Here is a 57,671-nt window from a genome sequence, read left to right on the forward strand (position 1 = left end):
CCGCCCCATCAGCCCACAGGCGATGGCTATCCATCGCATTACTGAAGCAATGGTGGCCGATAAGCCATGGATTGAAGACGTCATCCCGCAGTATTACGGCAGCGAATGGTACGTTGCGCACAATGCCAGCTTTGACCGCCGCGTATTGCCCGACATGCCCGGGGAATGGATTTGCACCATGAAGCTCTCCCGTCGGTTGTGGCCGGGGATCAAATACAGCAACATGGCGCTGTATAAATCGCGCAAGCTGAGCGTCCAGACGCCAGCGGGTCTCCACCATCACCGCGCCCTGTACGATTGCTACATCACTGCGGCACTGCTGATCGACATCATGCAGACGTCAGGCTGGACAGCCGATCAAATGGTCGATATTACCGGCCGTCCCGCGTTACTCACTACTTTCACTTTTGGTAAGTACCGCGGAAAACCGGTATCAGAAGTGGCTGAGCGCGATCCGGGCTATCTGCGCTGGTTATTTAATAACCTTGACAATATGAGCCCGGAACTGCGATTAACGCTAAAACACTATTTGGATCACGCCTGAGCAGGCAGTGTTCCCTGCGCCAGTCCAATCAAAAAAGCGTACTCAAGGGCCACGCCTTCGTAAGATTTAAAACGCCCGGATTTACCGCCGTGTCCGGAATCCATATCCGTGCAAAGTAGCAGCAAACGATCATCCGTTTTCAGCTCACGCAGTTTTGCCACCCATTTTGCTGGCTCCCAGTATTGCACCTGGGAATCGTGTAATCCCGTCGTGACCAGCAGATGTGGGTATGCCTGCGCGGTTACATTGTCATACGGGCTGTAGCTTTTCATATAGGTGTAATACTCTTCGTCCTGCGGATTCCCCCACTCTTCAAACTCACCGGTCGTCAGGGGAATTGATTCATCGAGCATTGTGGTTACCACATCGACAAACGGCACCTGAGCAATAACACCATGGAAGCGTTCCGGGCGCTCATTAATGGCGACGCCCATTAACATGCCTCCGGCGCTTCCGCCCATGCCATAACATAACTCAGGCGCGCCATAGCCCATTTTTAGCAACGCATCACAGACGTCGAGGTAATCATTAAAAGTATTTTTCTTGTGCAGAAACTTACCGTCCTCGTACCACTGTTGTCCTAATTCACCACCACCACGCACATGCGCAATAGCATAAACAAAGCCGCGATCCAGTAAGCTCAAACGGCTGCTGCTGAAATCGGCGTCCATGCTGGCGCCATATGAGCCATAGCCATAAACCAGTAACGGATTTTTTCCTTTCAGGAAATACTTTTGATGATAAACCAGCGAAACCGGAACCTCGGTGCCATCACGCGCGGTTATCCATAGGTGTTCGCTACGGTAATTCGCCGCATCAAATCCGGGGACCTCCGTCTGCTTAAGCACACGACGTTCCCCGGTGTCCATATCCAGTTCAAACAACGTGTCCGGGGTGGTCATGGAGGAATAGCCATAGCGCAGGCGCGATGTCTCCGGCTCTGGATTATAGGCAAGCCAGGTCACATAAGCCGGATCGTCAAAGGCGATCCCGACCACTTCGCGCGTTTTACGATTAATCTGTCGTAGGCTGGTTAAGCCGCGCTGACGCTCTTCTACCACCAGCCAGTCAGTGAATAGCGTAAAGCCCTCGAGCATCACGTTGTCGCGCGCAGGGATCAGCGTCTCCCAGGCTTGCTCATCACGAACACGGGTACGATACAGGCCGAAATTTTTCCCCTGACGGTTGGAGCGCAGATAAAAATTGTGTTGATAGTGATCGAGACTGTATTCATGGTCTTTGCGTCGCGCTAAAAAGACCAACGGTTCGGCATCCGCCAGTTCTGCGTCAAGCAGTAAAACCTCACTGGTGGTCGCGCTGGCGATATGAATAACCACATAGTGTAGCGAGGTGGTTTTATGCAGGCTGACATAAAACATATCATCGGCTTCTTCATACACCAGCTCATCCAGTGACGATGGCGAGCCGACCGTATGTCGCCACACCTGATACGGCAATAACGTTGTTTCGTGCTTGCGCACGTAATAGAAAGTCTGAGAATCATTCGCCCAGACCAGATCCGCTTCGACGTTTTCCAGCACTTCCGGATACCAGTTGCCGCTTTGCAGGTTGCGAAAACGCACGCCATATTGCCGGCGAGAGAGATAATCTTCTGCCAGCGCCATGATGGTGTTATCCGGAGATATCGCCAGTCCTCCCAGCGTATAAAACTCGCTGTGTGCCGCGCGCTGGTTCCCATCCAACAGAGTATCCCAATCATCCCACTCTTCATTGAAAGCAGACTGACGCTGATAAATAGCATATTCGCACCCCGGTTCATAAATATTCCGGTAGCGATAACCATTCTTCACATAGGGGGCGGAAGCATCCTGAGGCGGGATACGGTCGATAATTTCTTTCAGGACGCGATCCTGCAAAGCCTGCTGCGAGGCCATAACCTGGCGGCCATACGCATTTTCTTGTTGCAGATAATCCAGCACTTCTGGCTGCGAGCGGGTGTCATCTCGCAGCCAGTAATAATTATCAACACGAGTATCGCCATGCTGCGTCATGGCGCGGGGAATACGAGAAGCTTTTGGTAGCATGTCATTGTTCTTTTGCTTAAACATCCTATAAGGGTGGCAAAAGACAGCAATGATGCAAGCGAAACATGCGCCTTAGCGGTTAGTAATTAACCCGGTAAAGCCTGTTTTTGTTCTTTGAGATCCTGTTCAATGCCTTCACGAACATCCTGCGGGATCTTCAACGCATCGCCCAGCGCATTGAGATAGCTACGCTCCATAAAGTGGTCGATATCAATCGCCGCACAGCTCAGGAAGTAAATTTCTAGCGCTTCTTCTTCGTTGCGGATCCCTTGCGCCAGGCGCTGGGGATCTAACGGTTGTTCAATGGCTCGTTCAATCAGAACGCGGCCCTGCTCTTCCACGCCCGCTTCACGAAGCTGCTGCTCAATGGCCGCTCGTTCTTTAGCATCAATATGACCGTCGCTTTTCGCCGCAAAAACCAGCGCCAGGATCAGACGCTCGGTTCGCTCATCCAGCGGTGAGCTTTGTACACCGAACTGCGGCTCATCCTGATGCGCAGCGCGAACTTTATCTTTGTATTTGTTCCATAACACGGTACCAGCAACCGCACCGCCGCCCACCAGAAGCGCGCTGGTGCCGTATTTACTCAGTAATTTACGTGAAGATTTGTTGGCAACCAGTAATCCTGCCAGACCGCCTAACGCGCCTGGAACCAGAAGTTTACTCAGCCCTTGCTCGCCAGAAGATGACGTGGAGGATCCTTTTTGCCCAAGAAGAGATTGTAGTTGATTCAGCCAATTAGCCATTTTGCCCCTCAAGTACAGACGAATAATCATCAAAGCGTACCCGAGGGGATGTCAGGAAGTGTTCAGGTCATCAAAAGATGTGCAAATACCTGCGTTACTGCGGCTGATACTCCGCCGTTCCGGCTCTGCAGTCGACTTTTACCTGATAGTGAATATCCGCGCTTTTACCGCGAACTGTCAGGGGAACTGACCATTTCCCGTCTTTGCCCGTAATATCGGGCGTGTTGACCCAGGCGACAGGGTCGGCTTGCCCGACGAGTTTTTGATCGTCAGCCCAGCGCGCGATGCGATTTTGCTGATAGTCACGTTTCACGCTTGCCGCAATACCGTCAGCATCCAGTCCTTCGCACTTGGGGAACTGAACATTCTTGCTTTCCATATTTGCCGCAAATACCGATACGCTGGCAGACAATAACAGCAGGCTCAATAACGCTCTTTTTTTATACATTCTTTTCTCCTTAATCTCCCCTTCGTCCTTCAGGTTGCCTGCGGCAACGTGAAATAACGTCAGAGATTGCACAATGATTCAGGGAAAAGCATGGTACAAAACGTCAGGAGCGCAAGTCGTTTCAGGCAGCCTGAGTATCATCCTCAGTGTGTGCATCGTTTTCGACAGCCTGTGGCGAAGGCAGCTTGCCGTTTTTCAGAATGGCGCTCAGCACATCTTTTTGCTCAGCCAGCCACAGGGAAAGAGCTTCACGCTGCTCGTCTTCGAGCGCTACCGGCGATTGCTCCAGCCATGTGTCGAGCAGATCTGCTGTATCCAGCATTTTGTCATACGCATCGGCTTCCTTTTTGCTGGTAAACGACATTTTTTCCTCACCTTCCCGAATGACTACGTATTTAACTTCAACCGCCATTTTTGCAGCCTCTTAAATTACCTGTATTTATGTACAGTATATTCTTTTTAAGCCCTGAAATCAACCTGGCAATAAAGACAGACGCAAACGTTTTCGTATATACTGCGCCCAGATAAAACAGGGGATTAATTTATGACGTTATTAGGCACAGCGCTGCGTCCCGCAGCAACGCGAGTGATGTTATTAGGTTCAGGTGAACTGGGTAAAGAAGTGGCGATTGAATGCCAACGCCTGGGTGTGGAAGTCATTGCCGTGGATCGTTACCCCGACGCGCCAGCCATGCACGTTGCCCATCGCTCCTACGTAATTAACATGCTGGATGGCGAGGCATTACGCCAGCTTGTCGAACGTGAAAAACCACATTACATCGTGCCGGAAATAGAGGCGATTGCCACGGATATGCTGATCAAACTGGAACAGGAAGGTCAACACGTTGTGCCTTGCGCACGAGCGACCCAACTGACCATGAACCGGGAAGGAATCCGTCGCCTCGCCGCCGAAGAATTGTCTTTACCCACATCATCTTTCCGTTTTGCAGACACCGAAACACGATTTCGTGAGGCCGTTGCCGAAATCGGCTATCCCTGCATTGTGAAGCCGGTAATGAGTTCTTCCGGCAAGGGGCAGAGCTTTATCCGTTCAGCCGATCAGCTCACCGAGGCGTGGAACTATGCTCAACAGGGAGGTCGGGCAGGCGCCGGACGCGTTATCGTCGAAGGCGTAGTGAATTTTGATTTTGAAATCACCCTGCTAACCGTCAGCGCCGTTGATGGTGTGCATTTCTGCGCGCCGGTAGGTCATCGCCAGGAAGATGGCGATTATCGCGAGTCCTGGCAGCCGCAGCAGATGAGTGACCTCGCGCTGGCGCGCGCGCAAGAGATTGCCCGCAAGGTGGTACTGGCGCTGGGCGGTCACGGACTGTTTGGCGTGGAGCTGTTTGTCTGCGGTGATGAGGTGATTTTCAGCGAAGTCTCCCCTCGCCCTCACGACACGGGTATGGTGACCTTAATTTCGCAGGATCTGTCTGAGTTTGCCCTGCACGTACGTGCATTTCTCGGTCTGCCCGTTGGCAAAATCCGCCAGTATGGACCTTCTGCTTCCGCCGTTATTTTGCCGCAACTTACCAGCAAGAATATCACATTTGATAACGTACAAGCCGCTGTAGGTGCGGGTATGCAAGTGCGTTTCTTTGGCAAGCCGGAAATCGACGGAAGCCGTCGTCTGGGCGTTGTGCTGGCCACAGCACAGAACATTGAAGATGCGGTGATACGCGCGAAAGACGCAGCCGCACAGGTGAAAGTTGCAGGATAAAAACCAGACCCGTAGGCCGGATAAAGCATTGATGCCGTATCCGACCTACGGTTTACGCATTAACGGCTTACTGCTTCGCGCCTTCTACTGCTTCACGAGCCAGCTTAGTAATACGATCGTAATCACCCGCTTCCAGCGCATCCGCCGGAACCAGCCAGGAACCACCGATGCACAGCACGCTTTTCAGTGCCAGGTAGTCACGGTAGTTCGCCGGAGAGATACCGCCGGTTGGGCAGAAACGCACCTGAGAGAACGGACCCGCAATTGCCTGCAGCGCTTTGGTACCGCCATTTGCTTCAGCAGGGAAGAATTTGAACTCTTTCAAACCGTAGTCCATACCCAGCATCAGTTCAGACACGGTGCTGATACCAGGGATCAGCGGAATAGTGCCTTCCGTTGCGGCTTTCAGCAGCGGCTCGGTCAGGCCCGGGCTGATAGCAAACTGCGCACCGGCTTCGGTCACTTCAGCCAGCTGTTGCGGATTCAGTACAGTACCTGCACCAACGATAGCGTCCGGAACTTCTTTTGCGATCGCGCGAATGGCATCCATCGCACATGCGGTACGTAAGGTCACTTCCAGAACGCGCACGCCGCCTGCAACCAGCGCTTTTGCCATCGGCACTGCGTGTTCCAGTTTATTAACCACGATAACCGGTACAACCGGGCCAGTGGTCAGGATTGCTTCTGCACTTGTCTTCCAGTTTTTCATCAGAGTTTTCTCTCGCCTGATTACAAAATAAGTCTTAAAAAGTGATACAGGTTGCGCCCTGTTCCGCACCGGACAGCTTTTCACGCAACGCGCTGAACATTTCACGGCCTGTGCCCACGCGCGATGCGCTGAGGTCAGGAATGTGAGGCTGACGAGAAGCAAGTTCCTCTTCATCAACCAGCAGCGTCAATTCACCTGTCTGTCCATTCACACGAATGATGTCGCCATCGCGTACTTTTGCCAGTAGCCCGCCATCATAGGCTTCTGGGGTTACATGGATTGCTGAAGGCACTTTACCTGAAGCACCTGAAAGTCGTCCATCGGTAACTAACGCAATTTTGAAACAACGGTCCAATAATACACCAAGTGGCGGCATGAGTTTATGTAATTCTGGCATTCCGTTTGCTTTTGGTCCCTGATGGCGCACAACGACTACGCAATCACGGTCGAGCAGTCCCGCATCGAAGGCCGGCAATACATCATGCTGACTTTCAAAAACAACCGCGGGCGCTTCAATTACCTGATTTTCTACCGGAACCGCCGACGTTTTCATCACAGCACGTCCGAGGTTACCGCTCAGCACTTTGGTACCGCCGTGGTGGGAGAATGGCTGATCGATGGTAGCAATCACATTGCTGTCCAGCGACTTCGCCGCCCCTTCACGCCAGTCCAGCTCACCATCGTTGAGCCAGGGTTCCATGGTGTAACGCGATAAACCAAACCCGGCAACGGTGTTCACATCTTCATGCAGCAGACCCGCGTTCAGCAGTTCGCGCATTAACACCGGCACGCCACCCGCTGCCTGGAAGTGGTTAATATCTGCCGGACCATTCGGATACAGACGCGCCATCAACGGCACGATATCGGACAGATCGGAGAAGTCGTCCCAGTTAATCAGAATCCCGGCTGCACGCGCCATCGCAACCAGGTGCATTGTATGGTTGGTTGACCCCCCGGTCGCCAGCAGCGCGACAATACCGTTCACCACTACTTTTTCATCGATCATTTTACCGATCGGCATCCATTCATTGCCGTTGCCGGTCAGACGCGTTACCTGACGAGCAGCCGCGGCGGTCAACGCTTCGCGCAGCGGGGCATCCGGGTGTACGAATGAGGACCCTGGCAGTTGCATCCCCATAAACTCCACCACCATCTGGTTGGTGTTTGCCGTGCCATAGAACGTACAGGTCCCCGGTGCGTGATAAGACGCCGCTTCGGATTCAAGCAGCGCCATGCGATCGACTTTGCCTTCAGCATACAGCTGACGGATACGCACTTTTTCTTTGTTCGCCAGACCACTCGCCATCGGGCCGGAGGGAATAAAGATCGAAGGCAGATGACCAAATGACAGTGCCGCCATCACCAGACCCGGGACAATTTTGTCGCACACGCCAAGGAATAACGCGCCGTCGAACATATTGTGTGAGAGGCCGACAGCAGCCGACATCGCAATCACTTCGCGACTCAGTAACGAAAGCTCCATCCCATCCTGTCCCTGGGTCACACCGTCGCACATCGCAGGAACACCGCCAGCGACCTGGCCTACCGCATTGGCTTCATGCAGCGCTTTACGAATGATGTCCGGATAATGTTCGTACGGCTGATGTGCGGAAAGCATGTCGTTATAGGAGGTAATGATCGCGATATTGTTACGCAGCATGCTTTTCAGCGAGGCCTTGTCATCCGGCTGGCAGGCAGCAAAACCATGCGCCAGGTTACCGCACGCCAGCTGTGAACGATGAACGGTAGTCGATTTCGCTTGTTCAATACGGGCAAGGTAGGCGGAACGCGTGTCGCGAGAACGTTCGACAATACGTTTTGTTACGCGTAACAAATTCGGATTCATAGAGGCTCCTAAAATTTATCTGTCAGAGCGTTGGATCAACAATGTGTTTCAGTTGGGTTAAAAACAGCTGAATCGCTTGTTAGCCGTAGCTCAGGGGCAAAATCGTTTCAGGCAGTGTAATAAAAAAAGCCCCGCGGGTGAATCCACGCGGAGCTTAAAAGTGCAAAAATTATTCTACAATCTGTGTTAGATCATGTTACCGGTAAAATAACACCTATGGGCTAGATGATATTTTACTCGAATTCGTTCCAGGAACGACCATCACGGGTAATCATGGCCACAGAGGCAACTGGTCCCCAGGTCCCGGCCTGATACGGCTTCGGTGCATCGTTGTCCATTGCCCAGGCTTCGGTAATGGAATCGACCCACTTCCATGCTTCTTCAACTTCATCTCGACGCACAAACAGCGCCTGAATGCCGCGCATCGTTTCAAGCAGCAGGCGCTCATAAGCGTCGGCCAGATGCGTTTGGTTGAAGGTTTCGGAGTAGCTCAGGTCAAGTTTGGTAATTTGCAGGTTATGCTTGTGATCCAGTCCCGGCACTTTGTTCAGTACCTGGATATCGACACCTTCATCAGGCTGCAAACGGATAGTCAGCTTGTTCTGCGGCAGGTCCTGCCAGGATTCTCTGAACAGGTTCAGCTCAGGCGTTTTGAAGTAAACCACCACTTCAGAGCACTTGGTCGGTAAACGCTTACCGGTACGCAGGTAGAACGGTACGCCCGCCCAGCGCCAGTTATCGATATCCACACGGATCGCCACAAACGTTTCCGTGTTGCTGCTCTTGTTCGCGCCTTCTTCTTCCAGGTATCCCGGAACTTTTTTGCCCTGGGCAAAACCGGCGGTGTACTGACCACGAACTGTCTTTTCACGTACGTTCGAACGATCGATACGACGCAGTGATTTCAGTACTTTCACTTTTTCATCACGGATGCTGTCTGCGCTCAGATCGGACGGCGGAGACATCGCGATCATGCACAGGATCTGCAGCAGGTGGTTCTGGATCATGTCGCGCATTTGACCGGCCTGGTCAAAGTAGCCCCAGCGCCCTTCAATGCCCACTTCTTCCGCCACGGTAATTTCTACGTGGTCGATAGTGCGGTTATCCCAGTTATTCACAAACAGGGAGTTGGCAAACCGCAGTGCCAACAGGTTCAGTACCGTCTCTTTGCCGAGATAGTGGTCGATGCGGTAAACCTGGCACTCTTCGAAATACTCGCCAACCTGATCGTTGATTTCACGGGATGTTGCCAGTGACGTGCCCAGCGGTTTTTCCATCACCACGCGGGCAGGCTTAGCATTCAGCTTTGCTTCACCCAGACCTTTGCAGATCGCGCCAAAGGTGCTTGGCGGCATTGCGAAATAGTTGATGGTGGTACGCGATTTTTGATCCAGCATTTTGCCCAGACGCTTAAACGCGGCGGTGTCGTTGACGTCCAGGTTACAAAACTCAAGACGACCGCTGAGGGTTTCCCACAACCTTTCATCAATTTTTTCTTTCATGAAGGTTTCGAGCGCTTCGCGCACAACCTTGGTATAGGCTGCTTTGTCCCAGTCGGCACGCCCAACCCCAATGATGCGGGTATCCGGGTTAATCTGGCCGGCCTTTTCCAGTTGATACAGGGAAGGCAGCAATTTCCGTCGCGCCAGGTCGCCCTTCGCGCCGAAAATGACCAGATCACATGCCTGGGCTGTTTGCGTTACCGCCATGTCATTCTCCTCAATTAAGTGCCTGGTGCTTTTGCCAGACACTGGTTGTAATTTTATTACAGTGCACTGTACTGCTTTTACGTGAATCCGGAAACCGTAAACGCTTATCCAGCCGTGCTGTTACCGCGAACAGCCGCTTTATTGGCGTATAACCCATCAAAATGGATAAAAAAGTCGTCTTTTTCGTACCCATGAAGAAGTATGAAAATCCGACTCCGATCATGTAATGAAAAAAAACAACAACTATTTTGTCCATTTTGCCCCGCTGCTGCACTAGCAGGGGTACTATCTACCAGAGTTACCGCTCGATTTCTCCTTATCGTTGAAATCGTTTTTGCCCATGACCCATGAGTCTACCTACATCATGAATATGCTGGAAAAAATCCAGTTAAAACTGGAACATTTGAGCAAGTCAGAGCGTAAAGTCGCCGACATTATTCTTGCCTCTCCCGAGCGGGCAATTCACTCAAGCATCGCTGCGCTTGCTGTAGAAGCCAACGTCAGCGAACCGACGGTGAACCGTTTCTGTCGTAGCATGGATACGCGCGGCTTCCCTGATTTTAAACTGCATCTGGCACAAAGTCTGGCAAATGGTACCCCTTATGTTAATCGCAATGTGGATGAGGATGACAGCGTAGAATCTTATACGGGGAAAATCTTCGAATCGGCGATGGCAAGCCTTGACCACGTTCGTCAGTCGCTGGATAACGCGGCGGTAAACCGGGCGGTAGATTTGTTAACCCAGGCGAAGAAAATCGCCTTCTTTGGTTTAGGTTCTTCCGCCGCGGTCGCACACGACGCGATGAACAAATTTTTCCGCTTTAACGTACCGGTAATCTATTCCGACGACATTGTCCTGCAACGGATGAGTTGTATGAATTGTAGCGACGACGACGTCATTGTGCTTATTTCTCATACCGGAAGAACCAAAAGTCTGGTTGAACTGGCGCAGTTAGCAAGGGAAAACGACGCTATGGTTATCGCCCTCACCTCTCCCGGCACGCCACTGGCGCGTGAAGCCACGCTGGCTATTACCCTCGATGTACCGGAAGATACTGACATTTATATGCCCATGGTCTCTCGACTTGCTCAACTGACCGTGATAGATGTGCTGGCTACAGGATTTACTTTGCGCCGAGGGGCAAAATTTAGAGATAACTTGAAGCGTGTCAAGGAAGCGCTCAAGGAATCGCGTTTTGATAAAGAATTACTCATCAAGAGTGATGACCGCTAAAAGCAATAACAATGTTCTACCCTTTTATCATCCGGGTCGTTCATTTTACCGTTAATGTTTGAGAACGGCCGGATTAATGTTCACGCAACACCTAGTTGTTTCAGTCAACGGAGTATTACATGTCCAGAAGGCTTCGCAGAACCAAAATCGTTACCACGTTAGGCCCGGCAACTGACCGCGATAACAACCTTGAGAAGATTATCGCCGCGGGTGCGAACGTCGTACGTATGAACTTTTCCCACGGCTCTCCAGAAGATCACAAACTGCGGGCGGATAAGGTCCGTGAAATTGCCGCAAAACTGGGACGTCATGTAGCTATTTTGGGTGACCTGCAGGGACCTAAAATCCGCGTATCTACCTTTAAAGAAGGTAAAGTTTTTCTTAATGTTGGCGACAAGTTCCTGTTAGACGCCAACCTCGGTAAAGGCGAAGGCGACAAAGAAAAAGTCGGCATTGATTATAAGGGACTGCCTGCAGACGTCGTGCCTGGCGACATCCTGCTGCTCGACGACGGTCGCGTACAGCTTAAAGTGCTGGAAGTTCAGGGCATGAAAGTCTTCACCGAAGTCACTGTCGGTGGCCCGCTGTCCAATAACAAGGGCATCAACAAACTGGGCGGCGGTCTCTCTGCTGAAGCCCTGACCGAAAAAGACAAAGCCGACATCATTACCGCTGCGCAAATCAGCGTTGACTATTTGGCTGTCTCCTTCCCGCGCTGCGGCGAAGATCTAAACTATGCCCGCCGTCTGGCGCGCGACGCCGGTTGCGATGCGAAAATTGTCGCCAAGGTAGAACGTGCAGAAGCCGTCTGCGACCAGAATGCGATGGATGACATCATCCTGGCTTCTGACGTAGTGATGGTAGCCCGTGGCGACCTGGGTGTTGAAATCGGTGACCCTGAGCTGGTAGGTATTCAGAAAGCGTTGATTCGCCGTGCGCGTCAGCTGAACCGTGCGGTCATCACCGCCACACAGATGATGGAGTCGATGATCACCAACCCAATGCCGACTCGGGCGGAAGTGATGGACGTGGCTAACGCCGTCCTCGACGGCACCGATGCCGTAATGCTCTCTGCCGAAACAGCAGCAGGTCAGTACCCGGCGGAAACCGTCGCGGCAATGGCGCGCGTTTGCCTGGGTGCAGAGAAGATCCCAAGCATCAACGTCTCTAAACACCGCCTTGACGTGCAGTTTGATAACGTTGAAGAAGCGATTGCGATGTCAGCGATGTACGCTGCTAACCACCTGAAAGGGGTCACCGCTATCATCGCTATGACGGAGTCTGGTCGTACTGCGCTGATGACTTCTCGTATCAGTTCCGGTCTGCCAATTTTCGCGATGTCTCGTCATGAACGTACGTTGAATCTGACCTCTCTGTATCGCGGTGTCACCCCGGTTCACTTTGACAGCGAAACAGATGGCGTCGTTGCCGCCAATGAAGCAGTGAACCTGCTGCGCGATAAAGGCTATCTGGTTTCCGGCGATCTGGTGATCGTGACACAGGGCGATGTGATGAGCACCATTGGCTCAACTAACACCACGCGTATCCTGACCGTCGAGTAACACCAGAGTTTGATGTAAAAAAGCCTCTCGTTTGAGAGGCTTTTTTTTATTTCTTCGGATAGAGATCTTTGCGCTTATAGGGCTCAATCTCGCCGGGTTTACGCGTCTTAAGCAGTTTCAGTATCCAGGTGTATTGTTCGACATGAGGCGTGACAAAAATCTCCACCTCTTCGTTCATTCGTCTGGCAATGGTGTGGTCATCCGCTGTCAGGATGTCATCCATCGGAGGACGGACCTTAATCGTCAGGCGGTGAGTTTTACCGTCATACACCGGAAACAGCGGCACTACACGCGCGTGGCAGACCTTCATCAAGCGACCAATTGCCGGTAACGTTGCTTTATAGGTAGCAAAAAAATCGACAAACTCGCTGTGCTCAGGCCCGTGGTCCTGATCCGGGAGGTAGTATCCCCAATATCCCTGACGTACAGACTGAATAAACGGTTTGATGCCATCATTACGCGCATGTAATCGACCTCCGAAACGACGGCGTACCGTGTTCCAGACGTAATCAAATACCGGGTTTCCCTGATTGTGGAACATTGCTGCCATTTTCTGTCCCTGGGAAGCCATCAGCATCGCCGGGATATCTACGCCCCAGCCATGAGGAACGAGAAAAATCACTTTTTCATCGTTGCGGCGCATCTCTTCGATGATTTCAAGGCCCTGCCAGTCAACCCGATTCTGAATTTTCTCCGGCCCGCGCAGGGCGAGTTCCGCCATCATGACCATCGCCTGAGGGGCGGTCGCGAACATCTCATCGACAATGGCTTCGCGCTCAGCTTCGCTGCGTTCAGGAAAACAAAGGGATAAATTGATCAGCGCTCTGCGACGTGAGCTTTTTCCCAAGCGTCCAACCATCCGTCCGAGCTTTGCCAGAATAGGATCGCGAAATGACGCTGGCGTTAACGCAATCCCAGCTATCGCCGCTACACCCAGCCAGGCGCCCCAGTAGCGCGGATGGCGAAATGATTTATGAAACTCAGGGATATACTCAATATTCTTTTTTTTCGTTTCCATGCTCTTCCAGTGTCTGGTGCCGCGAAAAGTAAATCTGCTGATAGTGTAGCGGCGCACCGTGCGCCGTACAAAATAAAAAAGCCGGCACGCATCGCGTACCGGCTTTATCAGTGTGCTAATTAATCAAAACGTAGCTGAGGCATAACTTCTTTCACCTGCGCCAGATAATCGGTGCGATCCGAGCCGGTCAGACCTTCTGTACGCGGCAGTTTAGCCGTCAGAGGGTTCACGGCCTGCTGGTTGATCCACACTTCGTAGTGCAGATGCGGACCAGTTGAACGCCCCGTGTTACCTGACAGCGCGATACGATCGCCACGTTTCACTTTTTGACCTGGTTTCACCAACAGCTTACGTAGGTGCATATAACGGGTGGTGTAAGTGCGACCATGACGTACTGCAACATAGTATCCGGCAGCGCCGCTACGCTTCGCTACAACCACTTCACCATCGCCTACCGACAGTACCGGCGTCCCCTGCGGCATCGCAAAGTCGACACCTTTGTGTGGCGCTACGCGTCCAGTCACCGGATTCAGGCGACGCGGGTTAAAGTTCGAGGAGATGCGGAACTGTTTCGCCGTCGGGAAACGCATGAAGCCTTTCGCCAGCCCGGTACCGTTACGGTCATAGAACTTACCGTCTTCAGCACGGATGGCGTAATAGTCTTTGCCTTCAGAACGTAAACGCACGCCCAGCAGCTGGCTTTGCTCGCGCTTACCGTCCAGCATTTCGCGAGACATCAGCACTGAGAACTCATCGCCTTTTTTCAGTTTGCGGAAATCCATCTGCCACTGCATGGCCTTAATCACCGCGCTGATTTCAGAGCTGGTCAGTCCGGCCTCTTTGGCGCTGGCGACGAAGCTTCCGCCCACCGTGCCTTTGATACGGCTGTTAACCCAATCGCCCTGCTGCATTTCGCTGCTCATTTTGAAACCTGTCGCAGTGCGATCGTAAGTGCGGGTTTCACGGCGGGACACTTCCCAGGTCAGACGCTGCAGGTCACCTTCCGCGCTTAAGGTCCAGGATAACTGCTGACCAATTTTCAGATTGCGCAGTTCTTTATCGGAAGCAGCGAGCTGACTGATGTCGCCCATATCGATGCCGTACTGATTCAGAATACTGCTCAGCGTATCGCCTGTGGAGACGACATACTCATGCACGCCGGCTTCACCAGACGTTTTGTCATCCAGTTCATCCTGCGGAATGGCTTCGTCTTCCTGCGCGGCCTGATCGATAGGTTCACTGGCCTCAGGCAACAGTGAACGAATTTCGCTTTTTTCCAGCTCGATAGTTTTAACGATGGGTGCTGAATCGGGATGGTAAACATAAGGCCGCCAGACGGCGACGGCCAATGTCAGTACGGTAAGCGACCCCAGCATAACGCGATGGGGTCGCGGCAGATTATTAAATGCCAGAGCGACAGAGCGGGCTATCTGTTGCACGTATTCACTTCCTCATTAATCTCCTTTCAGGCAGCTCGCATACTGGTTGGCTAATTGGTTCAAAAACGCTGAATAGCTTGTTTTACCCAGTTTGATATTCGTTCCGAGCGGATCCAACGTTCCCATTCGAACGGATGTCCCTCTCGCGACGGCTTCAACGACCGCTGGCCTGAACTGTGGCTCAGCAAAAACGCAGGTTGCTTTTTGCTCAACCAACTGTGTTCTTATTTCATGTAAACGCTGCGCACCAGGTTGAATCTCAGGGTTCACGGTAAAGTGACCAAGCGGTGTTAGTCCGTAGTGTTTTTCGTAGTAGCCATAGGCGTCATGAAAAACGAAATAACCTTTTCCCTTGAGCGGTGCGAGCTCGTTACCTACCTGCTTATCGGTTGCGGCTAATTGTGCCTCAAAATCCTTCAGGTTGGCGTCAAGTTTGGCTCGACTTTGCGGCATAAGTTCCACTAATTTTTCATGGATTGCAACCGCTGAGGCCCGCGCTATCTCTGGGGAAAGCCAAAGATGCATGTTGTAATCGCCATGATGGTGATGCTCGTCACTTTTTTCACCGCCAGCATCATTGTGTCCATGATCGTCATCGTCGTCATCGGCACCTTTCATGAGTAACGGTTTCACGTCATTGAGCTGCGCAATCGTTACCTGTTTCGCGTTAGGAATATTCTTGACTGACTTTTCCATAAACGCTTCCATCTCAGGTCCAATCCAAACAACTAAGTCCGCGCCCTGTAAGCGTTTTACGTCTGATGGACGCAGTGAATAGTCATGTTCGGAAGCCCCGTCAGGCAGGAGAACCTCAGTGTCTGTTACCCCGTCTGCAATGGCTGAAGCAATAAACCCCAGCGGCTTGAGTGAGGCCACCACAGCGGCATTTGCTGCCTGTGTTGCACTACCCCAAAGAGCAGCGGATAATGCTGCGAAAAGAAGCGTATTTTTATGTAACATAATGCGACCAATCATCGTAATGAATGTAAGAAATGTGATATTATAACATTCTATAACTTCTGCAAGACTAAAATTGATATGACGACTTTGGTTTCACTGGAAAATGTCTCGGTCTCTTATGGTCAACGCCGCGTCCTGTCTGACGTATCGCTTGAACTTCGACCCGGTAAAATTTTAACGCTTCTCGGCCCAAATGGTGCCGGGAAGTCTACGCTGGTGCGCGTTGTATTAGGGCTGGTAGCGGCTGATGAGGGAGTAATCAAGCGTAATGGTCAATTGCGGATTGGCTATGTACCGCAAAAACTGTACCTCGATACTACGCTGCCACTGACGGTAAGTCGGTTTATGCGCTTACGTCCCGGCACCAAAAAAGAGGATATCCTTCCGGCACTGAAGCGCGTTCAGGCCGGGCATCTGATGGATGCGCCGATGCAAAAGCTCTCTGGCGGGGAAACGCAACGCGTCCTGTTGGCCCGTGCTTTATTGAATAAACCTCAGCTACTGGTGCTTGATGAACCAACCCAGGGCGTGGATGTCAATGGGCAGGTCGCACTGTACGACCTTATCGACCAGTTGCGACGTGAACTGGATTGCGCCGTACTGATGGTTTCCCATGACCTGCATCTGGTGATGGCCAAAACCGATGAGGTACTGTGCCTGAACCATCATATTTGCTGTTCCGGTGCGCCTGAAGTGGTTTCTATGCACCCGGAATTCATCTCAATGTTCGGGCAACGCGGCGCCGAACAACTCGGAATTTACCGTCATAATCACAATCACCGCCACGATTTACAGGGTCGTATCGTCTTACGCCGGGGAAATGGTCACTCATGATTGAATTGTTATTACCCGGCTGGTTAGCTGGGATCATGCTGGCCTGTGCCGCTGGCCCACTCGGCTCGTTCGTCGTCTGGCGTCGAATGTCTTATTTCGGTGATACGCTGGCCCACGCTTCGCTGCTGGGAGTCGCCTTTGGCCTGCTGCTGGATGTAAACCCTTTCTATGCGGTTATCGCCGTCACCCTGTTGCTGGCTGGCGGTCTGGTATGGCTGGAGAAGCGCCCTCACCTTGCGATCGATACCTTGCTGGGTATTATGGCGCACAGCGCATTGTCATTGGGGCTGGTTGTTGTCAGCCTGATGTCCAACATCCGTGTAGATCTGATGGCTTACCTGTTTGGTGATTTGCTCGCCGTGACGCCAGAAGATCTTATCTCCATCGCCATCGGCGTGGTTATTGTTCTGGCGATTCTGTTCTGGCAGTGGCGTAACCTGCTGTCGATGACCATCAGTCCGGATCTGGCATTTGTCGATGGCGTGAAACTGCAACGCGTGAAGCTGCTGCTGATGCTGGTTACGGCGTTAACGATTGGCGTGGCGATGAAGTTTGTCGGGGCGCTGATTATCACCTCACTGCTTATCATCCCTGCGGCGACCGCCCGTCGCTTTGCCCGTACGCCGGAGCAGATGGCAGGGGTTGCCGTTGGAGTGGGAATGATAGCGGTTACAGGCGGGCTGACCTTCTCGGCCTTCTATGACACCCCGGCAGGTCCTTCCGTGGTGCTGTGCGCCGCGCTGCTGTTTATTTTCAGCATGATGAAAAAGCAAGCGAGCTAAGCATGCGTTGCCCGGTGGCGCTGCGCTTACCGGGCCCACAAAATCGCCCAGGCCTGATGAGCGTCGCGACATCAGGCATTAAGGCATCTGTGGCGGTGTAATGCCAAAATGGTTCCAGGCGCGCACGGTTGCCATACGTCCACGCGGCGTACGTTGTAGAAAACCTTGCTGAATCAGATACGGCTCCAGCACGTCCTCAATGGTTTCACGCTCTTCCCCAATCGCCGCTGCCAAGTTATCCAGTCCTACCGGTCCGCCAAAGAATTTATCGATAACCGCCAGCAGCAGCTTACGGTCCATATAATCGAATCCTTCCGCATCCACATTGAGCATATCCAGCGCCTGGGCGGCAATATCTGCTGAAATTGTGCCGTCATGCTTCACTTCGGCGAAATCGCGTACCCGGCGTAATAAGCGGTTGGCGATACGCGGTGTACCGCGAGCGCGGCGTGCCACTTCCAGCGCACCTTCATCGCTCATTTCCAGACCCATAAAACGCGCACTGCGTCCTACAATGTGCTGCAGGTCAGCCACCTGATAGAATTCCAGGCGCTGCACAATACCAAAACGGTCACGCAGCGGAGAGGTTAACGACCCGGCGCGCGTCGTCGCCCCGATTAGCGTGAACGGCGGCAGATCGATCTTAATCGAACGGGCAGCCGGTCCTTCACCAATCATGATATCCAGCTGATAATCTTCCATTGCCGGATACAACACCTCTTCCACCACGGGTGACAGACGATGTATTTCATCGATAAACAGCACATCGTGGGGTTCAAGGTTGGTAAGCATTGCCGCCAGGTCACCCGCTTTTTCCAGAACCGGACCGGACGTGGTGCGCAGATTAACGCCCATTTCATTGGCGACAATATTGGCAAGCGTAGTTTTACCAAGACCAGGAGGACCGAAAATCAGCAGGTGATCGAGAGCGTCACCGCGCAGCTTCGCCGCCTGGATAAAAATCTCCATTTGCGAACGGACCTGAGGCTGGCCAATGTACTCTTCCAGCAATTTTGGGCGAATCGCACGATCCACCAGATCTTCAGGGGTAGTGCTGACAGCCGAAATCAGGCGATCTGCTTCAATCATCCTTTACCTCACAATGCCGCGCGAAGCGCTTCACGAATCAGGGTTTCACTGCTGGCATCAGGGCGGGCAATTTTGCTCACCATGCGGCTGGCTTCCTGTGGTTTATAGCCCAACGCCACCAGCGCAGCAATCGCTTCCTGCTCGGCGTCGTCCGTTGTCGGGCTAGCCGGAGAAGTCAGGACCAGATCCGCCGCTGGTGTAAAGAGATCACCATGCAAACCTTTAAAGCGGTCTTTCATTTCTACAATCAGGCGTTCTGCGGTTTTCTTACCAATACCCGGTAATTTCACCAGCGCGCCCAGCTCTTCGCGCTCCACGGCATTAACGAACTGCTGAGCAGACATACCGGAGAGGATCGCCAGCGCCAGCTTCGGCCCCACGCCATTGGTTTTGATTAACTCTTTAAACAGCGTGCGCTCTTGCTTGTTGTTAAAGCCATACAATAGCTGAGCATCTTCTCGCACCACAAAATGGGTGAAAATAATCGCTTCTTGCCCGGCTTCAGGCAACTCGTAGAAACAGGTCATCGGCATATGCACTTCATAGCCTACCCCGCCCGTTTCCAGAAGGACCAGCGGGGGTTGTTTTTCAATAATGATGCCTCTGAGTCTGCCTATCACGTGACGCTCCTGCGTTAAGGGCTAAAAGGTAATGCGCTATCATAAAAAAAGGCTGGATAGATATCCAGCCTCATTTGTCACTAACGTAATCGACCTCGCGCCAAATTCAGCCTCGACTCGCTCATTTGCATGGCGTTCTGACTGACATGGCAGTGGGTAATGGCAATCGCCAGTGCATCCGCGGCATCTGCTTGCGGATTCGCCGGGAGTTTTAGCAGCGTGCGTACCATATGTTGGACCTGGCTTTTTTCCGCGCTACCGATCCCCACCACGGTCTGTTTTACCTGGCGGGCCGCGTATTCAAAGACCGGTAGATCCTGATTGGTCGCCGCAACGATTGCCACGCCGCGAGCCTGTCCCAGCTTTAGCGCCGAGTCGGCGTTCTTCGCCATAAAAACCTGCTCAATGGCAAAATAGTCCGGCTGGAACTGGGTGATTATTTCCGTCACGCCCGCGTAAATCAATTTCAGACGTGACGGGAGATCGTCGACTTTGGTGCGAATGCAGCCGCTGCCGAGATAGGTCAACTGCCTGCCGACCTGACGAATAACGCCATAACCGGTGATGCGAGACCCCGGGTCAATGCCGAGAATAATAGACATCACGCATCTCCTGTTATTTTATGGCTTAACCACATCATTCTAAGGTGGCAGCAACCTCATCGGAGATTTCACCGTTGTGGTAAACTTCCTGCACGTCGTCGCAGTCTTCCAGCATATCGATCAGACGCATCAGCTTCGGCGCTGTTTCTGCATCCATATCCGCTTTGGTGGATGGGATCATAGACACTTCAGCTGCGTCCGCTTTCAGACCAGCCGCTTCCAGCGCGTCACGCACTTTGCCCATCTCTTCCCACGCGGTGTAAACGTCAATTGCGCCGTCGTCGAAGGTCACAACGTCTTCAGCACCTGCTTCCAGCGCCGCTTCCATGATGGCGTCTTCGTCGCCCTGTTCAAAGGAGATCACGCCTTTTTTGCTGAACAGATAAGCCACGGAACCGTCGGTACCGAGGTTACCACCCGTTTTCGTGAACGCGTGACGCACTTCCGCAACGGTACGGTTACGGTTGTCAGACAGACATTCAATCATAACGGCTGTACCGCCAGGACCGTAACCTTCATAGATGATGGTTTCCATGTTGGAATCTTCATCACCACCCACACCGCGAGCGATTGCACGGTTCAGAGTGTCACGGGTCATGTTGTTAGCCAGCGCTTTATCAACCGCTGCACGCAGACGCGGGTTAGCATCCGGATCGCCGCCGCCCAGTTTAGCCGCCGTCACCAGCTCACGAATTATTTTGGTGAAAATTTTACCGCGTTTAGCATCCTGCGCTGCTTTACGGTGTCTGGTGTTGGCCCATTTACTATGACCTGCCATAAATAATATCTCCAAAAAGCGCGCCTTTTCAGGCGACGTTAATTACAAACTCTTCAATCGCCTGCCGGTTACTCCACGACTTGGTTAATTGGGCGGCTTCAACCGCATTAACCCAACGATAGGTAAGATGTTCGGTGAACACGATCTCTCGTTCTGAGGGAAGTGCCAGGCAAAACCAGGATTCAGTATTACGTTCAATTCCCGGTGCATAGCGATGACGTAAATGGCTAAAAATCTCAAACTCCACCGTGCGCTGACAGTCAATTAAGGTCAGTTGCTCAGATGCAACATCAATGGCGACCTCTTCCTTTACTTCGCGCATAGCGGCTTGCGACGCGGTTTCACCTTCTTCAAGGCTGCCGGTGACCGACTGCCAGAAATCAGGATCGTCGCGTCGCTGTAACATCAGCACTCTCCCGGTGTCCTTTGCATAAATCACGACTAACACCGAGACAGGCTGTTTATATGTCATATCAGTTATTCTCGGCCTTCTTAACAACCTGAATGCTCAGTTCCGCCAGCGCAGCTGCGTTGGCAAAGCTTGGCGCTTCAGTCATCAGACACGCTGCAGCCGTGGTTTTCGGGAAAGCAATAACGTCACGAATGTTGTCAGTACCGGTCAACAGCATAGTCAGACGGTCCAGACCAAACGCCAGGCCCGCATGCGGCGGTGTACCATATTTTAGCGCATCCAGCAGGAAGCCGAATTTCTCACGCTGTTCTTGCTCATTAATGCCCAGAATACCGAATACGGTTTGCTGCATGTCGCCGTTGTGAATACGCACGGAACCGCCGCCTACTTCGTAGCCGTTGATGACCATATCGTACGCGTTGGCAACCGCGTCTTCCGGCGCAGCTTTCAGCTCAGCGGCCGTCATATCTTTCGGCGCGGTGAACGGGTGGTGCATTGCGGTCAGCCCGCCTTCACCATCGTCTTCGAACATTGGGAAGTCGATAACCCACAGCGGTGCCCATTTGGCTTCGTCGGTGATGTTCAGGTCTTTACCCAGTTTCAGACGCAGCGCGCCCATCGCGTCGGCAACTACTTTCTTGTTGTCGGCACCGAAGAAAATCATGTCGCCGTCTTGTGCACCGGTACGTGCCAGAATCGCTTCCACAATTTCTGCGTTCAGGAACTTAGCAACTGGGCTGGTAATACCTTCCAGACCTTTCGCACGTTCGGTGACTTTGATGTAAGCCAGGCCTTTCGCGCCGTAAATCTTGATAAAGTTACCGTAATCGTCGATCTGCTTACGGCTCAGTGCAGCACCGCCCGGTACACGCAGAGCAGCTACGCGGCCTTTCGCATCGTTTGCCGGACCAGAGAACACTGCGAACTCAACGTCTTTCACCAGATCGGCGACGTCAACCAGCTCCATCGGGTTACGCAGGTCTGGTTTATCGGAACCGTAACGACGCTCAGCTTCGGCAAAGGTCATGATCGGGAAATCACCCAGATCCACACCTTTCACTTCCAGCCACAGGTTACGCACCAGCGCTTCCATCACTTCACGCACCTGCGGTGCGGTCATGAAGGAAGTCTCAACGTCGATCTGGGTAAATTCAGGCTGACGGTCAGCACGTAAGTCTTCATCACGGAAGCATTTTACGATCTGATAGTAGCGGTCAAAGCCAGACATCATCAGCAGCTGTTTAAACAACTGAGGTGATTGCGGCAGCGCGTAGAATTTACCTTTATGTACGCGAGAAGGTACCAGGTAATCGCGCGCGCCTTCCGGCGTCGCTTTGGTCAGCATCGGTGTTTCGATGTCGAGGAAGCCGTGGTCGTCCATAAAACGACGCACCAGACTGGTGATTTTGGCACGCGTTTTCAGGCGCTGCGCCATTTCAGGGCGACGCAGATCTAAATAGCGATACTTCAGTCGCGCTTCTTCGGTGTTGACGTGGTTAGAGTCCAACGGCAGCGAGTCTGAACGGTTGATGATGGTCAGATCGGAGGCCAGTACTTCAATTTCGCCCGTCGCCATATCGGCGTTGACGTTTTTCGCGTCACGCGCACGCACGGTGCCCGTAACCTGGATACAGAACTCATTACGCAGTTCGGAGGCCAGCTTTAACGCGTCCGCACGGTCCGGATCGAAAAATACCTGCACGATACCTTCGCGGTCGCGCATATCGATAAAGATCAGGCTACCAAGATCACGACGACGGTTGACCCAACCACACAGAGTCACCTGCTGCCCCTCGTGGGACAGACGTAGCTGTCCGCAATATTCTGTACGCATGAGATATCCCTTAACTTTGCCGCAGGCGGATTGTCACCTGTCTCGCAGATGACGAAGTCGCAGCTTTAGCTGAATGTCACAACTTAATGAAAAAAGGCGGCTATTATACTGGAAATTCTGCCGCACGATAAGAGCCTACTGGGATAGACTCTCAGTCCGGTACTGACTGTACGCCTGTTTCCTGGACGGGCATTGCGTAATCTCACAAAAAATAACAAAAATTGTCGCCCCTTTCACACTGATTCGCGATTAAGGTGTAACGGAATTCTTTTATTACTGGAGTGACCATGCTGGAATTGAACGCTAAAACAACCGCCCTTGTCGTAATTGATTTACAGGAAGGGATCCTGCCTTTCGCTGGCGGCCCTCATACGGCACATGATGTGGTTACCCGCGCCGCGCAATTGGCGGAAAAATTCCGTGCCCACGGTTCCCCGGTGGTAATGGTGCGCGTCGGCTGGTCTGACGATTACGCCGAAGCGCTGAAACAACCCGTAGATGCTCAGACTCCGGCAAAAGCGTTACCTGAAAATTGGTGGCATTACCCGGCTGCTTTGGGGAAATGCGCCAGCGATATCGAAGTGACTAAACGCCAGTGGGGAGCCTTCTATGGTACCGATCTGGAATTGCAGCTGCGTCGCCGGGGTATTGATACCATCGTCTTGTGCGGGATCTCGACGAACATTGGCGTTGAGTCGACGGCGCGAAATGCGTGGGAGCTGGGTTTCAGTCTTATCATTGCAGAGGATGCCTGTAGCGCCGCCAGTGCTGAGCAACACCAGGGCAGCATGACCCACATTTTCCCGCGCATTGCGCGCGTTCGCAGCGTGGAGGAGATTCTGCAAGCGCTATGATTTATATCGGATTACCTCAGTGGTCGCATCCAAAATGGGTGCGTCTGGGGATCACCAGCCTTGAAGAGTATGCCCGCCATTTTAACTGCGTGGAGGGCAATACCACGCTGTATGCGCTGCCTAAAGCTGATATTGTTGCCCGCTGGCAGGCACAGACCACCGATGCGTTTCGATTTTGTTTTAAGTTTCCGGCGACCATTTCGCATCAGGCTGCGCTGCGTAATTGTGATGACCTCGTACAGGAATTTTTTACGCGCATGTCGCCGCTGGAATCGCGCATTGGACAATACTGGCTGCAATTACCTGCGACTTTTGGCCCACGCGATCTGCCTGCCCTGTGGCAGTTTCTCGATGTGCTCCCGAATTCCTTTACCTACGGTGTGGAAGTTCGCCATCCAGACTTCTTTGCCAAAGGCGAAGCCGAGCAGCTATTTAATCGCGGTTTACACGAGCGCGGAGTAAACCGGGTGATTCTGGACAGCCGCCCGGTGCATGCCGCAATCCCGCATACTGAAGCAATACGTGACGCCCAGCGCAAGAAACCGAAGGTTCCGGTGCATGCGGTGGTGACGGCAAACCATCCGATGGTACGCTTTATCGGTAGCGATAATATGGCACAAAACAGCGAGCTTTTTGCCGTCTGGCTGACCAAGCTATCGCTATGGCAACGCACCACGACTCCGTATCTGTTTTTGCATACGCCGGACATCGCGCAGGCCCCGGAGCTTGTTGATACGCTATGGGCAGATTTACGCAGCGCCCTGCCAGAGATCGGATCAGCACCCTCTATTCCACAGCAATCTTCTCTTTTCTGAAATTGCCACCTATCATAGTCAGTGCCAGCAGCCATTTTAAAAGGGAGTTTGTATGGTAAGCGCGCTTTATGCCGTATTGGGTGCGTTATTGTTAATAAAGTTCTCCTTTGACGTCGTTCGCCTGCGCATGCAATATCGCGTTGCCTATGGCGATGGAGGTTTTAGCGAACTGCAAAGCGCTATCCGCATTCACGGTAATGCGGTGGAATATATTCCCGTCGCGTTAGTGCTGCTGTTATTTATGGAAATGAACGGCGCAGAGACGTGGATGGTGCATATTTGCGGGCTGATGTTGATTGCCGGACGACTGATGCATTATTACGGATTCCACCACCGGCTCTTCCGCTGGCGCCGTTCAGGCATGAGCGCAACCTGGTGTTCGCTGTTGCTAATGGTGCTGGCGAATCTTTGGTATATGCCCTGGGAGTTGGTTTTCTCCCTGCATTAGCGCACAATACGCCACTTTATTTTTCCCGGATTTTTACGTTATGTCTCACCGCGACACGCTTTTTTCTGCGCCTATCGCCAGTCTGGGTGACTGGACCTTTGATGAACGGGTAGCTGAAGTCTTCCCGGATATGATCCAGCGTTCCGTTCCTGGCTATTCCAATATCATTTCTATGATTGGCATGCTGGCCGAACGTTTCGTACAACCCAACACGCAGGTCTACGATCTGGGCTGTTCTCTGGGCGCGGCGACGCTCTCGGTGCGTCGCAATATTCATCACGAGAATTGCAAAATTATTGCCGTCGATAACTCCCCGGCGATGGTTGAGCGCTGCCGTCGTCATATTGACGCCTATAAGGCACCGACCCCGGTTGAGGTAGTCGAAGGCGATATTCGCAACATTACTATCGAAAACGCCTCGATGGTGGTGCTGAATTTTACCCTGCAATTCCTTGACCCACCTGAGCGCCAGGCATTGTTGGATAAGATTTATCAAGGGTTGAATCCCGGCGGCGCGCTGGTGCTGTCTGAAAAATTCAGTTTCGAAGACGCTAACGTTGGCGAGCTGCTGTTCAACATGCACCACGACTTCAAACGGGCCAATGGCTACAGCGAACTGGAAATTAGTCAGAAACGCAGCATGCTGGAAAACGTGATGCTGACCGACTCGGTAGAAACGCACAAAGCGCGACTGCATCAGGCCGGCTTTGAGCACAGCGAATTGTGGTTCCAGTGCTTCAACTTTGGCTCTCTGGTGGCGTTGAAAGCTGAGGTTAGCGCATGATCGATTTTGGTAACTTTTATCAGTTGATTGCCAAAAATCATCTGTCCCATTGGCTGGAAACGCTTCCGGCGCAAATCGCTGCCTGGCAGCGCGATCAGCACGGTCTTTTTAAGCAATGGTCAAACGCCGTCGAGTTTCTGCCCGAGCTGACGCCGCATCGTCTGGACTTACTACACAGCGTTACCGCAGAAAGTAAAGAACCGCTCAGCGAAGGCCAGCTTAAACGCATCGACACCCTGATGCGTAACCTGATGCCATGGCGTAAAGGACCGTACTCGCTGTACGGCGTCAACATCGATACCGAATGGCGTTCCGACTGGAAGTGGGATCGCGTTCTGCCGCACTTGTCTGATCTCACCGGCCGTACCATTCTTGATGTCGGCTGTGGCAGTGGCTATCACATGTGGCGCATGATTGGCGCTGGAGCGCATCTGGCGGTTGGGATCGATCCTACGCAACTGTTTCTGTGCCAGTTTGAGGCGGTACGTAAACTGCTGGGCAATGACCAGCGTGCTCACCTGCTGCCGCTGGGTATTGAGCAACTTCCAGCGCTAAACGCCTTTGACACTGTGTTCTCCATGGGCGTGCTTTATCACCGCCGATCGCCGCTGGAACATCTGTGGCAATTAAAGGATCAGTTGGTTAAAGATGGCGAACTGGTGCTGGAAACGCTGGTCGTCGAAGGTGATGAAAATACCGTACTGGTGCCGGGCGATCGTTACGCGCAGATGCGTAACGTCTACTTTATTCCATCTGCGTTGGCGCTAAAAAACTGGCTGGAAAAATGCGGTTTTGTTGATGTGCGCATCGCCGATGTCTGCGTCACCACCACCGAAGAGCAACGCCGCACCGAGTGGATGGTAACCGAGTCGCTGGCCGACTTCCTCGACCCTAACGACCACAGCAAAACGGTGGAAGGCTACCCCGCCCCATTACGTGCGGTATTGATTGCGCGTAAGCCGTAATAGATTGCCGAATGACCGTTACGTATAGCGCCGTTTCTCCAAAATAGTTCAAGTTGCAGCAAGGCGGCAACGCAGCAAATCCCCGGGAGCGTAGATAACTACGTGACCGGGGTGCGCGAGGCAGCCAACGCTGCTGCGGCTTGAAATATGAAGGAGAAAAAAAGGCCCCTGTTGAAATTGCAGGGGCCTGGTACGAGCAAGCATCATATTGGGCGACATGATGCAACGGTAAAAATCAGCTGGCCTGATGGTGTGCAATGATTGCTTTCATTTGAGCAACCGCCGTCCCGTCTACCGCATAGCGCGAATACTCATCCGCCTGCGCATCCGAAGACATCGACAACCCCGAATTGCGATAACGCATTGGTGAAGCCAGCCATACTCCGGCAGAACTGTGGACTTCCTGCACTCCAGCATCAAGGAACAGGGACAAATTCGAGGCGCGAACCCCCGCTCCGGCCATAATGATTGGAGCACCAGGCTGCGCAATAAGTTCCATTATTTTTGTTAAACCTTGCGCCGCATCTGATTTTTGCCCTGAAGTGAGTACTCTGGCAATGCCCAAATCAGCTAATTTTTTAAGCGCATTGAGTGGGTTAGCACACATATCAAAGGCCCGATGAAAAGTGACTTGCAGCGAACCGGCGGCAATCATTATTTTCTCCATGCGCGGCATATCGACATTGCCATCCACATCTAAAATGCCGGTCACCAGCCCTGAGAATCCCAGTTCCCTGACCATCGCAATATCATCCAGCATTGCAGCAAATTCACCTTCGGTGTAGCAAAAGTCGCCTCCACGTGGGCGAATAATGGGATTGACGGGAATCGAAATGTGCTGGCGAACGGAACGCAAGACGCCCAGTGACGGCGTTAAGCCCCCTTCTTTGGGTGCCGAGCATAGTTCAATACGATCCGCGCCGTTTTGCTGCGCCGTGCGCGCGCACTCCATGCTGTAACAGCAGATTTCCAGTATAGCCATGCTCACTCCTGACGTTCGCTTGCCACAATGGTTTCAATCGACCACGGATGGAATTTTATCGTCACGCTACCATCGCTAACCGCCAGCGTCGGATTCGGTAAACGCTCACGCTCTCCTTTTGGCGAGCTGGTTTTCACAAAAATGCCCGGTTGACTCAGACCGTGATCGGAAAGCAGCGCCAGCGCTCGCGCATTCAGCGTTTCCGCCTCTCCCGGCAGAACAATTTCAATATGTTCCCAGCCTTCATGAGGGTAGCGTTTTTCGCCCGGCCACGGCAGTTCGACGATGGAAAATTGCCAATGTTGCACACAAACCGGCTCATGCAGTTTAAAAAGACAAATAGGTCTGCCGTTAATGATGTTTTCTGACAACAATTCACCGCACTGTTCAAACCCACGACGCCAGCGTTCTGCGGTGGTATTTTGATGGCAACGCAAGGAAATGTGATCGGCTTCCAGGCCTGTGATATCCAGCCCAAGACGGGTAGAAAGTTCCGTTAATGCCTGCGTGAAATGCGGTAAATCTGCAGAAATATCCTGTAGTTCTGCAACGGTTTGCCAGTTCGCCATATTAAAAGCTCATATCCATGTTCAAAGTCGCTAATTTACTCTGTTGCGCTGCGCCATCCAACCGCTGTTTTCTCCGAACACATCATGAATAAATTTACGCCATTGCATTGTTTATATTTCAGGCTACTGGCGGTACACACAATGCTGACGGCAACGGGCATTTGCAGTATACTCCCGCCCTTAATTCTTAAACTGGTGCGGTGAATTTTAGGCCGCTTCATAAATGTAAGGTATTCCGGTGAATATTCAGGCTCTTCTCTCAGAAAAAGTCAGTCAGGCCATGATTGCTGCAGGCGCACCTGCAGATTGCGAACCGCAGGTTCGTCAGTCAGCAAAAGTACAGTTCGGCGACTATCAAGCTAACGGCATGATGGCTGTCGCTAAAAAACTGGGTATGGCGCCGCGACAACTGGCTGAGCAGGTGCTGACTCATCTGGATCTCAACGGGATTGCCAGCAAAGTTGAAATTGCAGGCCCGGGCTTTATCAATATTTTTCTCGATCCGGCATTTCTGGCGCTGCACGTTCAGCAGGCGCTGGCTTCCGATCGTCTGGGCGTAACTCAACCGGCTAAACAAACCGTCGTGGTTGACTACTCCGCGCCTAACGTAGCGAAAGAGATGCACGTTGGTCACCTGCGTTCCACCATCATCGGTGACGCGGCGGTGCGTACGCTGGAGTTCCTCGGTCACAACGTTATTCGCGCTAACCACGTCGGCGACTGGGGTACTCAGTTCGGTATGCTCATCGCATGGCTGGAAAAACAGCAGCAGGAAAATGCCGGAGAGATGGCGCTGGCTGACCTGGAAGGTTTCTACCGTGATGCGAAAAAACATTACGACGAAGATGAAGCCTTCGCGGAACGCGCCCGTAGTTATGTTGTGAAACTGCAAGGCGGTGACGAATACTTCCGCGAGATGTGGCGCAAACTGGTCGACATTACCATGTCGCAGAACCAGTTAACCTACGATCGCCTCAACGTTACCCTGACCCGTGACGACGTCATGGGCGAGAGCCTGTACAACCCGATGCTGCCTGGCATCGTCGCCGATCTGAAGGCGAAAGGGCTGGCTGTTGAAAGCGAAGGCGCTACCGTCGTATTCCTTGATGAGTATAAGAACAAGGAAGGCGAACCGATGGGCGTTATCATTCAGAAGAAAGATGGCGGCTATCTCTACACCACAACCGACATCGCCTGCGCCAAGTATCGTTACGAAACCCTGCATGCCGATCGCGTACTTTATTACATCGACTCCCGCCAGCATCAGCACTTAATGCAGGCCTGGACCATCGTACGTAAAGCCGGTTATGTGCCGGATTCAGTGCCGCTGGAACACCACATGTTCGGTATGATGCTGGGCAAAGATGGTAAACCGTTCAAAACCCGCGCGGGCGGCACGGTTAAACTGGCCGATCTGCTGGATGAAGCGCTGGAGCGCGCACGTCGTCTGGTCGCGGAGAAGAACCCGGACATGCCTGCCGACGAACTGGAAAAACTGGCAAATGCGGTCGGTATCGGCGCAGTGAAATATGCGGATCTGTCCAAAAACCGTACCACCGACTACATCTTCGACTGGGACAACATGCTGGCGTTCGAAGGTAACACCGCGCCATATATGCAGTACGCTTATACCCGCGTACTGTCCGTGTTCCGTAAAGCAGATATCGACGAAAGCGCGCTGGCAAATGCGCAGGTCGTTATCAGCGAAGATCGCGAGGCTCAACTGGCGGCGCGTCTGTTGCAGTTTGAAGAAACGTTGACCGTCGTTGCGCGTGAAGGTACGCCACACGTGATGTGTGCTTACTTGTACGACGTTGCTGGTCTGTTCTCCGGCTTCTACGAGCACTGCCCTATTCTCAGCGCTGAAAACGAAGAGATCCGTAACAGCCGACTGAAGCTGGCACAGCTGACGGCGAAAACCCTGAAGCTGGGTCTGGATACTCTGGGTATCGAAACCGTAGAACGTATGTAATCACCTCAAATAATGTGAAAGCCCGCACTATGTCGCGGGCTTTTTTATTTCCCCGAATGACCGCCCTCGTAGGCAGCACACTCAGGCCGACGAGAAACGGCTACGTTCACTGTAATTTGTAACAACCCACAAGGAATGACACATTTCCCTAGAGATATGGAACATCTTTTGCCTGTCATCCCGTCTAAGCCTCCGTATCATTAGGCGGCGAATTAATCGGGTACGGGTCAATGACATTCAGAGATTTTGAGGCGGAAGAAAAGCTCTTCCAGCGGCGTGTATTGGTGGCCTTTGGCCTGGTAGTCATCTGTTTTGGCATCCTGATTTACAATCTGTATAACTTACAAATCTGCCAGCACCAGTATTACACCACCCGGTCGAATGCAAACGACATCAAAATGCTGCCCGTCGCCCCAACGCGTGGCATGATTTACGATCGCAACGGCATCCCGCTGGTGCGCAACGTTACCTGGTACGATATTTCCGTTACGCCGTATAAAATCAGCGATATGAATGCGTTACTCCAGCAGCTCACGCCGATCGTTGACCTCACACCTGATGACATAGACCAGTTTCGCCATGAGCTGAAAGCCAGCAGCCGCTATCGTCCTGTGGTGCTAAAAAATGCGCTAACCGATGTCGAAATCGCCCGTTTTTCGGTAAACCAGTTTCATTTTAGCGGCGTCAACATCAATAGTTACGAAGACCGCCAGTATCCCTATGGCGCGGCGCTGGCGCATGTCCTGGGTTATGTTTCAAAAATCAATGACAACGACCTGAAAGCACTGGATCAAAAGGGTATGGCGGAGAACTACGCCGCCGATCACAACATCGGTAAGCAAGGTATTGAGCGCTATTACGAAAACGAACTGCATGGAAAAACCGGTTATCAGGAGGTGGAAGTAGATAACCACGGACGCATCGTACGCCTGATCAAAGATGTGCCGCCCGTTGCCGGAAAAGATATCCATCTGACGCTGGATTTACATTTACAGCAATACATTGAGAGCCTATTGGCTGGCCAGCGTGCCGCCGTTTTGGTTGAAGATCCACACGACGGTTCCGTCCTGGCGATGGTCTCAAACCCCAGCTATGACCATAATCCGTTTGTCAAAGGCATCAGCTATCAGGACTATAACAAGCTACTCCAGGATAAAGACCTGCCATTAATCAACCGCGTCACGCAAGGATTGTACCCTCCCGCTTCAACGGTCAAACCGTATATGGCGATGTCAGCATTACTGAACGGTGTGATCACGCCGCAGACCAGTTTCTTCGGCGCCCCTACCTGGACGCTACCCGGCACCGAGCGACATTACCGTGACTGGAAAAAAACGGGCCACGGTATGCTGGATGTCACCAAAGCGATAGAAGAGTCTGCCGATACGTTCTTCTATCAGGTGGCGTATATGATGGGGATCGACCGGATTAACAGCATGCTCAGCCAGTTTGGTTATGGTAAACCGACCGGCATCGATCTTGATGAGGAGTATAACGGCCTGCTTCCGAGCCGCGAATGGAAGCAAAAAGTGCACAAAAAAGCCTGGTATCAGGGTGACACTATTTCAGTTGGCATCGGTCAGGGCTACTGGATTGCCACACCTATTCAGATGGTAAAAGCCATGGTCGCACTGATTAACAACGGCAAGGTTATCGTCCCTCACCTGCTGCTCGATGAAGAGAGCGGCAAAACCATCACGCCGTATCAGGCTCCAGAAGCACCATCACAAATCGCCTCGGCCTCATCGCCCTACTGGGGACTGGTGCGTCAGGCGATGTTCGGCATGGCGAATGAACCAAATGGTACAGGTTATAAGTTCTTTCACACCGCGCCATACGGCATTGCGGCAAAAAGCGGCACCTCGCAGGTCTTTAGCCTGAAAGAAAATCAGACCTACAATGCGAAGATGATCCCTGTCCGCTTGCGCGACCACGTATTCTATACCGCATTTGCACCCTATAAGAACCAGAAGGTCGCGGTGGCGTTAATTCTGGAAAACGGCGGCAGCGATGGTGTCACCGCCGCGCCGGTTATGCGTCAGATCATGGATCATCTGTTTGCCCCGCAGGACAACACGGTACAAACAGTGACGACTGAACAATCAGGTCCGATAGCGGTATCGCCATCGAATACCGATATCAAAAATACTTTCGCAAGTATTCGGTAAGGCACAGCATCGCCATCGCCTGTCCGTAAGGCATGGAGGTCCGAGGGATGTTGCGGTAGAAATCGAGATTGTGTCCCATCCCGGTACCAAACGAGGTGTGCAGCAGTTCACCTTCCGGTGAAATATGCTGCACAATGCCGCGAATGGCTTTTTCGGCTACCGGCGCATACTCTTGCCCAACATAGCGTTTACGTACTGCTTTGAGGATCCCATAGGCAAATCCGGCAGTTGCCGATGCTTCCAGATACGACTGCGGGTCGTCCAGCAAGGTATGCCACAACCCACTTTCATCCTGGCATTTCGCCAGCGCCGCGATTTGCGCGTTCAGGACCTGTACCAGATAGCGGTGAACAGCATTGTTTTCCGGTAAATCAAGTAATTCGAGGAAGTCCGGGATCACGATAGTTAACCAACTGTTGCCACGCGCCCAGCGGGCATTAGCAAAGTTATGATTTCCTTCATAGCTCCAGCCGTGGAACCACAGCCCCGTTTCTTTATCCATCAGGTTTTGCACGTGCAGCAGGAACTGATACGTTGCCTCTTCGATGTAGTCCGGGCGATTGAGTAGCTTGCCAATCTTCGCCAGCGGTAAAACCGTCATCATCAGCGTGTCATCCCACATCTGTTGATGGTTTTCTTCCGCCAGCGTGATGTGTTGCATACCACCAAATTCGGTACGCGGCATCTCATGCATTGCCCACTCAGCCCAGCAGTCGAGCCACGGCAGATACGCTGGATTACGCGTCTCTTCATAGCGATACGCCAACGTTAAAAATGGCGCCATGGTGTTCACGTTTTTAGTGGTTGCACCTTCAGCAAAGCGATCGGCAAACCAGCTATCGATGATATCGCGCATCGTTTCATCGCCGGTTTGCAGATAGTACTGATACATCCCGTACAGGCCGACGCCGTGTGTCCACTCCCATCCCGCCCAGCCTTTAGTATCAATTACGCGTCCATCGTCCAGACGCAGTAAGAACTCACCGGTTTCGTCATGAATATTGACCAGGTTATGCGTCACCTTTTTGATCAGCGTTTTTAATTCATCCCTGGCAATAAAATGTTCTGGCTGGCGCAATAACGGGCTATGTTTAACCGGGTAAACAATCATTTACTAAACCTCTGTCAATGTCGGATTCAATGCTGTGACCTGCCCCTGTTACGGCGCAGCAGCTTTATTTGGGAGGCCCCGCAATCCTCGCTTTGACAATGGGCATCCTTATAGGGTCACAGTAAAAGCTAACAGAAAGTGAAACCTTTCTATTTCTGCCAGAAGGATTCGTGAAATGGCAAGAATACAAAGAGTCCGGCAACGTACGTCACTTATTTTATAAAACGACGTTTCTATTTAATTGAATGAGAGGCTGTAATGTTGAAACAACCAGCAGTTTCAACTGCTGGTCTGAATGACGGAGGGGGTTAACGGTAGTTCACAATCACCTGATTGCTCTGAATGCGTAACGCGGGGATCAGGCGACCACCGCCGGGGACCTCCCAGACAAAATGCATCGGTTCAATGGCCGGAACGTTATTGAACCCGTTGGTGGTCCCACTTTGCCCGTCCAGCTCGACACAACGGGACTGAGAACATAAACGCACCCGCAAACCTGCGGGCGTGGGGCCATTCAGCTCATAGCGCCAGGCCACCAGCGTCATCAAGCCTGAGACCGGCTGGCTGGGAACCAAAGGATCAGACGAGGCTGACTGGCCACGGTGATTTAAGGTGATCCCCATGCCACTTGCCTGCCAGGCCCCTTCTCCGGCGGCCTGCGCCACCAGAGGAAAAAACAACAACCACAGTAAATTACGCATTATTTACCTCCAATGGTCGCCGTCATGCGGATATGGCGGTTATCGGAAAGCTCCATATTCGATAACACCACCAACTGCGGGATGCTGCGGCGTAAAAACCGCGCCAGTAACGGACGTAACGCGTGATTAACCAGCAAGACTGGCGGCGCGCCCAACATTTCCTGCCGGGACAGCGCTTCCTGAGTCTGGGCCAGCAGTCGGTCTGCAAGCCCAGGCTCCAGGCCGCCGCCCCCCTGCAGCGCTTGCAGCAGCAAACGCTCGAGCGGAGTATCAAGACCGATAACCTGAACCTCTTCATTACCCGGGAACCACTGCTGAGTGATGGCGCGTCCTAACGCAACACGGACAACCGCGGTAAGCTCATGCGGATCGTTTTGCAACGGCGCATGTTCCGCCAGCGTTTCAAGAATGGTGCGCATATCGCGAATCGGTACTTTCTCATCCAGCAAGTTCTGCAGCACTTTATGCAGCGTGGTGAGCGTCACAACGCCCGGCACCAGATCTTCCGTCAGCTTTGGCATCTCCTGCGACACTCGATCCAGTAGCTGTTGCGCCTCCTGACGGCCAAACAGCTCAGCGGCGAACTGCCCAATCAGGTGGTTTAGATGCGTAGCGACAACAGTACTGGCTTCAACCACCGTAAAGCCCTGAATCTGCGCCTGTTCCTTCAATGCGCTTTCAATCCAGATAGCGTCCAGTCCGAACGCCGGATCGACCGTTTTCTCACCCGGCAGCGACCCGGCGGCAGTACCCGGGTTAATGGCCAGCCAGCGTCCCGGATAGGCGTCACCGCTGCCAATTTCTACCCCTTTCATCAAAATTCGATAGCGGGCTGGCTGCAGATCCATATTGTCTCGAATGTGTACCACCGGCGGCAGGAAGCCCATATCCTGGGCAAATTTCTTACGAATACTGCGAATTCGCCCCAGTAACTCGCCATCCTGCTGAAAATCCACCATTGGGATCAGGCGGTAACCTACCTCCATGCCCAGCGAATCTTCCAACTGCACGTCGTTCCACGTGGCTTCCACCACGGAGTTGTTTTCCGGCATTTTCACCGGCTGCGGTTCATCTGGCGCTTTTCGCTCACGACCGCGCATCCACCATGCCAGAGCCAACAATGCGGCAGTAAACATCAGAAACACCAGGTTCGGCATGCCCGGAACCAGCCCCAAAAGTCCAAGTACCGCCGCACTGAGCAACATGACGCTGGGGTTGCTGAACAGTTGGGTCACCATCTGTTCGCCTACGTCCTGGTCGGTACTCACGCGGGTCACGATAACACCCGCCGCGGTAGAGATAACCAGCGCAGGAATTTGTGCCACCAGCCCGTCACCGATGGTCAGCAGGGTATAACTTTCCGCAGCGCTGCCCATGCTCATACCATGCTGCAACACCCCAACTAACAGACCGCCGACCACGTTGATTACCATGATCAAAATACCAGCGATAGCATCTCCACGGACGAATTTACTCGCACCGTCCATTGAGCCGTAAAAATCCGCTTCCTGGGTCACTTCCGAGCGTCGTTTTTTAGCTTCATCTTCGCCAATCAGACCGGCATTCAAATCCGCATCAATCGCCATCTGCTTGCCGGGCATGCCATCCAGCACGAAGCGCGCGCCAACCTCAGCGATACGCCCTGCACCTTTGGTGATTACCATAAAGTTAATGATGACGAGAATCACGAAGACCACGATGCCGATCGCGAAGTTACCGCCCACCAGGAAGTGGCCGAAGGCTTCAACCACCTTCCCCGCCGCCGCCGCGCCGGTGTGTCCTTCCATTAAAATGATACGGGTAGACGCGACGTTCAGCGCCAGACGTAATAATGTGGTAAACAGCAAAATCGTCGGGAATGCGGCAAACTCCAGTGTACGCTGGGTGAACATCGCCACCAGCAGCACCATGATCGACAGCGCAATGTTAAATGTGAACAGCAAATCGAGGACGAAAGCCGGCAGCGGCAGCACCATCATCGACAAAATCAGCAGGATGAGGATCGGTCCGGCAAGGATTTGCCATTGCGTGGATTTCAGGTTGCTGGGCAGACGCAGCATCGCGACCAGATTAGCCATCAGTATTCTTCTCGTTCATGAAATCCAGTGCTTCTGGCACCGGAAGGTTTTCAGGTTGTGGTGGACGTTTGCCGCCAGCCAGACGCCAGCGTTTTAGCTGCCATACCCATGCCAGTACTTCGGCAACGGCGGCGTATAATTGCCCCGGTATTTGCTGACCAATTTCAGCATGGCGATAGAGCGCACGCGCCAGTGGCGGCGCTTCTAATGTCGGGACACGGTGCTCTGCGCCAATTTCACGAATGCGCAGCGCAACCAGCCCGGCCCCTTTCGCAACAACTTTCGGCGCGCTCATTTTGTTCTCGTCATACTTCAACGCCACTGAGTAGTGCGTAGGGTTAGTGACAATAACGTCTGCTTTCGGCACATCCGCCATCATGCGACGCTGAGCGGCCGCGCGCTGCATTTGACGAATTTTGCCCTTAACGTGCGGGTCACCTTCGCTTTGCTTAAATTCATCGCGGATATCCTGACGCGACATACGCAGCTTTTTCACATGGCTATAGATCTGGAAAAAGACGTCGAACCCCACCATCGGAATAACGCCAAGCACCACCAGTAGTGCACACATACCGACTAAATCCAGGGCATTGCCCATCGCCGTAATCGGTGACTCCGCCATCAGACGCATCATCGCTGGCCAGTTATGCCAGAGATAAAATCCGGCCACGCCTCCCACTAACGTGGACTTCAGTATCGCTTTGAGCAGTTCTGCGCCGGTTTGCGCGGAAAACATGCGCTTAATGCCCGGCAGCGGATTCAGCTTAGAGAATTTGGGTTGCAGGGATTTACCGCTGAAAATCAAGCCGCCAAGCATCACCGGGGAAATTAAAGCCACCAGAACGACGCCGGTAATCAACGGCAACAGCGCAATCATCGCGTCTTTAATCAGCAGGATGATTTGGCTGAGGATCAGATTCGGGTCGTTGACCATACTGTGGTCAAAACGTAATCCGGCCGACAGCATGCCAGCCAGCCTACGGGCAAGCGACTCCCCACCAATCCAGATAATGCACACACCCACCAGCAAAATAAGCAGTGAGGTTAGCTCTTTGGATCGGGGGATCTGCCCTTCTTCCCGCGCTTTTTCAAGTCGGTGGGGTGTGGGGGCTTCTGTTTTGTCGTCGTCGCTTTCTTCTGCCACGCATCAGACCCTGGATAGAGATATAGGCGAGAATGATGCCAGAACAGCTATCCAGCAATGGGAAGAGTAAGCGGTAAAAAAGACGGGATTTATGGCTTTAAGCAGAATTGCGCGTAAGCCGGATGAGAGGCCCACGCCTCACATCCGGCAAATACGCATCAGAACCCGAGGCTATCCAGCAGGTCGTCAACCTGATCCTGACTTGCCACTACACCGGCTTTCGAGGCGTCAACCTGCGGGCCGTTAAGCAAGCTTTCGTTTTCACGTTTTGGACGAGCGCCCTGTTCCGGAATGTTTTCCAACAGAACCATCAGCAGCTGACGTTCAATTTCCTGGATAACATCCATCATGCGCTTGATGACCTGTCCGGTGAGATCCTGGAAATCCTGCGCCATCATGATGTCCAGCAGTTGGGCATTGGTAAAGCTGGTATGTCCAGGTACATCACCAAGGAACTGACGGGTATCGGTGACCAGTTCACGTGCGTCGGAGAGTTCGATCGGATTTTCGAACCATTCATCCCAGCGTTTAGTCAGGTCTTTGGCCCCTTTTTCCATCGCGTCCTGATGCGGCTGCGAAGCTTCTACGCTGTTTAGCGCACGCTCCGCCGCCTGCGCGGTCATCTGTACAACATAATCGAGACGATCGCGGGCATCAGGAATCGCTTCTGCCGCTTCGGCAATGGCCTGATCCAGCCCCAGTTCACGCAGGCTGTCGCGCAGCATTCGGGTCAAACTGCCGATGCGCGCGATGATGTCCCCTGCAGAGTGTTCGTCAGCAGGTTTAATTTGTGGTTGCATCATCATCACACCCTCACATGCCCAGTTTCTCAAAGATTTTATTCAGTTTTTCTTCCAGCGTCGCCGCCGTGAACGGTTTCACGACATAGCCACTGGCACCTGCCTGTGCTGCCGCAATGATGTTCTCTTTTTTCGCTTCTGCCGTGACCATCAGCACCGGCAGAGAAGCCATCCCGCCATCGGCACGGATGGTTTTCAGCAGTTCCAGTCCATCCATGTTCGGCATGTTCCAGTCAGAAATAACAAAACCGAATCCCCCAGCCTGCAGCTTGTTCAGCGCATCCACGCCGTCTTCAGCCTCTTCAACATTGTTGAATCCCAGCTCTTTAAGCAGGTTACGCACGATGCGACGCATGGTGGAAAAGTCATCCACAACCAAAAACTTAAGCTCTTTATCCGCCATAAAAATAAACTCCTGATTCAAATACGTATTGCCTGTCCGGCACTAATTTTCACCAGCATTTGCTGGCTCACCTGGCTAAGATCGACCACTTCGCTTACGCCACCCATATTGATGGCCTCGCGCGGCATGCCGAACACCACACAACTTGCTTCGTTTTGCGCAATGGTCCAGGCTCCCGCCTGATTCATCGCTAACATTCCGGCTGCGCCATCGTTGCCCATACCGGTCAGGATCACCCCGACGGCATTGCGCCCCGCATGTTTCGCCACCGAATGGAACAGCACATCCACTGAGGGCCGATGCCGATTAACCGGCGGACCGTCATGAATTTTGATTTGATAGTTCGCGCCACTGCGCGCCAGTTCCATATGCTTGTCGCCCGGCGCGATATACGCATGCCCCGGGAGTACGCGCTCTCCGTCTTCTGCCTCTTTCACGGTTATCTGGCACAGTTTGTTCAGACGTTCGGCGAACGAACGGGTAAACCCTGGCGGCATATGCTGGGTAATAAGAATACCGGGACTTGAAAGCGGCAATGGCTGGAGTACATGGCGAATTGCCTCTGTTCCTCCGGTTGACGCCCCAATCACCAGCAGCTTTTCCGAACTGAGTAACGGCCCTGCTTTCAAGGTCGTCGGTGCCGCCATGGGCTTATGGGCCGCCAGTTTTGCGCGCGATGCGGTGCGGATCTTTTCAGCAATCATCTCGCTATACGCCAGCATCCCTTCGCGGATCCCCAGTTGCGGTTTGGTGACAAAATCAATCGCACCCAGCTCCAGCGCCCGCAGCGTGACCTCTGAACCTTTGCCGGTCAGTGAAGAAACCATCACCACAGGCATTGGACGCAGGCGCATCAACTTCTCCAGGAAGTCGAGGCCGTCCATGCGCGGCATTTCCACGTCCAGCGTCAGGACGTCGGGATTGTATTTTTTGATTAAATCCCGGGCGACCAACGGATCCGGCGCCGTCGCCACCATTTCCATATCACTGTGGCTGTTAATAATTTCGGTCATGATTTGACGCATCAATGCAGAATCATCTACCGACAACACCCTGATTTTACTCATGCTTTATCCTTACCTGGCGCATGCGCATACACGGTCTGTCCACGCAGGCTAAACTCGCGCACAAGGTTGCTAAAGTTTTCTGAATGACCTGCAAACAGCAGCCCGTCAGGTTTAAGAAGTGGAACAAAACGGTGCAAAATGTCCTGTTGTGTCGTTTTATCGAAATAGATCATCACGTTACGACAAAATATGGCATCAAAAGGGCCAGGCACGTTGTACTGCTTATCCAGTAAGTTCACGCTGGAAAATTCAACATGACCTGCCAGTTCCTGCCTAACGCGTACCAGTCCTTCATGCGGCCCGGTGCCGCGCATGAAATAACGCTGCAACTGCTGGGGTGACAGCGTCTTTAGCTCATCGAGGCGGTAAATGCCGTTTCTGGCCTTTTCCAGCACTTCGGTATCAATGTCGCTGGCAAAAACGCGCCAGCGGCCCGGTGCCATACCTAAGGTATCGGCAAGCGTAATCGCAATGCTGTAGGGTTCTTCTCCGGTTGACGCCGCCGCGCTCCAGACGCGGTATTCACCGCTGCGCCGACGAGCGTGATCTGACAGCACCGGAAAATGATGCCCTTCGCGAAAAAACGCGGTCAGGTTGGTAGTCAGGGAGTTAATAAAAGCCTGCCACTCAGCACTGTTCTGGTTAGCTTCCAGCATGCTGAGATAGCGACCAAAGTCATCCAGCCCCAGGGTACGCAGTCGACGAACCAGGCGGTTATAAACCATGTCCCGCTTATGGTCGGCCAGTACGATCCCCGCACGCTGGTAGATTAATTGACATATCCGACGAAAATGCGCGTCAGACAGCGCGAGGCGCTGTGTCATCTGTAACAATAATGACGTTTGCCCGGAGGGCAGAGATGATGTCATAGCGCCTTCTCAATCACATTCAGGATACAACGGGCGCAACCTGAGGCTGCGCCAACTCTTGTTTTGCTACGGTTTGCTCTTCAAGTTTAAAAAATGCGACACAAGCAGAAAGATGATCGGCCTGCGTCGCAAGTTGTCCGGCGGCGGATGCGGCTTCTTCTACCAGACCGGCGTTTTGCTGCGTCACGGAGTCCATCTGGCTGACGGCCTGCGCCACCTGCTCAATGCCTCTGCGCTGTTCATCGGATGCCGAGGCAATCTCGCCCATGATGTCGTTAACCCGGGTCACCGAACTGACAATTTCCGTCATAGTGCGCGACGCCATATCCACCAGCTGCGAGCCCTGATGCACCCGGGTGACAGATTCCTCAATCAGTCCCTTAATTTCTTTCGCCGCCTGTGCGCTACGGCTTGCCAGATTGCGCACCTCACCAGCGACGACGGCAAAACCACGCCCTTGCTCCCCCGCCCTGGCAGCCTCTACCGCGGCATTCAACGCCAGGATATTGGTCTGGAAGGCAATGCTGTCAATCACGCCAATAATGTCGCCGATTTTCTGCGAGCTGGCAGAAATCTCATGCATGGTGCTGGCGACCCGGGACGTCTGCTCGCCACCTTTATGCGCTGTGTCTGCCGCACTTTTGGCGATTCCTGACGCCTGGCGCGCATTATCAGCGTTCTGGCCGACAGTGGCGGTCAGCTGTTCCATGCTGGCCGCCGTTTGCGCCAACGCGGCCGCTTGCTGTTCGGTTCGCGAAGATAAATCGTTATTGCCCATTGCAATTTCTGAAATACCGCTATGCATGGCTGAATTGCCCTGACGAACGTCACTGACCGTTTCGCGTAACGCCTTTTGCATCTTCTGCAGGCTGGCAAAAATGGCCGAGATCTCATTGCGCCCATAAACCGCTACCGGTCGTGCCAGGTTCCCCGCGGCAATACTGTCGAAATGGCTGCCAATAATCGCCAGCGGCTGAACGATCATCTTGCGCGACCAGAACAGCGCACCGCTGGTGAGCAGTGCCGCCAGTACCACCATGGTGGCGAAAATCACCCCCGACATATGGTAATTACGCTGACTCTGCTCCCCCGCCGTTTGTAACACGCTGTCGATGTTGCTCTGCCACGCATTCACATTCGCATCGAAAGCATCCTGAGCCGCCTGCACCGGCGCGGTCAGAAAATCTGACAACTGATTGTTTTCAAGCCAGGTGGCTTGATGCGCGAGAGCGCTGTGCCACTGGTTGAAATTTTTCTCAGTTGCGCCTAACAGCGCCTTGCCTTGTTCCGTCGAATCCGACGTCGCCATAAAGCGTTTAAACATCAATTCAGACTGCGCCAGGCTGTCGCGCGCGAGGGTCATCAGCGTTTTGATGTCCTCTGGCGGATAGCTCAGGGCGGTCAGCGTCCCTGCCTTATTAAGGGCCGTACTGGCCTGTAATAACACAGCGCGGGTTTGGGCCAGCGCAGCGCGTTGCTGATTACTCCGTTCGACCTGATTCAGGTTCTGAAAACCGTCCCGAAATGCCCAGAAGGACAAGCCATTACTGCCAATCTGCAAAACACCGCAGAGGATTAAAATCAAAAACAGCGTGGTCGAAATTCGAATACGATTAAACATCAACGCTCCCATCGGGCGGCACTGGCCGCGGTTTAACTATCAGTCAAAATGTTTCCCAATTCGTATCTTGTTCAATGCTCTGGCGCGGATAGGATGCGCTCGGGGCTGCTGGTAATCGTGTATCGCGTGGTTTTGTCGAGGCCGGACGTGACGCAAGACGGAAAGTCGATACCGACTGCGTTAAGCGACTGGCCTGTTCTTCAAGAGCGGCCGCTGCGGCAGCTGACTCCTGTACCAAAGAGGCGTTCTGCTGCGTAACGCGATCCATTTCAGAGACCGCGAGCGCAACCTGATCAATCCCCCGGCTTTGCTCATCAGATGCCGAGGCAATCTCGCCCATAATGTCGGTCACCCGCGTCACGGCATTGACGATGTCGTTCATTGTTTCGCCGGCGCTTTCTACCAGTACGGAACCGGTATCAACCCGGGAAACGGAATCCTCAATTAATGCTTTGATCTCTTTCGCCGCCTGCGCACTGCGGCTTGCCAGATTACGCACTTCACCCGCCACCACGGCAAAGCCGCGACCTTGCTCACCGGCGCGTGCTGCTTCAACTGCCGCGTTCAGTGCGAGAATGTTGGTCTGAAAGGCAATGCCATCGATAACGCTGATGATGTCGGCGATTTTCTTCGAGCTATCGGCGATTTCGTGCATGGTGTTTACCACACTATCAACCACTTTGCCGCCATGCTGCGCTGTATCGGACGCGCTTTTCGCCAGTTGCGAGGCCTGACGCGCGTTGTCCGCGTTTTGCTTCACGGTTGCGGTCAGCTGTTCCATGCTGGCTGCGGTCTCTTCCAGTGCAGACGCCTGCTGTTCCGTACGAGATGAAAGGTCGGTGTTCCCGCTGGCAATTTCGCTGGTACCGGAATAAATCGCATCAGAGCCTTCACGCACCAGAGTGACGGTTTCCGTCAGCGAGCGCTGCATATGATCAACCGTACTGGCCAGCTCGCCGATTTCGTTACGGCCACTAACGGCGAGAGTTGCGGTCAGGTTACCGCTGGCGATTTCCCGGATATGGGCAATGACACGGGACAGAGGATTAAGCAGAGTATGACGGATGCCATACCAGACCACCACCAGAATCAGCACCAGCACCACGGCCAGCACGCCAAGCTGCCATTGGGCGAAATGGTAATCCCGTGCGCTTTGATCAAATGCCTGGACGTAAAGCTTTTCGCTAACGCTGGCGTACTTGCCCAGCGCCTCGCCGAGCGCGTTTTGCATTCCCTGCGTGGGCTGCGCGAAGTAGGCGTCCATATTTCCGCTTTCCAGAAACTGAACCAGTTCTGCCAGGGCCGCATGGTACTGCTGATATTTTTCCTCAACGTTGCCGCTGGCTTCTGCCATTTCCGGCAACGGTGTGATGTTTTTAAATTTTGCGTAATGCGTTTCAGCCTGCGCCAGCGATGCTTTCGCATTCTTCAGCAGATCGTTTTTAGCGCTGCTTTGCTGGTTAGACGCATCCATCATCATGCGCGCAGAAGAACGGCTTAAATTGATTCGTGTCTGCAGCATCAGATCCCATGTTGAGGTAAGTTCACTTTGCTGCTGTCGAAGATCGTTTGAAATAACAAAACTTTGCTGATTCTGCTGCAATGAAGAAAACAACAGACCACCGGAAACAAGCTGTAGCAGTGCGAAAACCCCCAGCACCATCATCAGCATTGTGACAACGCGGATACGGTTAAACATAAGGCACCTTCCTGAAAACGAGTTATCAACGTTATCGGCACTCGCTGAGATAACTTTACGTTTGCGAAAAGGAAATCCTGAAGGGATGTGAAGCCTGGCGAGGGGAAGATAAAACGGGTGCGCAGCAACCACAAATCATTCACATAAAAACACCATAATTATCATGTAAATAACATTTATTTTTATCGGTGAGCACGGTCAGAATGGCCGAAATACGCATTTTTATGTGATTGAGATCACACATACGCATCGCAAATACCACAACAAAATGGATAAAAAATTAAAAAAAGTTGTATCCGCTTACGCTTTAATCCAATTTATATGATGAATACCTCGTTACCACTTAATAAGTATAAAAAATGAGTAACCGATCAATAAATGTTAAATCCTTACTGAGGGCTTTTTAGTGGCAAATGCAAACAAACTCACGTTGTTTATCGTGATCTTCATGCTGGCGGGGATCCTGTCGGGTGCGGTGATCCACTCTTATGCCTCCCCCGGCGTCGTGACCGCCTGGGCCGATAACATTACGCTTCTTACCGACATCTTTTTACGCCTGATTAAAATGGTGATCGCGCCTTTAGTATTCAGCACCCTGACCGTTGGTATTATGCGCCTGGGAGAAACGTCCACCATCGGACGCGTGGGCGGCAAAGCGATGCTCTGGTTTATCAGCTCTTCTATATTGTCTATCCTGGTCGGTCTGTTTGTGGTTTCCCTTGAGCAACCCGGCAGCGGGCTGAACCTGGCGATCCCGCTGGAAGCCACCGACACCGGCCTGGCTGTGGGCGGCATGAGCCTGAAAGGTTTTCTGACACATACCATTCCAACCAGCATCGCCGAAGCGATGGCTAACAATGAGATCCTGCAAATTGTGGTGTTCTCAATGTTCTTCGGTATTGGCGGCGCATCCCTTGGTGAGAAATTCAACGCCCCGCTGGTTGCGGCGCTGGATGTGGTTTCCCATATTATGCTCAAAGTGACCGGCTACGTGATGTACGTTGCGCCGCTGGCAATTTTTGCCGCCATCTCCTCTGTTATCTCTACCCAGGGTTTGGGGATTCTGCTCAACTATGCCTCGTTCATCGGCGGCTACTATGTGGCTATTTTGCTGACCTGCCTGGTTCTGCTGGCTGTGGGTTATGTGATGCTAAAAAAAGAGGTATTCCGCCTGGTGAGCATGCTGAAAGACCCGGTTCTGGTCGCCTTCACCACCAGCAGTTCCGAAGCTGCTTATCCGAAAACGCTGGAGCAATTAACTAAATTTGGCTGCTCACCCAACATCGTGTCATTCGTGCTGCCTATCGGTTATTCGTTTAACCTGGTCGGTTCCATGGTCTATTGTTCATTTGCCTCCATGTTTATCGCGCAGGCCTATAATATTCACCTCTCCTTCGCAGAAATCACCGTCCTGATGCTGACGCTGATGCTGGCGTCCAAAGGGATTGCCGGTGTGCCGCGTTCAGCACTGGTAGTGCTGGCTGCAACCATCCCGAGCTTTAACATTCCGGTCGCCGGGATCCTGTTGCTGATGGGAATTGACCACTTCCTGGATATGGGACGTTCAGCAATCAACGTATTAGGTAACGGGATTGCAACGGCGATGCTGGCGCAGGATGAAGGTTTACTGGAAGAAGAACCGGAGCTGGTTGAGCGGGAAGCGTAAGAGGGAAATCTGCCGGATGCGCTACGCTAATCCGGCCTGCAACAGCAATCATTGTAGGCCGGATGAGTTATGGCGATTATGCGACGTGGGAAGCGGCAATATCCAGCAGCGCCATTTCTTCGCTGTTCAGCAGCTTCTCAATGTTGACCAGAATCAGCATCCGGTCACCCAGCGCACCCAATCCCGTCAAATATTCCGTCGACAGCGTGACCGCAAACTCCGGTGCCGGACGGATTTGATCCGTTGTCAGCGACAGCACATCCGAGACGCCATCTACCACAATTCCAACCACCCGCTGACCCAGATTCAGCACAATCACCACTGTGTTTTCGTTGTAATCCACATCGCTCTGGCTAAATTTCACGCGCAGGTCGACGATAGGCACAATCACACCACGCAGGTTTGTGACGCCTTTGATAAACGCAGGCGTGTTAGCGATGCGCGTCACCTGATCATAACCACGGATTTCCTGCACTTTCAGGATATCGATACCGTACTCTTCATCCCCCAGCGTAAACACGAGGAATTCCTGACCTGACGGTTCGCCGGCCAGTTTAGTTACATTACTCATACCGGTCATATTATTCCCTTCTCACTCAATCAGGCGGCTGTGATCGCCACACGTTGTTCGCGGTTTAACCCCTGCAATGCAGAGACATCGACAATCAGCGCGACGCTGCCGTCGCCGAGGATCGTTGCAGCAGAAATACCTGGCACTTTGCGGTAGTTGCTTTCCAGGTTTTTGACCACTACCTGGTGTTGGCCAATTAACTGATCGACCAGCAGCGCATAGCGACGCCCTGCACTTTGTAAAATGACCACTATGCCCTGAGTCGCTTCAGTTTTAGCGCCTTCAACCTCAAAGACTTTCCACAACTCAACCAGTGGTAAATATTCGCCACGCACTTCCAGAACGCGCTCTCCTCCGGCCAGCGGATGGAGATCTTCTTCGCGCGGTTGCAGCGATTCCATAACGGCATTCAGTGGCAGAATGAAGACCTCATCGGCCACACGCACGGACATCCCGTCGAGGATCGCCAGCGTCAGCGGCAGCAGAATGCGAATAGTGGTCCCCTGTCCCTGTTTAGACTGGATCTCAACATGGCCGCCCATCTCCTGGATATTTCGCTTCACCACATCCATACCCACGCCGCGTCCGGAAACATCCGTCACCTGTTCGGCGGTCGAAAAGCCTGGCGCGAAGATCAACATACCCACTTCGTCATCGCTCATGTTTTCGTGGATCGGCATGCCCTGAGAGACAGCTTTAGCCAGGATACGTTCGCGGTTCAGGCCAGCGCCATCATCGGTCACTTCAATACAAATATTCCCGCCCTGATGCTCCGCGGAAAGCGTCAGATTGCCGATTGGGCTTTTGCCAGATTCAAGGCGTTTTTCCGGCAATTCGATACCATGGTCGAGGCTGTTACGCACCAGGTGCGTCAACGGATCGATGATGCGTTCAATCAGGCTCTTATCGAGTTCGGTTGAACTACCTACCTGCGTCAGCTCGACCTGTTTACCCAGCTTACCGGCCAGATCGCGCACCAGACGAGGGAAACGGCTGAACACGTACTCCATTGGCATCATACGAATCGACATCACCGACTCTTGCAAATCGCGGGCGTTACGTTGTAACTGACCCATACTGGTGATGAGATCGCCATGATTGACAGGATCCAGTTCGTTAGAGCGCTGGGCCAGCATCGACTGGGTGATCACCAACTCACCGACCAGGTTAATAAGCTGATCAACCTTTTCAACCGCTACGCGGATACTGGTCGACTCGCTGGCGCGGGCGGGTTTTTCACGTTCCGCGCGGCTATGTGGTGCTTCACTGGCGGTAGCTTTCACCGCAGGTGCCACAGCAACCGGCTGCGGCTCAGTGACAACAGCCACCTCTTCAGCTTCAACTGCCACAGGCGCTGCGCTGACGGTTTCGAATTCAATTTGGTCAGCTTCAATGACAAAGCAAAGCACCGCGATGATGTCATCTTCTGCGAGGTTGCCATCAAGCGTTGCTGATAACGTGTCGCTTCCTTTTACCACATCGGTTAAGGTCGCCAGATTCCCCAGTTCCTCTTCCAGTAAATCCACTTCGCTGGCTTTCAGGCGCGAGAGAGTAATGCGTTTTTTGCTCTCTTCACTGGCGGGTTCAGGCTTTGCAACCGCCTCTTCCTGCATCGCGGCGCTGTCAACAACGCTCAGTTTTGCTGAGTTAACTACTGCCGGTGCGGTTTCACCTTTCGCTTCGAGCGCTAACTGCCGTAATGCCTGGCAGATGTACTCAAAACTTTCGGCATCAGGCTCCACTGAGCTTTTATAGGCGTCGAGCTGTTCCTGCATAATATCTTTCGTTTCCAAAAACAGGTTGATAATGTCGGCATTGAGCTGCATCTCGCCACGCCGCGCTTCATCCAGCAGGTTTTCCATCAGATGGGTCGTTTCCTGCAAAATGGTAAAGCCGAAGGTGCCCGCCCCGCCTTTAATCGAGTGCGCTGCACGAAAAATGGCATTCAGCTGTTCGGAATCCGGGGCTTCAGGAACCAAATCAAGAAGGTGTTGCTCCATATCAGCCAACAGTTCGTCAGCTTCATCAAAAAATGTCTGATAAAAATCGCTAATATCCATGCTCACGCTATCACCTCGGATTGGCTGGTGGCGATGTGGGAACGCTTACCGGCGGGAGTTCCGCTGGCCGTTGTAAGACACTTACCGGCTCATTCTGGCTTTCAGCGTTTTCATGCAAAATGGCCTCTTCTGCCTGCTTATTGAGAACCAGCAGGCTAATACGGCGGTTGATAGCGTCTTCAGGACCGCGATCGCTCAGACGCATCGTGGCGGCCATACCTACCACACGTAATACTTTTCCATCATCCAGACCGCCGCTAACCAGCTCGCGACGCGATGCATTTGCGCGATCGGCAGACAATTCCCAGTTGCTGTACCCTTTCTCACCATTCGCGTAAGGGTAATCATCCGTGTGACCGGAAAGACTGATCCGGTTAGGGATCCCGTTGAGCACTGGAGCAATCGCGCGCAGGATATCGCGCATGTAGGGCTCAACTTCAGCGCTACCGGTCTTAAACATCGGTCGATTCTGACTGTCGATAATCTGTATCCGCAGCCCTTCCTGAACTAAATCAATCTTTAAATGCGGACGCAGCGCTCGCAGTTTGGGATCGGATTCAATCAGTTGATCGAGATCGCCGCGAAGTTTGCTCAAGCGGCTCTGTTCCATACGTTTTCTCAGGTCATCAATATTCGGCTGCTTGTTCACCTCGCCCTGTTGCTGGGTGTAATCATCCCCGCCGCCTGGAATCGGGCTTTGGCTATTCGAAATACGATTTCCCCCGGTCACTGCGGTGGCCAGCGGTGTACGGAAATATTCGGCAATCTGGATCAATTCTTTAGGGCTGGAAATAGAAATGAGCCACATCACCAGAAAGAAGGCCATCATTGCGGTCATAAAATCGGCGTAGGCGATTTTCCACGAGCCGTGCGCCCCACCACCGTGATTCTTATGTTTGCGTCGCTTTACAACGATAATGGGATGGGCCTGATTTTTCATGCGTCCTCGGTCGTCTGTTGCGCAGTTGGATTTCTCACCGCACGAACATGTTCTTCCAGTTCGATAAACGAAGGACGTTCGCTGGAGTACAGTGTCTTACGACCAAATTCAACGGCAATCGGCGGCGCGTAACCATTCAGATTGGAGAGCAGCGTTATCTTCACGCACTGCATCATTTTGGTTGTTTCAGCGCTTTTCTGGCGCAGAACGCTGGCAAGCGGAGAAATAAATCCATAGGCCAGCAAAATACCGAGGAATGTTCCCACCATCGCATGCGCAATCAACGCACCCAGCTCTGCTGCCGGGCGATCGGCAGAAGCCAGCGCATGCACAACACCCATAACGGCCGCGACGATCCCGAATGCCGGTAGCGAGTCGCCAACCATCGCCAGGCTATTCGCCGGAACTTCGGCTTCGCTCTCATGAGTCTCAATTTCTTCGTCCATCAGCGCTTCAATCTCAAACGTATTCATGTTGCCGCTGATGATCAGGCGCAGATAATCGACAATAAAATCAAGCATCACAGCATCCGCAAGAATGCGCGGATAGCTGGCGAAGATTTCACTTTCTTTTGGGTTTTCGATGTCGCGTTCAAGCGAGAACATGCCCTGTTGACGTGACTTGGCCATCAGGCGATACAAGAGCGCCAGCAGATCCATATACATCGCTTTGGTGTATTTCGAACGACGGAAAAGCAACGGGATCGCTTTCATCGTCCCTTTGATGGCTTTCCCGTTATTGCCGACGATGAATGCCCCAATACCCGCACCACCGATAATCACCAGCTCAGCCGGTTGATAGAGTGCCCCAAGGTGTCCGCCGGTCATCATGTAACCGCCGAAAACTGTACCAATAACAACCAGGTAACCTAATAAGATAAGCACGACATCATCCTTTCGCAATTGACTATGACAGGATGCGCAGTCGGGCAATTAACGTAAGGTCAGGACAAAAAAAAGCAGCGGTAATCGCTTACCGCTGCTGGAGTGTTCATCCACACCGTATCAGTTAAACAGCCTGTTCGATCTGTTCATCCAGCAGTTGTGGAATAATATCGGCAGCATTCTGGGAAAGTTTACGTCTTTTTACGGCCCGTGATGGCGGTTGGCATAAACTACAGGCAAAGCTGCCTGCGGGTTGGTGTGCGTGGGTGATAAAATTCCCACCGCAGCAATTGCATTGGGACAACTCCAGCAATCCGCTGTCGACAAATCGCACCAGCGTCCACGCGCGGGTTAACGCCAACAATGGCCCTTCTTCAGGCTGCGGACACTGCTCAAGATATAACCGATACGCCTTGATCACGGCATCCACGCCGCTACAGAGACCCGTTTTGAGCAGGAATTGCCATGCATTGCAAAACATCGACGCATGAATATTTTGTTCCCACGTCATAAACCAGTCGGTGGAAAACGGGAGCATCCCTTTTGGCGGAGGACTACCGCGTAATTCTTTGTACAGCTTGATTAATCGACCACGGCTTAATTGCGTTTCGCTTTCCAGCATTTGCAAACGGGCGCCCAATGTGATTAATTCCATTGCTAACTGGATATCACGCGCTTCCTGAACAATGCTTTTTTCGCTCATCATCAAGCCCTTTTCTTACGTGCTGCATCATCGATGTCGCTTAACAGGCGTGTTGAAAGCATGATACCAGTATGAATTTGCTGAAGATCGTCAACGCGGGAGTCTTGCGTCAGGCGAGTAACAGTCTGGTGATCGTCGAAACGGAAATGACATACCAGTTGGTTTGTTTCGGCCAGTTTGACCATTTGAGGAAGTGTTAATGTTGCCAACGTGTCCGCCATTTCCTCGCTGATACCAAGGCGAAACATCGCAGATGCTTTGTCCTGAACGATCAAACGCTGTGCAAGCAATAAATATGACAAATTGATGTCATAGATGTGTTTCAGCAACTCGGATGTATGCATTATTTGCATCCATAATAACCAACATTGTTTTCATGCGGTAAAACCGCACCCCGTGATGTCGCCGGGAAGGCCCGGTAAAAAAAAGCAAAAGGTCAAATACATAGCAGCGTGACGACACTTACGCGTTGTCTAAACATTCCCTTTTAAGAAGGCAGCGTCCCTTACAAGCTCACATCAATTCTTACAAATGTCTAAGATTTTTCCTAATTCGACGCAACTCTACCCGCCGTCAGTTACACATACAACGGAGGTATGCTGCGAATTTAAAGAATATGTGATCAAGATCACATAAACCAGCCAAACACTTAACATAAATCCATCAGCGCAGCTTTTACTTTGCTTATTTTTTAATCCGCAATCATCTATTTCAATTCCTGATGTACGAATATTCTTGCAATAAAACCGAATAGTATTTTGTTCACATCCGTTAATATCACGCCGTGAAATAGCGAGCTGGATCACATATTTAACTCAAAAAACTTTTTTAATTAAATTCTTTAGAAACAATAAGTTAAATATTTAGAGTGATTAATTAATACCGCGATGTGACGACCTTGCAAATGTTAATATATGTTTGATTTTTATTAACACATTGTTTTCATTAGCGGTGGGTTTCACTTAAGTAACCTGAACATATCTGCAACTAATATGAATCGATTATTCTATTTATAAGAATAATTAATGAATAATCATGATGACATTCACACTATCGAGGCGGGAAACGTTGCAGTATGGGGTAAGCTGAGTAAAGCTGAAAAGCCCTCTCATAATTCTTGAAAAAAAGGAGCGAGTTATGAGCTATTCGCACATTCTTGTTGCTGTTGCCGCCACCCCTGAAAGTCAGCAGTTGTTAGACAAGGCGGTTTCTATCGCTCGCCCTGTCAACGCCCGAATTAGCCTGATTACCCTGGTCTCAGACCCCGAACTGTATAACCAGTTTGCTGCCCCCATGCTGGAAGACCTGCGTGAAGTGATGCAAGAAGAGACTCAGGATTTTATCGACAAACTTAGCAAAGAAGCAGAATACCCCATTGAACATACCTTTATTACCTATGGGGCTCTGAATGAACATATCCTGGATGTATGCCGCAAACACGCCGTTGATCTGGTCATTTACGGCAATCATAACCACAGTTTTTTTTCGCGCGCATCCTGTTCAGCGAAAAGCGTGATTCATACCAGCCAGGTGGACGTTCTTCTGGTTCCGCTAGCTGGAGATTAATCCACTGTGCCACGACTTCATGCGAGTTTAGAACAGGAAGAGATATTGTCTGGCAGTTGGCATTGACTCCGACGCGGCGTGACCGTTTTAAGATCGCAAATGAACGTCGCCTGCCAGTTGTCGATATCGTTTTTAACGATAGTCTCAAGCATTTCAGCGTGGCGCGAGATACGTTCGGTAAGTGGCATCGTCAGCGCCTGGTTTAATGCGCCTGCCACTTCATCCCGGTCATAAGGATTAACAATAAGCGCGGAGGTTAACTCGTTCGCCGCCCCGGCAAATTGCGATAAAACCAGCACGCCAGGGTTAGCAGGATCCTGTGCGGCCACAAACTCTTTCGCCACCAGGTTCATACCATCGCGCAACGGGGTCACCAACCCTACATCAGAGTAGCGGAAGATCTTCATCAGCAATTTACGATCAAAATACTGGTTCAGATAGTAAAGCGGCGTCCAGCCCAGTTGCCCATATTTGCCGTTGATTCGCCCTGCCTCTGTTTCCAGTTGGTGGCGAATATCCTGATAGGCCTGCACCTCTTCACGCGAGGTCGGTGCTATCTGCGTATAGCGAATTTTACCGTGGTGCTGCGGATAATGTTCCAGTAAGGCCTCATAGGCCTGAAAGCGCTCCGGCAAGCCTTTGGAGTAATCCAGACGCTCCACGGAGAAAATATTCTGCACATTTTTAAGCTCCGCTTTTAGCTGTGCCAATTTTGGTGGCAGCGGACCGGACGCCTGTCGAGCAATCTCATCCGGTTCAATACCGATGGGATAAACCTGAGTGCGAAACGCTTTTCCCCATGCCAGGTGCTGCTTATCTTTATGCGTGGACACCCGAGTCTGGGCTGCGAGACAGTCCAGAAAAGCCTGACGATCGTTTTCGGTCTGGAAACCAAGCAAATCAAAATCACACATTTGCTCAAGCAGCGCCAGATGTGGCGGGAGCGCATTAAAAATTTCCGGCGTCGGAAAAGGAATATGCAGGAAAAAACCGATGCGATTGCGCACGCCGCGCTTACGCAGCTCGCAGGCAAACGGCAACAGATGGTAATCATGAACCCAAATAATGTCGTCATCGCCAAGCAACGGCAGAAGTTTATCTACCAGTAAGGCATTAACCCGTTGGTAACCTTCCCAGGCAGAGCGCTGAAACTGAACTAAATCCAATCGATAGTGAAACGCGGGCCATAAAACCGCATTTGAAAACTGGCAGTAATACTCTTCGTAATCTTGCTCACTCAAATTAAACGAGGCCCAGGTGATATTGCCACGGGTGACCTTTTTTAACGGTTTATCCTCATTACCTGTATCACCACTCCAGCCAAACCATAAACCACCAGCAGCTTTTAACGCGCCCAGTACACCGACCGCGAGCCCACCCGCGCTCCCTTTGTCATCTGGTGAGGCGATACGATTAGATACTACGACTAAACGACTCATAGCCACCTCTTCTGTTATTCGTTGCTTTCGGTTCTTGCTGCGAAGAGTTATTTTTCTCCAGCCAGTGCCAGACATCCCTGACACCATCCAGACGCCATGTTGCCTGCGTCGGCCCGCTCCCTACCTTTACAGAAATACCGCCAGCGCGGTTAACTACAGCAAACCCTGTTTCATCTGTCAGATCATCACCGAAAAACACAGGGATCCGGCCAGCAAAAGGCGCTTCCTGCATAAATGCAGCTATCGCGTCGCCTTTATTACTGCCCTTAGGCTTTATTTCCACGACACATTTTCCGTGCTGCAGAGCAAGCTGCGGCCATCTGCGCGTGATGCGTTCAGCCAGCGTAACCAGCGCCGCTTCGTGTTCGGGTGCCTGGCGATAATGCAACGCGAAGGCCATGCCTTTGGTTTCAAGTGTTGTCCCCGGTAACGTCACCAACGCTGCGTGTAATAACGCCCCGGCTTCACGTTCGATACCTTCAGGTAGGTTTACTATGTGCGTTTGACCATTGATGTCACGGCGTTCTGCCCCATGCACTCCGGCAAGCGGAAAACGAAACGGAGTAGTGAGTGCGTCAAGCTCAACCATTGAGCGCCCTGAAATCAATGCCAGCGCATCCGCATTCTGCGTCGCTAACCGATGTAGACATTGCAGGATTGTCTTCGGGACAACGACCTGGTCGGGAAAAGGTTTAATCTCAGCAAGTGTCCCATCGAGATCAAAAAAGTAAGCACAGTTTGCAGATTGTTCAGGGGGTAAAGTCAGTGATGCTGTCACCCGGTTATCCTCCTCATCATGGTCAGAACGCCACGCGGATCGCGGCATATAGATGATGTATGACGGATATAAGTATAGACAGTGTGACCATGCTCGCCATTTGAAAAAACAATCGCCAGCCGGGTAGCGGCTGGCGACGGGCAGAAGCTAGACTAAAAAGTTGGGGTTTAAATCATCAAACGGTACGCTTCGCTTTTTGCTTGTAACGGTCGAAGATCACCGCCGCCAGCAGGATGAGGCCACGTACCACATACTGCGCGAACGGAGAGATATTCAGCAGGTTCATCGCATTCTCAACCGTCCCCAGGATCAACACCCCGGCCACCACATATGAGATTTTTCCGATGCCGCCTTTAAGCGAAACGCCCCCTAACACGCAGGCCGAAATAACGATCAACTCATAACCGATTGAGGTCATTGGCTGGCCGCTGGTCATACGCGATGCGAGGATAATCCCGGCAATGGCGGATACCAGACCGGAAAGAATAAAGATAATAATCTTGGTACGAACAACCGGAACCCCAGCCAGGCGCGCCGCCTCTTCATTGCCCCCAATGGCCAGTGTATTACGCCCAAACGTGGTTTTGTTCAGCAGTAAGCCAAAGACAATGAAACAAACGACCGTGATCCAGATAGGCGCCGGCAGACCAAACCAGTTAGCATAGCCGAGTGTGAAGAAACGCTCGTCTTCAATCCCGACTGCCTTACCGTCGGAGATAATATAGGCCAGACCACGTACAATCTGCATTGTCGCAAGAGTAGTGATCAGGGCGTTAATTTTTAACCGCGCAATCACGAACCCATTGACCAGGCCACACAGAATACCGAGTAGCAGCCCGGCAGCCACGCCAATCCACAGACTTTCGGTCATGTTAATGACTACGGCAGTGGTTACACCAGCACAGGCAATTACAGACGCGACAGACAGGTCGAAATCACCGGATGCCAGGCAAAACAGCATCCCGCAGGCAACCATACCCGACATCGATACCGCCAGCCCTAACCCCTTCATGTTGATGAAAGTCGCAAAGTTTGGCACAAAGAGGGAACAAACCAGGAACAGCACGGCGAACACCACCAGCATGCCGTATTGATCCCAAATGCGGCCCAGATTTAGCGCCGACTTCGCTGCGCCAGAACCCGATGTAGAAACGGAAGACATCATACTCTCCTTATTCAGGCTACAGCCTGGCTGACTTTAGGCATAGCAAGGCTCAACGCCTGGCGCTCATCCGCCTGTTCATGAAGTAACTCGCCGGCAATTTCACCTTCTCTCATCACCACAATACGGTCGGCGACACCGAGTACTTCTGGCAGGTCACTGGAAGCAAACAATACGGCCACACCGCGCGCTGCGAGGGCATAAATCACGTTGTAAATTTCATGCTTGGCGCCCACATCAATGCCGCGTGTAGGCTCATCTAACAAAATCACTTTCATCTCTTCCGATAACCAACGACCGAGAATAGCCTTCTGTTGATTACCCCCGGAGAGATTCATGATCAGTTGCTCTGCTCCCGGCGTTTTGATGTTGAGTGAACGAATATGGTGATCGGCATTGGTCTCTTCCCAGCCGTTGTTGATCACGCATCCCCCCAAAACATGCTTACGCCGTGCACTAATGTTGATGTTGTTGCGCACTGAATGGACCGGAATAATCCCTTCGGCTTTACGATCCTCCGGGCACAGCATCATCCCCGCTTCAATGGCATGGCTTGGTTTACGGATATCGATAGGCTGTTCATCAATAAATACCTGGCCCGCCGTGATACGCGTACCGCCGAACAGCCCTTTCATTAATTCGCTACGTCCGGCCCCCACCAGACCAAACAGCCCGACAATTTCACCGCTTCGCACGGATAAGCTGATTGGCGTACGCACGCCTGGAGCTTTGACTTCATGCAGCCGCAGACGCTCTGTGCCATACGGTCTGGATTTCCAGCCATAGATATCCCCGAGGTCGCGCCCGACCATCGCCTGCACCAGCGCATCGTGATCGACCTGCTGCATGTCCGTGAAAGTTTTGACGTAATGACCATCTTTAAACACGGTGATGGCATCGCTGAGAGCAAAAATCTCCTCCATACGGTGCGAAACGTACAGAATGATGCGTCCTTCGTTGCGCAGCTCACGGATAACGCGAAACAGATTCTCAATCTCGCGAGCCGACAGGGAGCTGGTTGGTTCATCAAAGGCGATAATTTTGGCGTTTCGCGCCAGCGCTTTTGCAATCTCCACCATCTGCCACTGGCCAATGGAGAGGTATTTCAGTGGGGTATCGGGATCGATATCCATCCCCAGATGCTTCAGCTGGATTCCTGCTTCATAGTTCAGCAACGAGCGGTTCACAATCCCGCCTTTGTGCGGTAACTGCCCTAAATAAATATTCTCGGCAACGGTCATTTCCGGGACGAGATGCAGTTCCTGATAAATAATGGCGACACCGGCGTTGAGTGCGGCAGTGGTATCCGCGAACGAAACTTCCTGTCCGCGGATCGTCAGAGATCCCGTTGTTGGCGCATAGTTACCGCTGAGAATTTTTAAGAGTGTTGATTTCCCGGCGCCATTTTCGCCCATCAGCGCATGCACCTGTCCGGCATAGCAGTCGAAACTGATATCCGTCAGCGCCTTAACGCCCGGGAACGTTTTGCCAATGCCGCGAAATGAGAGATACGGGGTAGACTGTTGCATAACGTCTCCGTGAGTCAGGATTTTACCGGCCTGGAAAACCGCCGGACGTAGGCCCGGTAAGCACAGCGCCACCGGGCATTGCGCCGGAAGGCGGCTTCGCCTAATCCGGCCTACAACATCGCAGCACTTCTGTTACTTACCGCCTAAGCCTTTCTTCGCCAGCTCTTCTTTGAAGTTATCGCGGGTAATCAGCACCACATCTGTCACTTCAGTGAATGCCGATGGCTCTGCTCCTTTCGTTACCCAGTTGTAGAGCATTTCACTGGATTTGTAGCCGTGCACGTCCGGGCTTGGCAGCAGTGAACCGTAGAACCCGGTCGCTTCGCCTTTTGACAGTTCGCTCACCGCGTCAACGCCGTTGATCCCGATACCAATCACGTTTGGTGCTT

At 52.4% G+C, this 57,671-nt stretch carries 54 protein-coding genes (2 of these 54 cut by a window edge); 15 read left to right on the forward strand and 39 right to left on the reverse strand.

Going from position 1 to position 57,671, the window contains the following annotated elements; genetic code table 11:
• Nucleotides 1-544, forward strand: partial view of an exodeoxyribonuclease X gene (exoX, locus tag OGX86_RS09450; RefSeq protein WP_003833802.1) — the 3' portion only. Its footprint begins 119 nt before the window's first position; only the last 544 of its 663 coding nucleotides appear in the window; its start codon lies off the left edge, out of view; the stop codon is at nt 542-544.
• Here exoX and ptrB read toward each other — a convergent pair.
• The 4 genes from ptrB to yebG all read right to left on the reverse strand — a co-directional run bounded on the left by ptrB (nt 535) and on the right by yebG (nt 4,195).
• On the reverse strand, nt 535-2,589 hold the full coding sequence (gene ptrB / locus OGX86_RS09455) for an oligopeptidase B (protein ID WP_286639889.1): 2,055 nt from the start codon (nt 2,587-2,589) through the stop codon (nt 535-537). The genes exoX and ptrB overlap by 10 nt on opposite strands.
• A gap of 86 nt (nt 2,590-2,675) precedes the next feature.
• Entirely contained in the window at nt 2,676-3,335 is a 660-nt protein-coding gene (locus OGX86_RS09460) for a tellurite resistance TerB family protein (RefSeq protein ID WP_048235202.1), read from the reverse strand.
• Nucleotides 3,336-3,429: 94 nt separating this feature from the next.
• Nucleotides 3,430-3,783: a protein YebF gene (gene yebF, locus OGX86_RS09465; protein WP_286639891.1), complete on the reverse strand. Its 354-nt coding sequence runs from the start codon at nt 3,781-3,783 to the stop codon at nt 3,430-3,432.
• Between the two features lie 121 nt (nt 3,784-3,904).
• Nucleotides 3,905-4,195: a DNA damage-inducible protein YebG gene (gene yebG, locus OGX86_RS09470; protein ID WP_032943780.1), complete on the reverse strand. Its 291-nt coding sequence runs from the start codon at nt 4,193-4,195 to the stop codon at nt 3,905-3,907.
• A gap of 132 nt (nt 4,196-4,327) precedes the next feature.
• Here yebG and purT point away from each other — a divergent pair, with 132 nt between their 5' ends.
• Entirely contained in the window at nt 4,328-5,506 is a 1,179-nt protein-coding gene (gene purT / locus OGX86_RS09475) for a formate-dependent phosphoribosylglycinamide formyltransferase (RefSeq protein ID WP_286639893.1), read from the forward strand.
• A gap of 67 nt (nt 5,507-5,573) precedes the next feature.
• Here the strand turns inward: purT and kdgA are convergent, their stop codons facing one another.
• From kdgA to zwf, 3 genes are all read right to left on the reverse strand, one after another.
• Nucleotides 5,574-6,215 (reverse strand): bifunctional 4-hydroxy-2-oxoglutarate aldolase/2-dehydro-3-deoxy-phosphogluconate aldolase, encoded by a 642-nt coding sequence (gene kdgA, locus OGX86_RS09480; RefSeq protein ID WP_003034901.1) that lies wholly within the window; start codon nt 6,213-6,215, stop codon nt 5,574-5,576.
• Between the two features lie 34 nt (nt 6,216-6,249).
• Complete coding sequence (edd, locus tag OGX86_RS09485; RefSeq protein WP_008785050.1) at nt 6,250-8,061, reverse strand: phosphogluconate dehydratase; 1,812 nt, start codon at nt 8,059-8,061, stop codon at nt 6,250-6,252.
• Between the two features lie 233 nt (nt 8,062-8,294).
• Nucleotides 8,295-9,770 (reverse strand): glucose-6-phosphate dehydrogenase, encoded by a 1,476-nt coding sequence (zwf, locus tag OGX86_RS09490; RefSeq protein WP_048216177.1) that lies wholly within the window; start codon nt 9,768-9,770, stop codon nt 8,295-8,297.
• A 364-nt stretch (nt 9,771-10,134) separates the two neighbouring features.
• Here zwf and OGX86_RS09495 point away from each other — a divergent pair, with 364 nt between their 5' ends.
• Nucleotides 10,135-11,004, forward strand: coding sequence for a MurR/RpiR family transcriptional regulator (locus tag OGX86_RS09495; protein WP_003034893.1), 870 nt, complete (start codon nt 10,135-10,137; stop codon nt 11,002-11,004).
• 119 nt (nt 11,005-11,123) lie between these two features.
• The gene (gene pyk / locus OGX86_RS09500) at nt 11,124-12,566 is read left to right on the forward strand and encodes a pyruvate kinase (protein WP_003034890.1); all 1,443 of its coding nucleotides are present in this window, start codon (nt 11,124-11,126) and stop codon (nt 12,564-12,566) included.
• Between the two features lie 46 nt (nt 12,567-12,612).
• Here the strand turns inward: pyk and lpxM are convergent, their stop codons facing one another.
• From lpxM to znuA, 3 genes are all read right to left on the reverse strand, one after another.
• Nucleotides 12,613-13,584: a lauroyl-Kdo(2)-lipid IV(A) myristoyltransferase gene (lpxM, locus tag OGX86_RS09505; protein WP_048216176.1), complete on the reverse strand. Its 972-nt coding sequence runs from the start codon at nt 13,582-13,584 to the stop codon at nt 12,613-12,615.
• Between the two features lie 119 nt (nt 13,585-13,703).
• Nucleotides 13,704-15,023: a murein DD-endopeptidase MepM gene (gene mepM / locus OGX86_RS09510; protein ID WP_003833825.1), complete on the reverse strand. Its 1,320-nt coding sequence runs from the start codon at nt 15,021-15,023 to the stop codon at nt 13,704-13,706.
• 15 nt (nt 15,024-15,038) lie between these two features.
• The gene (gene znuA, locus OGX86_RS09515; protein WP_048225779.1) at nt 15,039-15,983 is read right to left on the reverse strand and encodes a zinc ABC transporter substrate-binding protein ZnuA; all 945 of its coding nucleotides are present in this window, start codon (nt 15,981-15,983) and stop codon (nt 15,039-15,041) included.
• 78 nt (nt 15,984-16,061) lie between these two features.
• On the opposite strand from znuA, the gene znuC reads away from it, so the two are divergent.
• Together znuC and znuB are read left to right on the forward strand one after the other, a co-directional pair.
• On the forward strand, nt 16,062-16,817 hold the full coding sequence (znuC, locus tag OGX86_RS09520; protein ID WP_003833829.1) for a zinc ABC transporter ATP-binding protein ZnuC: 756 nt from the start codon (nt 16,062-16,064) through the stop codon (nt 16,815-16,817).
• Entirely contained in the window at nt 16,814-17,599 is a 786-nt protein-coding gene (gene znuB / locus OGX86_RS09525; protein WP_003034874.1) for a zinc ABC transporter permease subunit ZnuB, read from the forward strand. Before znuC ends, znuB begins: the two co-directional genes overlap by 4 nt.
• Nucleotides 17,600-17,677: 78 nt before the next feature.
• Here znuB and ruvB read toward each other — a convergent pair whose 3' ends face one another.
• From ruvB to aspS, 6 genes are all read right to left on the reverse strand, one after another.
• The gene (gene ruvB, locus OGX86_RS09530; protein ID WP_003034872.1) at nt 17,678-18,688 is read right to left on the reverse strand and encodes a Holliday junction branch migration DNA helicase RuvB; all 1,011 of its coding nucleotides are present in this window, start codon (nt 18,686-18,688) and stop codon (nt 17,678-17,680) included.
• An 8-nt stretch (nt 18,689-18,696) separates the two neighbouring features.
• Nucleotides 18,697-19,308, reverse strand: coding sequence for a Holliday junction branch migration protein RuvA (gene ruvA, locus OGX86_RS09535; RefSeq protein WP_128317045.1), 612 nt, complete (start codon nt 19,306-19,308; stop codon nt 18,697-18,699).
• A gap of 80 nt (nt 19,309-19,388) precedes the next feature.
• Nucleotides 19,389-19,910, reverse strand: a complete 522-nt coding sequence (ruvC, locus tag OGX86_RS09540; RefSeq protein ID WP_003034867.1) for a crossover junction endodeoxyribonuclease RuvC — start codon at nt 19,908-19,910, stop codon at nt 19,389-19,391.
• A 34-nt stretch (nt 19,911-19,944) separates the two neighbouring features.
• Nucleotides 19,945-20,688, reverse strand: coding sequence for a YebC/PmpR family DNA-binding transcriptional regulator (locus tag OGX86_RS09545; RefSeq protein ID WP_003833836.1), 744 nt, complete (start codon nt 20,686-20,688; stop codon nt 19,945-19,947).
• 28 nt (nt 20,689-20,716) lie between these two features.
• Nucleotides 20,717-21,160, reverse strand: coding sequence for a dihydroneopterin triphosphate diphosphatase (gene nudB, locus OGX86_RS09550; RefSeq protein WP_003034863.1), 444 nt, complete (start codon nt 21,158-21,160; stop codon nt 20,717-20,719).
• 1 nt (nt 21,161) lies between these two features.
• Nucleotides 21,162-22,934 (reverse strand): aspartate--tRNA ligase, encoded by a 1,773-nt coding sequence (gene aspS / locus OGX86_RS09555; RefSeq protein ID WP_003833841.1) that lies wholly within the window; start codon nt 22,932-22,934, stop codon nt 21,162-21,164.
• 287 nt (nt 22,935-23,221) lie between these two features.
• Here aspS and OGX86_RS09560 point away from each other — a divergent pair, with 287 nt between their 5' ends.
• The 5 genes from OGX86_RS09560 to cmoB are packed head-to-tail and all read left to right on the forward strand — an operon-like array spanning nt 23,222 to nt 26,800.
• Nucleotides 23,222-23,788 (forward strand): hydrolase, encoded by a 567-nt coding sequence (locus OGX86_RS09560; RefSeq protein WP_128317046.1) that lies wholly within the window; start codon nt 23,222-23,224, stop codon nt 23,786-23,788.
• Nucleotides 23,785-24,603 (forward strand): DUF72 domain-containing protein, encoded by an 819-nt coding sequence (locus tag OGX86_RS09565; RefSeq protein WP_048224204.1) that lies wholly within the window; start codon nt 23,785-23,787, stop codon nt 24,601-24,603. Before OGX86_RS09560 ends, OGX86_RS09565 begins: the two co-directional genes overlap by 4 nt.
• Nucleotides 24,604-24,655: 52 nt before the next feature.
• Nucleotides 24,656-25,051 carry an MAPEG family protein gene (locus OGX86_RS09570; protein ID WP_003833847.1) on the forward strand — a complete coding sequence of 132 codons (396 nt, stop codon included), beginning with the start codon at nt 24,656-24,658 and terminating at the stop codon, nt 25,049-25,051.
• A 40-nt stretch (nt 25,052-25,091) separates the two neighbouring features.
• Complete coding sequence (gene cmoA, locus OGX86_RS09575) at nt 25,092-25,835, forward strand: carboxy-S-adenosyl-L-methionine synthase CmoA (RefSeq protein ID WP_128317047.1); 744 nt, start codon at nt 25,092-25,094, stop codon at nt 25,833-25,835.
• Complete coding sequence (cmoB, locus tag OGX86_RS09580) at nt 25,832-26,800, forward strand: tRNA 5-methoxyuridine(34)/uridine 5-oxyacetic acid(34) synthase CmoB (RefSeq protein WP_003833851.1); 969 nt, start codon at nt 25,832-25,834, stop codon at nt 26,798-26,800. The genes cmoA and cmoB overlap by 4 nt, the downstream gene beginning before the upstream one ends.
• 235 nt (nt 26,801-27,035) lie before the next feature.
• On the opposite strand, the gene cutC is transcribed toward cmoB, so the two are convergent.
• The gene (gene cutC / locus OGX86_RS09585) at nt 27,036-27,782 is read right to left on the reverse strand and encodes a copper homeostasis protein CutC (RefSeq protein ID WP_103014300.1); all 747 of its coding nucleotides are present in this window, start codon (nt 27,780-27,782) and stop codon (nt 27,036-27,038) included.
• A gap of 2 nt (nt 27,783-27,784) precedes the next feature.
• A complete protein-coding gene (locus tag OGX86_RS09590; RefSeq protein ID WP_003833855.1) occupies nt 27,785-28,351 on the reverse strand; it encodes a VOC family protein in 567 nt (188 codons plus the stop codon).
• 238 nt (nt 28,352-28,589) lie between these two features.
• Between OGX86_RS09590 and argS the strand changes: the two genes are divergently transcribed.
• Nucleotides 28,590-30,323 carry an arginine--tRNA ligase gene (gene argS, locus OGX86_RS09595; protein ID WP_048235196.1) on the forward strand — a complete coding sequence of 578 codons (1,734 nt, stop codon included), beginning with the start codon at nt 28,590-28,592 and terminating at the stop codon, nt 30,321-30,323.
• Nucleotides 30,324-30,553: 230 nt separating this feature from the next.
• Nucleotides 30,554-32,491: a peptidoglycan DD-transpeptidase MrdA2 gene (gene mrdA2 / locus OGX86_RS09600; protein WP_286639896.1), complete on the forward strand. Its 1,938-nt coding sequence runs from the start codon at nt 30,554-30,556 to the stop codon at nt 32,489-32,491.
• On the opposite strand, the gene bglB is transcribed toward mrdA2, so the two are convergent.
• The 10 genes from bglB to tar form a co-directional block, all read right to left on the reverse strand.
• Complete coding sequence (bglB, locus tag OGX86_RS09605) at nt 32,463-33,602, reverse strand: beta-galactosidase BglB (RefSeq protein WP_286639898.1); 1,140 nt, start codon at nt 33,600-33,602, stop codon at nt 32,463-32,465. The two genes, mrdA2 and bglB, sit on opposite strands and share 29 nt — an antisense overlap.
• A gap of 308 nt (nt 33,603-33,910) precedes the next feature.
• Nucleotides 33,911-34,303: a flagellar protein FlhE gene (gene flhE / locus OGX86_RS09610; RefSeq protein ID WP_008785064.1), complete on the reverse strand. Its 393-nt coding sequence runs from the start codon at nt 34,301-34,303 to the stop codon at nt 33,911-33,913.
• Nucleotides 34,303-36,381 carry a flagellar biosynthesis protein FlhA gene (flhA, locus tag OGX86_RS09615; RefSeq protein ID WP_032943795.1) on the reverse strand — a complete coding sequence of 693 codons (2,079 nt, stop codon included), beginning with the start codon at nt 36,379-36,381 and terminating at the stop codon, nt 34,303-34,305. The genes flhE and flhA overlap by 1 nt, the downstream gene beginning before the upstream one ends.
• Nucleotides 36,374-37,525 (reverse strand): flagellar biosynthesis protein FlhB, encoded by a 1,152-nt coding sequence (gene flhB / locus OGX86_RS09620; protein ID WP_128317049.1) that lies wholly within the window; start codon nt 37,523-37,525, stop codon nt 36,374-36,376. The genes flhA and flhB overlap by 8 nt, the downstream gene beginning before the upstream one ends.
• Nucleotides 37,526-37,683: 158 nt before the next feature.
• The gene (gene cheZ, locus OGX86_RS09625) at nt 37,684-38,328 is read right to left on the reverse strand and encodes a protein phosphatase CheZ (protein WP_003034659.1); all 645 of its coding nucleotides are present in this window, start codon (nt 38,326-38,328) and stop codon (nt 37,684-37,686) included.
• Nucleotides 38,329-38,338: 10 nt separating this feature from the next.
• A complete protein-coding gene (gene cheY, locus OGX86_RS09630; RefSeq protein WP_003034656.1) occupies nt 38,339-38,728 on the reverse strand; it encodes a chemotaxis response regulator CheY in 390 nt (129 codons plus the stop codon).
• A gap of 17 nt (nt 38,729-38,745) precedes the next feature.
• The gene (locus tag OGX86_RS09635; RefSeq protein WP_003833872.1) at nt 38,746-39,795 is read right to left on the reverse strand and encodes a protein-glutamate methylesterase/protein-glutamine glutaminase; all 1,050 of its coding nucleotides are present in this window, start codon (nt 39,793-39,795) and stop codon (nt 38,746-38,748) included.
• Nucleotides 39,792-40,664 carry a protein-glutamate O-methyltransferase CheR gene (gene cheR, locus OGX86_RS09640; protein WP_032943796.1) on the reverse strand — a complete coding sequence of 291 codons (873 nt, stop codon included), beginning with the start codon at nt 40,662-40,664 and terminating at the stop codon, nt 39,792-39,794. Before cheR ends, OGX86_RS09635 begins: the two co-directional genes overlap by 4 nt.
• Before the next feature lie 19 nt (nt 40,665-40,683).
• Nucleotides 40,684-42,285 carry a methyl-accepting chemotaxis protein IV gene (gene tap / locus OGX86_RS09645; protein ID WP_286639901.1) on the reverse strand — a complete coding sequence of 534 codons (1,602 nt, stop codon included), beginning with the start codon at nt 42,283-42,285 and terminating at the stop codon, nt 40,684-40,686.
• A 43-nt stretch (nt 42,286-42,328) separates the two neighbouring features.
• Complete coding sequence (tar, locus tag OGX86_RS09650) at nt 42,329-43,984, reverse strand: methyl-accepting chemotaxis protein II (protein ID WP_003833879.1); 1,656 nt, start codon at nt 43,982-43,984, stop codon at nt 42,329-42,331.
• A gap of 406 nt (nt 43,985-44,390) precedes the next feature.
• On the opposite strand from tar, the gene OGX86_RS09655 reads away from it, so the two are divergent.
• Nucleotides 44,391-45,650 (forward strand): dicarboxylate/amino acid:cation symporter, encoded by a 1,260-nt coding sequence (locus tag OGX86_RS09655; protein ID WP_048224221.1) that lies wholly within the window; start codon nt 44,391-44,393, stop codon nt 45,648-45,650.
• Between the two features lie 76 nt (nt 45,651-45,726).
• Here the strand turns inward: OGX86_RS09655 and cheW are convergent, their stop codons facing one another.
• The 6 genes from cheW to flhD all read right to left on the reverse strand — a co-directional run bounded on the left by cheW (nt 45,727) and on the right by flhD (nt 51,152).
• A complete protein-coding gene (cheW, locus tag OGX86_RS09660; RefSeq protein ID WP_003034638.1) occupies nt 45,727-46,230 on the reverse strand; it encodes a chemotaxis protein CheW in 504 nt (167 codons plus the stop codon).
• Nucleotides 46,231-46,250: 20 nt separating this feature from the next.
• Nucleotides 46,251-48,287 carry a chemotaxis protein CheA gene (gene cheA, locus OGX86_RS09665; protein ID WP_286639903.1) on the reverse strand — a complete coding sequence of 679 codons (2,037 nt, stop codon included), beginning with the start codon at nt 48,285-48,287 and terminating at the stop codon, nt 46,251-46,253.
• Between the two features lie 4 nt (nt 48,288-48,291).
• On the reverse strand, nt 48,292-49,221 hold the full coding sequence (gene motB, locus OGX86_RS09670; protein WP_003034631.1) for a flagellar motor protein MotB: 930 nt from the start codon (nt 49,219-49,221) through the stop codon (nt 48,292-48,294).
• Nucleotides 49,218-50,105 carry a flagellar motor stator protein MotA gene (gene motA / locus OGX86_RS09675; RefSeq protein WP_003034628.1) on the reverse strand — a complete coding sequence of 296 codons (888 nt, stop codon included), beginning with the start codon at nt 50,103-50,105 and terminating at the stop codon, nt 49,218-49,220. Before motA ends, motB begins: the two co-directional genes overlap by 4 nt.
• Nucleotides 50,106-50,229: 124 nt before the next feature.
• Nucleotides 50,230-50,814, reverse strand: a complete 585-nt coding sequence (gene flhC / locus OGX86_RS09680; protein ID WP_008785071.1) for a flagellar transcriptional regulator FlhC — start codon at nt 50,812-50,814, stop codon at nt 50,230-50,232.
• Nucleotides 50,811-51,152: a flagellar transcriptional regulator FlhD gene (flhD, locus tag OGX86_RS09685; protein ID WP_003034622.1), complete on the reverse strand. Its 342-nt coding sequence runs from the start codon at nt 51,150-51,152 to the stop codon at nt 50,811-50,813. Before flhD ends, flhC begins: the two co-directional genes overlap by 4 nt.
• Nucleotides 51,153-51,945: 793 nt before the next feature.
• Between flhD and uspC the strand changes: the two genes are divergently transcribed.
• On the forward strand, nt 51,946-52,374 hold the full coding sequence (gene uspC, locus OGX86_RS09690; RefSeq protein ID WP_008785072.1) for a universal stress protein UspC: 429 nt from the start codon (nt 51,946-51,948) through the stop codon (nt 52,372-52,374).
• A gap of 17 nt (nt 52,375-52,391) precedes the next feature.
• Here the strand turns inward: uspC and otsA are convergent, their stop codons facing one another.
• From otsA to OGX86_RS09715, 5 genes are all read right to left on the reverse strand, one after another.
• Nucleotides 52,392-53,813, reverse strand: coding sequence for an alpha,alpha-trehalose-phosphate synthase (gene otsA, locus OGX86_RS09695; RefSeq protein ID WP_008785073.1), 1,422 nt, complete (start codon nt 53,811-53,813; stop codon nt 52,392-52,394).
• Nucleotides 53,788-54,591 carry a trehalose-phosphatase gene (gene otsB, locus OGX86_RS09700; RefSeq protein WP_032943806.1) on the reverse strand — a complete coding sequence of 268 codons (804 nt, stop codon included), beginning with the start codon at nt 54,589-54,591 and terminating at the stop codon, nt 53,788-53,790. Before otsB ends, otsA begins: the two co-directional genes overlap by 26 nt.
• A 175-nt stretch (nt 54,592-54,766) precedes the next feature.
• On the reverse strand, nt 54,767-55,753 hold the full coding sequence (araH, locus tag OGX86_RS09705) for an L-arabinose ABC transporter permease AraH (RefSeq protein ID WP_003034609.1): 987 nt from the start codon (nt 55,751-55,753) through the stop codon (nt 54,767-54,769).
• 14 nt (nt 55,754-55,767) lie between these two features.
• Nucleotides 55,768-57,282 (reverse strand): arabinose ABC transporter ATP-binding protein AraG, encoded by a 1,515-nt coding sequence (gene araG / locus OGX86_RS09710; RefSeq protein ID WP_003839135.1) that lies wholly within the window; start codon nt 57,280-57,282, stop codon nt 55,768-55,770.
• Between the two features lie 132 nt (nt 57,283-57,414).
• Nucleotides 57,415-57,671: the end of an arabinose ABC transporter substrate-binding protein gene (locus OGX86_RS09715; RefSeq protein WP_286639905.1), read on the reverse strand. The gene runs 733 nt beyond the window's last position; the window shows 257 of its 990 coding nt (coding positions 734-990); its start codon lies off the right edge, out of view; the stop codon is at nt 57,415-57,417.

The sequence above is a fragment of the Citrobacter sp. Cpo040 genome (assembly GCF_030332915.1).
Lineage (GTDB): Bacteria > Pseudomonadota > Gammaproteobacteria > Enterobacterales > Enterobacteriaceae > Citrobacter > Citrobacter portucalensis.

Excerpts from the sequence above, each read along its gene's own strand:
- ptrB (WP_286639889.1), bottom strand. The coding sequence starts at position 2,589 with ATGCTACCAAAAGCTTCTCGTATTCCCCGCGCCATGACGCAGCATGGC.
- OGX86_RS09460 (WP_048235202.1), bottom strand. The coding sequence starts at position 3,335 with ATGGCTAATTGGCTGAATCAACTACAATCTCTTCTTGGGCAAAAAGGA.
- yebF (WP_286639891.1), bottom strand. The coding sequence starts at position 3,783 with ATGTATAAAAAAAGAGCGTTATTGAGCCTGCTGTTATTGTCTGCCAGC.
- yebG (WP_032943780.1), bottom strand. The coding sequence starts at position 4,195 with ATGGCGGTTGAAGTTAAATACGTAGTCATTCGGGAAGGTGAGGAAAAA.
- purT (WP_286639893.1), top strand. The coding sequence starts at position 4,328 with ATGACGTTATTAGGCACAGCGCTGCGTCCCGCAGCAACGCGAGTGATG.
- kdgA (WP_003034901.1), bottom strand. The coding sequence starts at position 6,215 with ATGAAAAACTGGAAGACAAGTGCAGAAGCAATCCTGACCACTGGCCCG.
- edd (WP_008785050.1), bottom strand. The coding sequence starts at position 8,061 with ATGAATCCGAATTTGTTACGCGTAACAAAACGTATTGTCGAACGTTCT.
- zwf (WP_048216177.1), bottom strand. The coding sequence starts at position 9,770 with ATGGCGGTAACGCAAACAGCCCAGGCATGTGATCTGGTCATTTTCGGC.
- OGX86_RS09495 (WP_003034893.1), top strand. The coding sequence starts at position 10,135 with ATGAATATGCTGGAAAAAATCCAGTTAAAACTGGAACATTTGAGCAAG.
- pyk (WP_003034890.1), top strand. The coding sequence starts at position 11,124 with ATGTCCAGAAGGCTTCGCAGAACCAAAATCGTTACCACGTTAGGCCCG.
- lpxM (WP_048216176.1), bottom strand. The coding sequence starts at position 13,584 with ATGGAAACGAAAAAAAAGAATATTGAGTATATCCCTGAGTTTCATAAA.
- znuA (WP_048225779.1), bottom strand. The coding sequence starts at position 15,983 with ATGTTACATAAAAATACGCTTCTTTTCGCAGCATTATCCGCTGCTCTT.
- znuC (WP_003833829.1), top strand. The coding sequence starts at position 16,062 with ATGACGACTTTGGTTTCACTGGAAAATGTCTCGGTCTCTTATGGTCAA.
- znuB (WP_003034874.1), top strand. The coding sequence starts at position 16,814 with ATGATTGAATTGTTATTACCCGGCTGGTTAGCTGGGATCATGCTGGCC.
- ruvB (WP_003034872.1), bottom strand. The coding sequence starts at position 18,688 with ATGATTGAAGCAGATCGCCTGATTTCGGCTGTCAGCACTACCCCTGAA.
- ruvC (WP_003034867.1), bottom strand. The coding sequence starts at position 19,910 with ATGTCTATTATTCTCGGCATTGACCCGGGGTCTCGCATCACCGGTTAT.
- OGX86_RS09545 (WP_003833836.1), bottom strand. The coding sequence starts at position 20,688 with ATGGCAGGTCATAGTAAATGGGCCAACACCAGACACCGTAAAGCAGCG.
- nudB (WP_003034863.1), bottom strand. The coding sequence starts at position 21,160 with ATGACATATAAACAGCCTGTCTCGGTGTTAGTCGTGATTTATGCAAAG.
- aspS (WP_003833841.1), bottom strand. The coding sequence starts at position 22,934 with ATGCGTACAGAATATTGCGGACAGCTACGTCTGTCCCACGAGGGGCAG.
- OGX86_RS09560 (WP_128317046.1), top strand. The coding sequence starts at position 23,222 with ATGCTGGAATTGAACGCTAAAACAACCGCCCTTGTCGTAATTGATTTA.
- OGX86_RS09565 (WP_048224204.1), top strand. The coding sequence starts at position 23,785 with ATGATTTATATCGGATTACCTCAGTGGTCGCATCCAAAATGGGTGCGT.
- OGX86_RS09570 (WP_003833847.1), top strand. The coding sequence starts at position 24,656 with ATGGTAAGCGCGCTTTATGCCGTATTGGGTGCGTTATTGTTAATAAAG.
- cmoA (WP_128317047.1), top strand. The coding sequence starts at position 25,092 with ATGTCTCACCGCGACACGCTTTTTTCTGCGCCTATCGCCAGTCTGGGT.
- cmoB (WP_003833851.1), top strand. The coding sequence starts at position 25,832 with ATGATCGATTTTGGTAACTTTTATCAGTTGATTGCCAAAAATCATCTG.
- cutC (WP_103014300.1), bottom strand. The coding sequence starts at position 27,782 with ATGGCTATACTGGAAATCTGCTGTTACAGCATGGAGTGCGCGCGCACG.
- OGX86_RS09590 (WP_003833855.1), bottom strand. The coding sequence starts at position 28,351 with ATGGCGAACTGGCAAACCGTTGCAGAACTACAGGATATTTCTGCAGAT.
- mrdA2 (WP_286639896.1), top strand. The coding sequence starts at position 30,554 with ATGACATTCAGAGATTTTGAGGCGGAAGAAAAGCTCTTCCAGCGGCGT.
- bglB (WP_286639898.1), bottom strand. The coding sequence starts at position 33,602 with ATGATTGTTTACCCGGTTAAACATAGCCCGTTATTGCGCCAGCCAGAA.
- flhE (WP_008785064.1), bottom strand. The coding sequence starts at position 34,303 with ATGCGTAATTTACTGTGGTTGTTGTTTTTTCCTCTGGTGGCGCAGGCC.
- flhA (WP_032943795.1), bottom strand. The coding sequence starts at position 36,381 with ATGGCTAATCTGGTCGCGATGCTGCGTCTGCCCAGCAACCTGAAATCC.
- cheZ (WP_003034659.1), bottom strand. The coding sequence starts at position 38,328 with ATGATGCAACCACAAATTAAACCTGCTGACGAACACTCTGCAGGGGAC.
- cheY (WP_003034656.1), bottom strand. The coding sequence starts at position 38,728 with ATGGCGGATAAAGAGCTTAAGTTTTTGGTTGTGGATGACTTTTCCACC.
- OGX86_RS09635 (WP_003833872.1), bottom strand. The coding sequence starts at position 39,795 with ATGAGTAAAATCAGGGTGTTGTCGGTAGATGATTCTGCATTGATGCGT.
- cheR (WP_032943796.1), bottom strand. The coding sequence starts at position 40,664 with ATGACATCATCTCTGCCCTCCGGGCAAACGTCATTATTGTTACAGATG.
- tap (WP_286639901.1), bottom strand. The coding sequence starts at position 42,285 with ATGTTTAATCGTATTCGAATTTCGACCACGCTGTTTTTGATTTTAATC.
- tar (WP_003833879.1), bottom strand. The coding sequence starts at position 43,984 with ATGTTTAACCGTATCCGCGTTGTCACAATGCTGATGATGGTGCTGGGG.
- cheW (WP_003034638.1), bottom strand. The coding sequence starts at position 46,230 with ATGACCGGTATGAGTAATGTAACTAAACTGGCCGGCGAACCGTCAGGT.
- motB (WP_003034631.1), bottom strand. The coding sequence starts at position 49,221 with ATGAAAAATCAGGCCCATCCCATTATCGTTGTAAAGCGACGCAAACAT.
- flhD (WP_003034622.1), bottom strand. The coding sequence starts at position 51,152 with ATGCATACATCCGAGTTGCTGAAACACATCTATGACATCAATTTGTCA.
- uspC (WP_008785072.1), top strand. The coding sequence starts at position 51,946 with ATGAGCTATTCGCACATTCTTGTTGCTGTTGCCGCCACCCCTGAAAGT.
- otsA (WP_008785073.1), bottom strand. The coding sequence starts at position 53,813 with ATGAGTCGTTTAGTCGTAGTATCTAATCGTATCGCCTCACCAGATGAC.
- araH (WP_003034609.1), bottom strand. The coding sequence starts at position 55,753 with ATGTCTTCCGTTTCTACATCGGGTTCTGGCGCAGCGAAGTCGGCGCTA.
- araG (WP_003839135.1), bottom strand. The coding sequence starts at position 57,282 with ATGCAACAGTCTACCCCGTATCTCTCATTTCGCGGCATTGGCAAAACG.